The following is a 57,671-nucleotide window of genomic DNA, read 5'->3' as shown; positions in this document are numbered from 1 at the left end:
TACGCTCCACTTTTTGGTAGTGGTCGGGGCCATAAATGCTTCTTCACCAGTTAAATCTAATTTCTGTTGACCTAACTGTGCGCCAATTACCCCTTCCCAACTTGCAATCGGGTTATGTACTAACTCAATGCGTCCATCATAGCCTTTGTTTTGGAATCGGGTTGCAATTGCGCCCTCTTCAATTTCATCATGCTGATAGTCAGTATAGCTTGCTTGCGCACGTAACTTTTGGAAGCCTGCAAATGGATCATTTAACTCAGTTTTAAAATCATAACGCTCAGATTTTAAGTCAATCCATGGGCCGCCATGTTCGTGCTCATGTTCTTCATGTTCATGATCGTGAGCTTCTTCACCCTCTTCATGTTCATGGTCTCCACAATGCAGATGTGGTCTTCCACCTAGATGAGCGCTACAACTTTCATATTCATGGCTATGCCCCGGTAAGCCATATTGATCCCGACGGTTGCTATAAGAAATACCCGTATAACCACGGTCATAAATCCAAGATAGACCAACATTAACCGAGTCACCCTGCGCAAAAGTATTGTCTACACGGCGCTCTTTTTCACCTTCATGAATATAATTGGGAGCAATATAATTATTCGCATCACGAGTTAACCCCTCAACACGTAAAGCAACTTGGCTGCCCAAGCCAACAGTTACGCCAGCGCTCGCCAGTTTTTCATCACTTCCAGTGTTGTAACGTAAGCCAACTTGTCCTTCATAACCATTTTCAGGCATTTGCGTAGGGATCTTGTTATCAATGACGTTAACTAAACCACCGACGGTCCCCGCACCAAACAGTAAAGTTGAAGGGCCGCGAATTACTTCGACTTGTTTTGCAAGCACAGGATCTACAGTGACAGCATGGTCAGGAGACAAGGTCGATACATCAATATTTTCTGATGAATTTTGAAGTACTTTAACGCGTGGTCCATCTTGTCCACGAATCACTGGACGACTCGAACCAGCCCCAAACTGATTCGCGTAAATTCCGACTTCACTACTGAGTGCATCCCCAATGGTAGCAGCGCCTTGCGACAGATGCTTTTGATCAACAACAGTATCTGCCACAGCAAAATCTTGTGAAGTTTGCTCAAGTGGATGAGCCTTAATTCGAATGGTTTCTAGCTTTTCAACATTTTCACTTTCTGCTGCAAACGAAGGTACGGATATGACAGCTAAAATGGATAAGGTCAAAATATTTTTATAGAACAACATGAGGTGATTCTCTGATCGCTATGCCTTTTGTTTTGTTATATTATAACATTTCAGTCTTTTTGCAATAAAAAACATTTCCAATCGGCTGATTCGTTAGACTGGGCAATTAAATGATGTGAGTAATCTCTGTTTTATAATGCCTTTTACAATCTCTCATGCCGTTATAGCACCCCCTCTTTCAAAGCTTAGCCGAAACACTTTACCAGTTGCAGCTCTAGCAATTGGAAGTATGACACCCGATCTTTACCGCTTATTTACAATGCAGTCAGGGATGTTGACACATCAATGGAAAGGACTTTTCTACCCAAATCTTGCATTAGGATTATTATTCTGTGCTATTTGGTATTTACTTTACCGGCCTGTAATTTATCGTTTTTTGGGCATTCAACATGATCTTGACCTCCACTCTTTAAAACGTATTTTTTTATTTTTGATTGGAACATTACTCGCGCTTATTTTAGGGATTGCCACTCATTTAATTTGGGATGGCCTAACACATTCTGACTTTCGGACTTTTATATTTAAAGATGTATTAGCGACCACAGTTCATCTTTTGGGACACCCTTATCCCTTACATCGTCTTTTACAGCTAGGCTCCTCTGCTCTTGCGCTACCTTTTATTGCTTGGATGTGTGTTCATTATTATCAGCGCTATAAACAACACTGGAAAGTAAACTATAAAATTAAAATTTTCGCATGGTGTCTGTTAATTCTATCTACAGTGTTAGGTTTATTCTCTTTTTGGGATTATGCCCGCTACATTCCTCATGAAGTTTGGCATGTCGATACCTATTATTTCACTGGTCGTTCTATTAATGAATTTATGCAAGGCTGGCTAAGTAGCTTTAGCTTAGGATGCTTACTATTCTTGGTTTTAGATCGGCAAAAAAGAATGGGGTGAATACTTAAAGTTGCTGCCAAATTGCTCATTTTCAGCTTAATTTCTGCGGTTTTTTGATCTAGTTCTTGTGGCAAACCATCCAACAAGGCATAATCGAAAACTTACTTTTTTGACGGTGCGCGGTTTACGCATCCGTCCTTTCAGCCAATATAGTTTGGATAATCTTCATCATGATGCGAACTCATTACTGTGGCTCTTTAACTGAAGCCCAAATCGACCAGACCGTTACACTATGCGGTTGGGTACATCGTCGCCGTGACCATGGCGGTGTTATTTTCCTTGATATGCGTGACCGTGATGGTCTCGTTCAAGTGGTTATTGACCCAGATACTCCAGAAGCATTTGCAACAGCAGATAAAGCACGTTCTGAATATGTATTAAAAATTACAGGTCGTGTTCGTCGCCGTTATGAAGGTACTGAAAACCAAAATATGGTGAGTGGTCAAATCGAAGTTTTAGGCAAAGAAATCGAAGTTCTTGCTGCTTCTGAAACTCCGCCATTCCCGTTAAATGATGACACAATTAACGTGTCAGAAGAACACCGTTTAAAATATCGTTTCTTGGACATCCGTCGTCCAGAAATGTTAGATCGCTTACGTTTCCGTTCTAAAGTAACTAACTTGATCCGTAATTATTTAGACGATCACGGTTTCTTAGACGTTGAAACTCCGATTTTAACTCGTGCAACTCCTGAAGGCGCGCGTGACTATTTAGTACCAAGTCGTGTACAAAATGGTAGCTTCTACGCACTTCCACAATCACCGCAATTGTTTAAACAATTATTGATGGTGGGTGGTATTGATCGTTACTACCAAATCGCGAAATGTTTCCGTGATGAAGACTTACGTGCTGACCGTCAGCCAGAATTCACTCAAATCGACATTGAAACATCGTTCTTAAACGACGATGAAATCATGGATTTGATGGAAGGCATGACTGTTAAATTATTTAACGACTTGCTTGGCGTAAAGTTTGAAAAATTCCGCCGTATGCCATATAGCGAAGCAATGCGTGACTATGCATCTGACAAACCAGATTTGCGTATTCCGTTGAAACTCGTTGATGTTGCAGACTTAATGCAAGAAGTAGAGTTCAAAGTATTCGCTGGCCCTGCAAAAGATCCTAAAGGTCGTATTGTTGCTTTACGTGTTCCAGGTGCAGCATCATTGCCACGTAGTGCAATTGATGAATACACCAAATTCGTTGGCATCTATGGTGCTAAAGGTTTAGCGTACATTAAAGTTAATGAACTCGCTAAAGGAATTGAAGGTCTTCAATCTCCAATCGTGAAATTCATTGAACCGATTGTACTTGAACTGTTGGAACGTGTTGGCGCACAAGATGGCGATATCGTATTCTTCGGTGCTGATAAAGCTAAAGTTGTAAATGACGCAATGGGTGCGCTTCGTGTCAAGATTGGTCACGACTTGAACCTTTCAACTTGTGAGTGGGCTCCACTTTGGGTTGTTGACTTCCCAATGTTTGAAGAAACTGACGATGGTAAATGGACTTCTGTTCACCACCCATTCACGCTACCTAAATCTAGCGTAGAAGACGTGAAGAGCAATCCAGGTGAAGCACTTTCTGTTGCTTATGACATGGTATTGAATGGTACTGAAGTGGGCGGTGGTTCACTTCGTATTTACACATTAGAAATGCAAAAAGCGATTTTTGAAGCGCTTGGTATTTCTGATGAAGAAGCAGAAGAGAAATTTAGCTTCTTGCTTAACGCACTTCGTTATGGCGCTCCTCCTCATGGTGGTTTGGCATTTGGTCTTGACCGTTTAGTTATGCTTATGACTGGCGCGACTTCAATTCGTGACGTTATTGCGTTCCCGAAAACTAAGACTGCTGAATGTCCACTTACTCAAGCACCTGCTCCTGTTGAAGCAAACCAGCTTCGTGACTTGGGCATCCGCTTACGTGAAAAGCCAAAAGCTGAAGAATCTAAATAATTTTTTAAATTTTCAAATTAAAAAACCCTGCTTATGCAGGGTTTTTTATTAAACAATATCAAACAAACATTCAATTTTCATAAGCTATGCTTTGAGAAAAAGCAGGTCAGTGGCATAATAAAGAGCTTTTAATTAAGAGGTCAGCTATATGGCTATGCGCCCTGATGTACGTCGACATGCTTTAGTCGTGATTGTATTCTCCCTCGCACAATGGTTTTTCATGCGCTATATTCTTGCAAATGAATTATTTAATATGACTACAAATCAACGTATTTTATTTTTCTGTGTAAGTAGCTTGGTTGGTGCATTGCTTATATTTGTTGCGCTGATTTATATGGTTTTAAAAGGAAATGCAAATAAAGAGTAATCACTCTACATCAAGAAACCAACTAAATATTGTTCAAGCATTCGTTAGAAGTACTTTATGCATTCCAAATTTTATTTTGAATATCCTGTAGATTGGCTGAAGGATAATAAGGCTCATCAGATTTCTTTTATACAAAACATTATTAAAGGGTGTTTAGAATTAGAGACCGAACTAGTATGTATTCCAACACTATTTCCATCCTATGGAGTAAAACGACTCTCCCCCAAAAACCTACTAATATCATTTCACTCCTTTGAGAATCCTAATAATGTACTGAGTTATAAAGAGGCCCCTATAAATGGTCTTTTTAGTTTAGATAGAACTGGCTATGCTGGATGGAGTGATATATCTTTAAACTTTGATTATTACAAACAAAAAATTGAAAAAATAACAACAATAGATATAGAGCAAACTTTAAGTTATTTTCAGAATCAATTAATTGAAGGAGACTCTAAACATCCTCAATTAAATGAAAACAAGAAATTGCCAAATGATTATATCTTATTTCCACTACAAGTAAGAACAGACAGTGTTGCTGCTCATGCTAATCTAGATATGGTCGAGGTTCTCAAGAAAGCCTCATATTTTTCAAAGAAATATAAAAAAAATCTTGTCGTAAAAGTTCATCCTTATTGCAATTCAGAAGTTGTTAAAGCTATACAATTTATTGAAACTGAAGAAAATCCATATTTATATACTAGTAATGCACACATCATCAAACTAATCAAAAATGCTGATAAAATCTTATCCTGCAACTCAGGTGCCTCTTTAGAAGCCCTAATTTTAGGTAAAGATGTATCATGTTTTGGAAAAAGTGAATGGTATGAAATCACGAATAAAATTGAAAATTATACAGATTTAGAGGAAGTTTTTACCTCATCTCCAAAATTAGAACTTACATCTTTTCAAAAAAAATATTTAACCTATCTATTAAAATATTATTGGGTTAGGTCTGATGATATTAGCACTATCAAGAAAATTTTAGCTAAACACGTACTCTCCCTTGCCACTCAAAATGATTCGTCCAGTGATATTTACAGTGAATTAACTGCCAACTTATTGGATAAACAAATTGAGTTAACTAATTCTCGAAAAAAAATTGAGCTGGTTGAAAAAGATTTCATATTCATGCAAGAGATTTTAAACTATTTTAGAAGGAGACCATGGAAGATCTTAAAATATTATTTAAAAAATAGAATAATAAAACTTAAGAAAAGGAAATGATAATTTCCTTTTCTTAAAACACATATCTTTTATTCACCAACTTTGCGATATTTTTACGAATTCCTGTTCCATATTTACTCTTAATAATTTCACATTTACCAACTCGCTCAGATTCAATTGAACTTAATTGTGAGTTAGCCTCACCACTTTCAATAACAGGATGATCGACAATAAAGGACATAAAAATATGTGAAGTAGAGTCATAATCGAATAGATAACTCCAATCATCAGCTTTACGTATGGGTTGATGATAACTCACCAATGTTTGAGCCATTACCCTATCCACGATATAGGATACTGTATAATTAACTCTATGATAAAAATCAGGAACAACTTCTAAAATTGCTTTATCAAAAATTGTATATTTCTTAATTTTACCTCGAACTTTTAGACTTTCTTTCATTTGAATTCCTCCCAAGCTAAATAATACATTGGAAGGTAATTTTAATTTTATTAACTCAGACTTTAAATCTTGATAAGTAAGATTTTCAGGAAGAATCGCATCATCCTCAAGAATCAAAGCATATTCATCTTCTGTAGTTAAAAATAGCTCTAAAGCTTTCAAGTGTGACAAAGTACAACCTAACTCGCCAGGTGTAAGAGGCTTTACTCTTCCTTTTACAGCTTTTTCAAAATATTCTTTTGCTGAAAGCTCTCCCCCTTTGATTCCTAGCTTTGTTATAGGTAAATTTCCTTGTTCAAAAAAATTTTGGCCCAGGAAATTACTTAAACGAGTTGATTTTTCATCTTCGATAGTTACAACATAAATCTTCATTAAGCTCTTCCCCTTTTAAACAGCTAGTATCATATCTAATATAAAATAGAGTTAATATATCTTTTTCATTTTCCTGTATTATCATGATTCGTTCAATCCAAAAAAAATGGTACAAGTACAAACAAGCAAGAAAAGCGAAAACTTTTGACTCCCATTGGTATATGCGTTTTGGCTGGTTAGAGCAACCTTTTACTACACTTGAGCAATTAGATTCACTCTTTGAGATCCATTCCCCTAGAAAGTTTACATTTGCAGATAGCTTTTATGCTTATGAAAATGGGCGTCATTTCATTTTTTTTGAAGAAGTCGATGACCAGCATCCACTAGGCTTCCTTTCGGTTTTAGAGGTCTTTAAAGACGGCACTTACACACCACCTGAAACCATTTTAAAACTTGATTACCACCTCTCATATCCTTGCGTATTTAAAATAGATAACACTTGGTATATGGTCCCAGAAACTTCTGCCAACAAGACCATCGAACTTTGGAAATGTACTGAGTTTCCGCTGAAATGGGAAAAGCATTCTAACCTTATTGAAAATATTGAAGCAGTCGACAGCACACCTTTTTACCATGAAGGCTTATGGTACCTTTTTACCTCAACACGTCGTGATTGTAAAAAATTTGGTGACCGTTTAGATCTATTCTTTACCGAAGATATTTTAAATCCAAACTGGCAAGAACACCCAATGAACCCAGTTTGTAAAGGAAAAATTCAATATAGGATGGCTGGAAAACCTTTTTTCTATCGGAATAAACTGGTTCGTCCAAGTCAAGACTCTTTAAAGCGTTATGGTGGACATATTGAGCTTAAAGAAATCATAAAATTAAGTCCGAAAGAATATGAGGAAAGACTGTACGAAACAATATATCCTGAATGGAACAAAAAAGATGATGGATGTCACACTATTGATGTACATTCCAATTTCGTTGTTGTGGATGCAATCCGTTTGACCCAAAAAGATAATTAGCGTTGTTGTCGCAACGCTAATTTATAAATATCTAGTGTTTTATTAACCATTGCATTTAAAGATAATTCAGCTTCTGCTTTATCAAACGCAGGCTTAAACTCATAATGAATATGCTCAAAATTTTCACTAGCAATTTCAATTAACTTTTTAAGTTCCAATGCAGTGTTATCTTTTGCAATATATTTTTCTGGAATAAATTCTCTTACCATCCCCACATCAGTGGCAATTACAGGTTTATGTCCCAATAATGCTTCCGCAACAATTAATGGACCTCCTTCTCTCAAGGAAGATACCACCACTAAATCACTTGCTGCTAAATACGGATAAATATCTTGCTGATAACCCACTAATTTAATTTTATCCTGCAAATGCAGATCTTGAATTAACTGACTTAAACGTTCATGCTCGGGTCCCTCACCTAATATTTCTAGGTGAATCTCCAAACCTTGCCATGCTTCTATAAGTCGATCGAAGCCTTTTACTGGATCTAATCGGCCAATTGCGATAGCTTTTTTTAGAGTTGTTCTAGGTATATCAGCACTCAATCTTTTTTCCTGAGCAACACCATTATAAACAACATGAACTGATCGATATTCACTAACTTTATCTGCAACAGCCAGACTTACAGTAATTACCTCATTAAAATGACGATAACTACGCATGTTATTTTTCATACCATGAATGGTTGCCACACTTGGTACTTTTAAAAAAGGCAGAAGAAAACTCAACATTTTTGATGCTTTTCCACCTTGAGCATGAATAATATCAGGAGCAATTTTTTTAATTTCTTTAAAAAGTGAATAAAGAAGACTGATATTTATTCTTCCTTTAGAAAAATCAAAATAATGACAATGAAGATGTTCTAATTGAGGTATTGCATTTCGATAGTTTAAGTCTAAAAGTAAATGGACTTCTTGCTTTTGTGATAATTCTGCGCAGAGTTGAAAAGTATGCTTTTCTAATCCACCGACTTTTCCACCATCTGTTGCCATAATCTGAACAATTTTCATAGCTTGCCTACTTATTTTTATCTTTATTCATGGTTTGTTCAAAAAGCTTGGCTTCTTTTAGAAATGCATAAAATGCGTTAATCATACTATTTACGAAACCACGCCAACCATTTAAGAAGCTACGGCGAATAAAATAAGACTTCATAAAAGTCACAGGCATCACTAAAACCAATTTAGCAACGCTTGGAGACTTTCCTTTTTGGTATTTCTCTAATGCTTTTAAGTTGGAATATTGGTTATTTTTTTCGACCTTAACGAAAATACTCGATTCACCATAATGATAAATATCGTGTTGGGCACGCTGACATTCACCATCTACGATCACATTTTCATGGACTTTATTGGCAAGGTCATAATGCCCTTTGGACTTACGGAAAAAACGCACCTTTGCATGTTTTTTAGTATGTTTGCTGTTTGGAACACCTAAAAACACATCATTAATCGGTGTGATTAAAGCATCAAGTTTGTTTTGCTGAATGGTCTCAACAATTTCTTGTTTTAACTCGCTAGATAAAACTTCATCACCATCTAGGTTGAGCACCCAATCATTTCGGCATTTTTCTAAAGCTAAACTTTTTTGCCCAGCGTAACCTTGCCAGTCTTGATGAGAAATTTGCGTATTTTCAAAATGCTGAGCAATTTCATAGGTATTATCGGTACTGCCCGAGTCTAAAATAATAACTTCATCAAACTCACTGACACTTTGCAAAGTTCGCTCTAACCAAGCACCACAGTTTAAAGTGACAATATAGACACTACATGGAATTTTATTCATAACTTATAACGTCCTTTAGCAAGGGCGATACGCATCTGTAACGCATTCATGGCGCCATGCGTGCTGACACGTGGAATATTAAATTGATTAACAGCTTCATAGGCTTCGATTTTTTTACGAGTCGACACTGCGTTTTTAAAGCCAATTTCTTGGGCCATTTTCTGGTGTTTTTCGTTAAATCGACCAAATGGATAGGCAAAGCTCGGACATTTTCCAACTAATGCTTCAACATCACGCTTAGACTGAAGCATCTCATCGTAAGCCGTTTGATCGTCAAGCTTAAGTAAGTTCACATGATGTTGTGTATGCGCACCAAATTCAATCAAACCAGAGTTGGCCATTTCATGGATTTGATCATGAGTGAGCTTTTCGATGCCTTCAATTTGAGTTGCCAAATAAATGGTTGCTTTCGCATTATATTTTTTGAGTAATGGATAGGCATAAAGATAATTATCCATAAATCCATCATCAAAACTTAAGGCAACCACATTCTTTTGATTACGGTATTGCTCAAGCTCAGAAACAAAGCAAAAGATAGCTCCTTTACGAGTTAACAGTTGTAAGAGTTGTTCAAACTTTTCAGGAGGCATGTTCATGCCAGAGGCTGCATCTTTAGGAGTAACCTGATGCAACATCACAATGCGTGGTAGTTTATTCGAACGAAACGGAAGCCAGAATGTATAATTACCCAGCACATATAACAGTGCAGTAAGTACTAATAGGCCCACCGCAACGTACAAGAACCACATCATGCATAAACCTCATGTGACCATTCATAATCTTCTGAAAGTGGCTGCTTAAATGTCACTTCAACCATAAATTGGGTGATGCGCTTAGCATTGAAAGATTTACGTGTTTTCTCCCAGCCCTCTTTCGCTATTTTTTCAGCATGCTCTGGATTTTGATCAAAGAATTGGATCTTCTTGGCCAAGTCAAACTGATCATCAAAGTAAACTACTTCCTGCTCAGTATAGAGCTTCTCAAAGCCCGGAATTCTTGGGCTAAAAGTGAGTAAACCATTACCAGTCAGCTGTACAATACGGTCAGAACTATACAAGGTTACATCATTACGGCGTGAGTAATTAAGTCCCATTTTTGTTTCAGACAGAACTTTATAATACGCTTTACCATAAACACCCGGTTGTTCAAAACAACCATAATATTGATAGTTCACATGACCTTGTTGCAAAGCATCTGCCAAATCCTTTAAGAACTTCTCACGCTCAGGTTCTTTATAGACTACACCACAAAAAATAAAGGTCTTGTCTGTGTTAGAGTTTGAAAATTGCTGTAGTGTTTCTACATTACGATGCCCCACATTTGGCAAGTAGGCCACACTTAAATGAGGCTGTTTTAACTTTTGTAGATATTCACCACCTGTTGTACAGAAAATAGCATCTAAATATGGCGAGAATGCTTTGACAAAGTCGAGTTTGTTTTCAAGATAAAGCGGGTCAACATACCAAAATGCAATTTTAGTATTTGGATAAGATTCTTTAATTTGTCTTAGAACATCTGGACTCATTAAGTCACTATGCCCAATCAGTACCAAGTCCGGCTCAATATTATTAACGACTTTTAGGACTTCTTTATTAGCCCAATTAGCACCCAGTTTTTTTGTTTTAAAAATGGTACCCATTCGAGCCATGTCACGAAAACTAAAATCATAAACGAAATGGCCATTTTCAATTAATCCGGCAGAAATTTTACGGTCTGTGCAGTAAAAATGGGCGCCTTGTTTATTAAAGCCAAAATTTGCAATATGCAATATTTTCATTTATTTACTCAAAATAAAAAATTTAATTTTTTGCTAAAAGATATGTTGCCACACGGTCCGCTTCTTTAAAAGCATAAGGTTGTGGTAACTGTACAACAGAGGTCTGCTGTGAAATTAATTTTGATTCTAACATTTGATCAACTGAGTGCGTAATCCGGTCGTCTTTCAAGCGCTCCATTGCCATCACCCCGACTCGACAACCCGCAGTAAGAGCCTCAAAAATCATAGATACACTGTCTTCTGTTACCCACACAGCTTCTGCTTTTTGCATTTCTTCGAAAATCCAGCCTTGAGGTGTTTGCTCAACCGGAAATATGTGTAAATGCTGGGCAAAACTTTGTTGTTTTAAAATATCGACAAACTCTGTTGGGGTTCGACGTGAAGTAGTCAGAATAATTTCAGCTTCTGGATTATTCTCAACAATTTTTTGAACACTGGTTAATACTTTATTTTGGTTCCATTGATGTCGTTTAGATGAACCACCTAAAGCGATTAAAACTCTCGCGGTTTGATGGCGATTTTCATTACGGATGGGGTTTAATGCACCACGCGTGACAATTACATGGCTATCAGCATGAATACCGTCATGTTCTGGAATAACAGCATAATCAAAGCAACCAATAGGTAAACTTGGCTTCATTAAAATAATAGTTTTGGCCTTTTTGAAAATTTTACCGAGTAACCAAACACGAAAATGTGTGTGACTTCCCACGCCAAATACAAAGTCAGGCACTTGTTTAAATAAGGATTTTTTTGAATAGAAAAGTGCTTGAATCAGAGAAATAATAGGTAACTCAGAAATTAGGACCTCTTCAAAAGTTGTTTCTGGCTGTTGTCTTTGCATTGCCTGAAACAAGCCTAATGCTTGTGAGCGGTGCCCTGCCTTACCATCAGACACATAGACAATATGCATAGAAGCTCCCTAAGCCAAAAAATAAAAAGGCGAAACTTATGTTCGCCTTTTTATGTTAACGGATTAACTTATTTTACGTAAGTTAACCAGTGTTCATATTTCGGATTTCTACCTTGAACCGCATCAAAGTAAGTTTTTTGGATTTCAGTGGTAATTGGGCCACGAGTACCCGAACCGATTGGACGATCATCATATTCACGAATTGGTGTTACTTCAGCAGCAGTACCTGTGAAGAATGCTTCGTCTGCAATATAGAATTCGTCACGTGTAATACGGCGCTCAACAACTTGGTAACCAAGATCTCTAGCGATTGTCATCACAGTTTGACGTGTAATACCATCAAGCGCACCACCAGCGATATCTGGAGTGTGTAAAACGCCATCTTTAATCAAGAATACGTTTTCACCTGAACCTTGGCATACATAACCTTGTGGGTCCATTAACATTGCTTCATCATAACCTGAGTGTGCAACTTCTTGGTGAGCAAGAATTGACAACGTGTAGTTACCAGATGCTTTTGCTTTACACATAGTCACGTTTGGATGATGGTGAGTAAATGATGAAGTTTTTACGCGAATACCTTTCGCCATCGCTTCATCACCAAGGTATGCACCCCACGCCCACGCAGCAACAGCAGCATGAATTGTGTTATTTGTTGCTGCAATACCTAGTTTCTCTGAACCGATCCAGATCAAAGGGCGTAAATAGCAAGAAGCTAATTTATTTTCACGAACAACATCGATTTGTGCTTGTTCAAGCGTTGCTTGATCATAAGGCACTTTCATTTGATAAATTTTTGCTGAATTTAACAAACGTTTTGTGTGGTCTTGAAGACGGAAAATGGCAGTACCTTTAGGTGTTTCATAAGCACGAACACCCTCAAATACGCCCATACTGTAGTGTAATGTATGGGTTAAAACGTGAATCTTTGCATCACGCCAATCAATTAATTTTCCATCTTGCCAAATAAAACCATCACGATCAGCCAAATTCATGGAACACTCCAAATTGTTATAAAATCATTCACTATCCAACTCAACCGAGGCGGTTGGGTCTATTAATCTTTGCCATAAATTGCAAACGACCGCACGGGTACTACGCCAGTCCGCTGCGCTGACTTGCATGGATTGATTTGCAAGGGCTAAGCGGTGGCTTTCGGCACGTTCACTAAGATAGGCTCGAATTAATGCTGTGGCATCTTCACTGGATAAGCAGTCTGCTTTAGCAGCATCTTCTAATATTCTTACATTATCAGAATAATGGGCGAGATCGGGTTTCGTCCCGCTCCATGCAAGTACAGCATACTGTGCCATAAATTCGATATCGACGATACCACCTGCGTCCTGTTTTAAATGAAAAATACCATGTTTTTTTTGTTCAGAAGACGAACCTAGGTGGTCTTTCATTTTCTGACGCATTTTCAACACTTCCTCACGAACATAAGCCTCATCTCTAGATTGAGTCAATATCTCGCGTCGAAATATTTCAAATTTCTGGCAAAGCACCTCATCACCTGCAATAGAGCGCGCACGTACTAATGCCTGATGTTCCCAAAGCCATGCACTTTTCAACTGATAGTGTTCATAGGCTTTCAGGCTTGTTACCAATAAACCTGCTTCACCTGAAGGTCTTAAGCGTGTATCAATTTCATAGACACGACCATCTAGCGTTTGCGTAGTCATCAAAGACATAAACTTTTGAGCAACACGCATAGCAAATTCAAAGCCACTAATTGACTTGGTTCCATCCGTATCGGATTGTTCATCTAGATAGTGAATAAAGACAAGGTCTAAGTCAGAACCATAGCCCAGCTCAATACCACCCACTTTGCCATAACCAATGACAGCAAAAGCTTTGTAGTCGAGTGAGCAGCGTTTCCCATCAACATCTTTTGGGTAACCATGGCGCTTCGCCACAGTTTGATAAGCTAAATGTAGGGTTGCATTAACACTCACTTCAGCAATATCAGTTAATGCATCGGAAACCTTCATAAGAGGGCTTTCAGCTAAGACATCACTTGCAGCAACAGTTAACACATTGCTCTTTTTAAACAGGCGAAGTGCTCGCATTTGGTCTTCGACCTGATCAATTTCAATGCGAAGCAATTGCTGACGCAATGAGTCTTCCAAGTCCTTACGCTTTGGCAACTCGAAATCCATCGATAAGAACTCATCAAGCAGTACTGGATATTGCGTTAGCTCTTCACAAATCCACGGGCTCACCGTCGCCATTTTCACTAAGCGTTGCAATGCTCCCTTACTTTCAATCAACATCACCAAATACACTGTTCGACGCATGACTGATTCAATCAGCGGCATTAAACGCAACAATGCAGTTTGAGGTTGTTCAGACTGTAAGATCGCTTCGATTAAATGAGGCCAAAATGTTTTTAAACGCTGCACAGCATTTGAAGGAAGTTTTTTAAGTGCATGACCATGCCAAAACTCATGAATCAGATTTTTCGCATTGTCATCCAACACTTCATCTAACTGCTGCTCTAACTGTCCGAAATTTTCAGTTGCTGCATTAGAGCTGGTATCTTCAATGAGCTGCTTAAATTGAACTTTTACCTTTTGACGTTTTTCATTAAGAACATCGAGAAACTCATTCCAGCTAGCGAAATCTAAGGTATCAATAATGCGTTGTCTTAAGTCCAATTCTTCTGGTAATAATTGGGTTTGCTGATCGTTGAGAGCTTGAATTGCATGTTCAACACGGCGTAAGAATAGGTAAGCATCTTCAAGTTCTAATACAGCTTGTTTTTCTAATAAGCCAGCTTCACCAATGTGCTCAAGGCTAACTAAACACTGGCGGTCTTGTAACTCACGTTTAGACCCGCCATAAATAAGCTGAAAGACCTGAACAATAAACTCAATTTCACGAATACCACCCGCTCCGAGTTTAATATCATCCTCAATATGGCGACGCAAAACTTCGCGCTCAATCATCGCTTTCATATCACGCATTGCAGCAAAAGCGGTGTAATCGACATAGCGGCGGAACACAAAAGGACGTGTCATTTCTAACAAATCCTGTCCTTCTTTACCTCCCGTGACAACACGCGCTTTAATCCAGGCATAACGTTCCCATTCACGGCCATGTTGACTTAAATATTTTTCTAAAGCTGCATGACTAATCGCTAATGCCGAGCCATCCCCCCAAGGACGTAAGCGCATGTCGACTCGAAACACAAAACCATCTGCGGTAATGTGTTCAAGCAAATAAATGAGTTTTTGTCCCCACAAAATACAGAACTGCTGTACATCAATACATTTGCGGCCATTGGTTTCACCTTGCTCATCAAAGGCAAAAATTAAGTCGATATCACTCGACAAGTTAAGCTCTTGAGCACCAAGCTTACCCATGGCAACAACAATCAAATCTTGAACTTTGCCAGAGTAGCTCACAGGTTCACCGTGTTTCGCCACAAGTGCTACACGCGCAAAATCCTTTGCTGCACAAATACTGGCATCGGCAAAATCAGAAAGTTCGCGAGTGAGTGTGACAACATCGGTAAGCTGATTGGCATCCTGCCAGATCCAGCGGAACATTAAACGGCTACGTAAAATGCGCATTCCGCGCATCCAAAGCGTTTCATCACCAATTCCATCTAGCGTGGTCTGTACAAATTGGTAAATCTGTTCGGTCGAGAGCGGTGCAGTAAATTGATCTATTTGATAATCTTGTTCTAAAACAGCTTGATGCAAACCTAAAACTTGTTCTGCGTACTGACTGGCACGCAATGTTTTTTGTAACTGCTCCGCATTCATATAAAAAGCTCTTTTCCTCGTACTCTGTTTTTAGTTATAGCAGTTCGAGTAGTGTTAGGAAAAGGGATTAGACTAATTTTGCTTCTGATGAAGAATGATGTTCGGTATGCACCTCATGACTTTCATGAGCTGAAGGTAATAGAACTTTAAATGTCGTTCCAACCCCTTCTTTAGAGCTAACAGTAATTTGCCCCTGATTAATCTCGACAAAACGCTTGCAAAGACTCAAACCCAAACCAGCACCTTTTTCCCCTGCAGTACCTTTAAAGCTAGCAGTAATACGTGGATGGAATAAATTTGCCATTTGTTGCTCGGTCATACCCAGACCTGTGTCTCGAACAGTAATTTCTACATTTGCATCCGCTTGTTGAGCTTCAATAAAGACTTTGCCTGATCCATCAACGTCGGTAAATTTCAGCGCGTTTGACACTAAGTTTTGAATCACGGAAGTCATCATATTGATATCGGCGTAGATGTTTAAATCATCTGGAACACCATTAACCAGTTCAATATTTTTCTTTAAAGCTAATGTGTGCAGTACATCGCAAACGATATTGCTGACTTGTCTAAGCTTAAAATTAATTGGGTGATAAACAAAACGCCCTCCCTCGGCCATCGCCCATGTTAGTAAGCTTTCAAGCAAGTTATAGGTCGATTGTGAGGTGTCATATAAATAGTCTGCAATATTTTGAATACTAGATTCATCTAAAGTTTCACGCTCTTTAGCGAGTACCTCAGAAAATCCGAGCAATCCATGAAAAGGCGCACGTAAGTCATGCGAAATAATCGAGAAAAATTTTGTTTTACTCGAATTAAGTGCCACTTGTTGCTCGTATAATTCATTTAACTCTTCGTAGTTAAACTTCAACTCGACTTGTTGCATAAAACTAGAACAATAATCGAGCAATAATTGAATATCATCATCTTCAAACGTTGACGCATCATCATCGAAAAAGACAGCAAACCCCATTGAGGTTTTATCAGGGTGTAAAAGATGCACAGCCAATGCCCTGCTGCACTCAATATTTAATTCTTTTAAATAGTTGATTAAATTTTGATATGAAGGATGTAAGTGATTAATCACCTGTTGTTTGGCGAAGCACTGTTTTAAATGCTTTGATGGTTTAAACGAGATTGCCGTCATGCCTTCAGGGCAACGGTGCCAAAAGTAAGGTTCCTGATTAAAAGTCAATAAGGCTTTTTTACAATTCAAAAGACGAAGACTAAACCGGAAAAATTGCTCGATGTAGTTCTGCTCGGCGTTTAATCCAAGCAACAGAGATATCCTACAAGCACTTAACTGCTCAACCTGATTTAGTTCTAAACGTTGGAATGTCATTGCCCGCCTCACAGATTATGTCGTTTTTGGTCGGAACCGCTCTCAATAAATGTACTTATAATCATTATGATCTACTACAAACTTTAACACAGTACATTAAAAGAGCAACGTTCTTTTCAAAATAGAAATGTGAAGTTTCAATTAAAGATTTTCAGATACATAAAGTAGGTATGCTTGAGGAAAATACAACAAATATTTGAAGGTAGACAGTTGTAAGATGTTAGAAATGCGAGTTGATAATATTATTAAAAGATGGTCAAAAATATTAGTTGAATAAGAGTTTAGATTCTTGCTCAGTTTCGCTTTTATCAAAGATGTTTGGTATTTAAAGAAGAACTTCTTAAGCTTAAAAAATGAAAGATTTTTATAAGCTCTAAATTTATAGCTAGAAATTCGAGTCCGACCCTCGGGATCAAATACTCATTTCATAATTTCTTAAGCTCTATCCACTTTTTTATACCCAACAAAAAACCCCTAAACCGTTAGTTTAGGGGTTTTCGTAGAATCTTACGATTCTGAATCTTGGTCCCGAGGGTCGGACTCGAACCGACACGTCATCTCTGACAGCGGATTTTGAGTCCGCCGCGTCTACCAATTTCACCACCTCGGGAGAGGAAGTATGTTTGTGTTGCGTATATTAGCGCGTTTGTAAAACTTGTCAAACCCTAAGTGAATATTATCGTTCACTTTTAGATCATTTAAACATTTTTCATGATTTAGGTCAGAAGCACAGCCATAAAAAAGCGAAAAAGTTTATACTAGGCTCAATTTTTGTGGTGTTTTTTCTCAAATATGCAACTGTCTGACTTTTCCTTTGAATTACCTGATGAACTCATTGCCCGTTACCCTCTCGAATCACGTAGTGCTTCGCGGTTGTTGCACCTAGATTCAAAGGGTCAATATCACGATCACATGTTCACAGACATTATCGATCTGTTCGAAGAAGGTGATTTGTTGGTGCTTAATGACACCAAGGTCATGAAAGCTCGACTTAAAGGAAAACGCTCTACAGGCGGTGCTATTGAGATTTTGGTTGAGCGTATGCTGAACCACACCACAGCGTATTGTCATATCAAATCGAGTAACTCGCCTAAAGCGGGTGCAGAGCTTTTTGTTGGTGCAGATAATATTCCTGTGATTGTACGTGGCCGTCACGAAAATTTATTTGTGGTTGAGTTTTCACAGCCGATCTTGCCTGTTCTTGAGCAATATGGCCAGTTACCTATTCCACCTTACTTTAACCGTGAAGCGGAAGAAATTGACACTGAACGCTATCAAACGGTTTTCCATAATCCTGAAAAAATTGCCAGTGTTGCCGCTCCTACTGCGAGCTTGCACTTTGATGAAGAGTTACTAGCAAAGTTAGAGCAAAAAAATATTCAAAAATCTTTTGTGACTTTACATGTCGGTGCTGGCACCTTTATGCCTGTTCGTACTGATGACATTACCAATCATGTCATGCACAGTGAATGGTGTGATGTTCCTCAAGAAACTATTGATTTAATTTTGGCGACTAAAGCACGCGGCAATAAAGTGATTGCCATTGGTACAACTGCGACACGTGCTTTAGAAAGTGCAGCTCAAGCTCATGGCGGTAAAATTGCAGCTTGGACGGGCGACACACAAATCTTTATCTATCCGGGTTATGAGTTCTGCATCGTAGACCGTTTAATTACCAACTTCCATTTACCAGAGTCTACCCTGCTCATGTTGGTATCAGCGCTATCAAATCGAGACAACATTTTAGCTGCCTACGAACATGCAGTTAAAAGCCGCTATCGTTTCTTTAGCTATGGCGATGCAATGTTGATTGATAAGTTAGAAGCTTAAAAATTAAATTCTGATCGATATTGTTAATCATCTATAATATGGATGCAAATATTTAGCAATATCGATTAGCTTTACCAAGTCGATTATAATTTTTATAAGCCTGAATTTTAGATATTTCCTTCATTAAAATATCTATGCCATAAAACCTATCCTTAGTTTCTCCAATCTTTTTATATAACAGCTACATTTAGTAGTAGAACTACATCGCAGAATCAAGGAAAATAGCCCTCTTTTTAGCAGCGAACTGTTTCTTCGCCTCTGCTCGTGTTCAGGATTTTTAGATGAAGTTTGAAAAATTAGGTCAGTCGGGGCGCGCCCGTCGTGGTCGTTTAACTTTAGAACATGGTGTTGTTGAAACACCTGTTTTTATGCCAGTGGGGACTTACGGCACAGTCAAAGGCATGTTACCTCGTGACATCGAAGACATTCAGGCACAAATTATTTTAGGAAATACATTCCATTTATATTTGCGTCCGGGTCTTGAAGTGATTAAAGAACACGGTGGTTTGCATGACTTTATTAAATGGAATAAGCCAATTTTGACTGACTCTGGCGGTTTCCAGGTTTTTAGTCTTGGCGCAATGCGCAAAATCAAAGAGGAAGGTGTTACTTTCCGCTCACCGATTGATGGTTCAAAAGTATTTTTATCACCTGAAATTTCTATGGAAATTCAGCAGGTCTTGAACTCTGACATCGTTATGATTTTTGATGAGTGTACGCCTTACCCTGCAACACATGAAGAAGCTCAAAAATCATTGCAGCTTTCTTTACGCTGGGCAAAACGTTGTAAAACCCATCATCATGATGAGCTCAAAAATCACAATGCGTTATTTGGCATTATTCAAGGTGGCATGTATGAAGACTTACGCGATGAGTCTTTAAATGGTCTTTTAGAAATCGGCTTTGACGGTTATGCAATTGGCGGTTTATCTGTAGGTGAACCTAAAGAAGAGATGATCAAAGTTTTAGATTATCTACCGAATAAAATGCCGCATGACAAACCGCGTTATTTGATGGGCGTTGGTAAACCAGAAGATATCGTTGAAGCGGTGCGCCGCGGTGTCGATATGTTTGACTGTGTAATGCCGACTCGTAATGCGCGAAACGGTCATTATTTTGTCACTGATGGTCTGGTACGTATTCGTAATAGTAAATATCGCCATGACCAGAGCCCGCTCGATCCACATTGCGATTGCTACACTTGTAAGAACTTCACCCGTGCTTATCTATTCCACCTTGAAAAATGTGGAGAAATGTTAGCGTCTATGCTCGGTACTATTCATAACTTACGTTATTACCAACGTTTAACTGAAGGTATGCGTGATGCATTAGACAATGGCACATTTGATGAATTTGTTCAGGACTTTTATGCCCGTCGTGGTTTAGAAGTTCCACCATGTCCGGTTGATGAATAAGCCAGATTTGCGCTCAACCTCAAGACAAGGTAAATTGCAAAACGAATTAGGATTATGTCAGTTATCTGACTCATATTTTTAACTTTAGGAAATCAAAATGAGCTTTTTAATTTCTGCTGCTCATGCAGCACCGGCAGCTGGCCCAACTAATGGTATTTTGCCAAACATCTTGATGATTGTCGTATTCGTTGCAATCTTTTATTTCTTAATTTGGCGCCCTCAAGCAAAACGTGCTAAAGAACACCGTTCTTTGATTGAGAGCTTAGGTGTTGGTAGTGAAGTTGTTTTCGCTGGTGGTTTAATGGGCAAAGTAACCAAAATTGAAGGTGACTATGCAGTTGTTGAACTTAGCCGTGGTGTAGAAGTAAAAATTCAGCGTGCCAGCGTAATTTCAGTATTACCTGAAGGCACTCTAAATAACCTTTAATCATAAAACAGTCGTGCTTTAGCACGGCTTTTTCATTTAAGAAGAAAGCGAATGCGTTACCCTGCATGGAAATATTTACTGATTCTGGTTGTTCTGGTAATCAGTACATTATACGCACTGCCGAGTCTATATCCGGATGAGCCCGCTGTTCAAATTTCCGGTGCCAAAGCTGGTACCCAAATTGATCAAAGTGTGGTGAAAAAAGCAGAGCAAATTTTAAAAACAGCAAATATTGCGAGCCATGACAATACTTTTACAAATAATGCTGCCCTATTGCGTGTCAGTTCATCTGAAGCACAGTTAAAGGCAAAAGAAGTATTACGTCGTGACTTAGGTGATGAATATGTTGTCGCCCTAAACCTTGCACCAACCACACCGGAATGGCTGCAAAAGATTGGGGCAAAACCAATGAAACTTGGTTTGGACTTACGTGGTGGTGTCCACTTCTTGCTTGAAGTAGATATGGACAAAGCCGTTGCCCAACGTATGGAAACCTCTGCCACCGATTTGCGTCGTCAGTTCCGTGAAAACAAGATCAAATTTAACAGTCTTGCATTAACAAATAATGTGATCACTGTTCAATTTGCTGACAATGCTGACCGTGATGCAGCAATGGATTTTTTACGTCGTAATGGGAATGAATATACCCAACAGGCATTAGCAAGCTCTACAGGTTCTACTTTAAAGCTTACTTATACCGATGTACGTCGCCAAGAAATTCAGTCATATGCAGTAAATCAGAACTTAACAACATTACGTAATCGTATTAACGAACTTGGTGTTGCAGAAGCATTGGTACAAAGTCAGGGTAGCAACCGTATTGTTGTTGAATTACCGGGTGTACAAGATACAGCTGAAGCTAAACGTGTTTTAGGCCGTACTGCGAACCTCGAATTCCGTTTAGTTTCTGACTTAAATGATCAATATATCGATCCATATACGGGTAAATATAATGGTCAACCTTTACCTCCGGGTACAGAAGTTTTTGCTTATGAGTCTTTAGATAGCGGCCGTCAACTCTTGTTGCAACGTAACCGAATCTTGACTGGTGAGCGTGTTCAAAATGCAAGCTCTGGCTTTAGTCAGGACTCTGGCGGTGCCGAAGTAAATATTACGCTCGACAGTGCTGGCGGTAAGCTAATGTCCGATGCAACCCGTAATGCAGTTGGTAAACGCATGGCGGTATTGTTCATCGAGAACAAGCAAAAAATTAACTATGTCACAGATCCAAAAACTGGTGCACAAACAGAAGTTCGTACGCCATACACTGAGTCTGTAGTCATTAACGCTGCAACAGTTCAAGCTGTTTTAGGTTCGACTTTCCGTATTACCGGTTTAAGTTCTCCTCAAGAAGCATCTGAACTTGCATTAATGCTTCGTGCTGGTGCTTTGGCTGCGCCAATGTACTTTGTTGAAGAGCGTGTAGTAGGTCCAAGCCTTGGTCAAGAAAACATTGATAAAGGTGTATTGTCTACTCAAATCGGCTTCTTGCTCGTTGCAATCTGGATGGTGGTTTTCTTCCGTGTATTCGGTTTAATAGCGAACTTTGCTCTTGTGTTTAACTTGGCAATGATTTTAACCGTGATGTCATGGATTGGAGCTTCCCTCACCTTACCGGGTATTGCCGGTATCGTTATTACCATTGGTATGGCGGTCGATGCGAACGTATTGATATGTGAGCGTATCCGAGAAGAAATGCTCTGGGGGGCCTCACCCAAACAGGCCATTGTGGCCGGTTATGATCGAGCCTATAACACCATTTTTGACTCGAACTTAACCACGTTCCTCGTTGCATTCATTCTGTTTGCAATTGGTACAGGCCCAATCAAAGGTTTCGCCGTGACATTAATGATCGGTATTATTTGTTCGATGTTTACTGCAATTACAGTAACTCGTGCAATCGTACAAATCATTTATGGTAAACGCCGTAATTTGAAAAAGTTGAGCATTTAAGGAGATCGATGATGACTAAAGTGACTCAACAAGATTCAAAACAATATGGTCGTCCGGATGATGCAAAAATCATCCCGTTCATGAAGATTGCTAAACCTGCAGCAATCTTCTCGATCCTTATTACTTTGGCAAGTATTTTCTTTATTGCGACTAAAGGTCTTAACCTCGGTTTGGACTTTACAGGTGGTGTTTCAGCTGAGCTTAACTATGCTCAACCAGCCAATCAATCTGAAGTTATTCATGCACTCGATAAAGCTGGTTTTAAAGATGCTGTAGTACAAACCTTAGGTAGTAATAAAGACTTACTTGTGCGCATGCCAGTACAAGAAGTTAAGGTTGAAGACCTTAATAACGCGATCACTAAGGCTGTACAATTACCAAATAATGCTGCTGAAGTTCATAAAGTGGACTCTGTAGGTGGTCAGGTTGGTAACGAACTCTATGTTCGTTCTGCTGGCGCGGTTGCACTTGCACTTATCTTAATGTTGATCTACGTAACCATCCGCTTTGAGTTCAAACTCGCGATGGGTGCCGTAATGTCTTTATTCCACGACATCATCATTATTATTGGTGCTTTTGCATTATTCCAATGGCCATTTGACCTTACAGTGTTAGCTGCGGTACTTGCTGTTATTGGTTTCTCTCTTAACGATAACATTGTAGTGTCAGACCGTATTCGTGAAAATTTCCGTAAGATTCGCGGTGCGACTCCTCGTGAAATCGTCGATATTGCGTTAACTGAGACTTTACGTCGTACCATTCATACATCAATGACTTTATTGCTGGTTGTACTAGCAATGATGTTCTTAGGTGGTGATGGCCTACACTGGTTCTCTGTGGCAATGTTTGTTGGTGTATTTGTCGGTACTTATTCTTCGATTTATATCGGTACTGCATTTGCATTATGGCGTGGTCTTAACCGTCAAGACTTCATCGTTCAGGTTAAACCTGAATTTGAAGATGAAATTCCTTAAGTTGTCTAAAACAAGACAAATAAAAAAACCGCGATTCATTCGCGGTTTTTTTATTTGATTCAAAAATTATTTACGGCGTAATGCATCCGAAATAGCTTCAACCAATTGTTGAGAAATTTCCTGTTTAGATGCTTTCTCCAACTCACGCTTTTTCATGTGATAGCTTTCAGCAAAGAAAACTGTCATCGCATTCTCATCAGAAGCAAATCCAATATCAGCACGTGATACATCGTTACACGCAATCATGTCTAATTTTTTAGCAACAAGTTTACCTGCAGCATATTCTTCAACATTTTGCGTTTCGGCTGCAAAGCCCACCATAAATGGACGTTTTTCCTGACCTGCGATTGTTGCCACAATATCTGGATTTTTGACAAGGGAAACATTCAACTCATCCCCTGCTTTTTTAATTTTATGCTCAGCAACTTCTGCTACGCGATAGTCTGCGACTGCGGCAGTGGCAATAAAAATATCGCAGCCTGTTTCTAGTGAACTCATACTGACGTCAAGCATTTGTCGTGCTGAGGCAACATTTACACGTTGAACACCATTTGGCGTATCTAAACTTACAGGTCCAGCAATCAGAGTCACTTGCGCGCCAGCAGCATAACAGGCAGCGGCTAAAGCAAAGCCCATTTTTCCAGTACTATGGTTTGATATATAACGGACAGGGTCAATCGCTTCACGTGTCGGCCCAGCAGTAATAACTACACGCTTACCTGCCAACAGTCCAAATTTCTCAGCGATGGCACGTTGAGCTTGATGGAAATAGCCAGCGACTTGGCGAGCAATTTCTTCTGGCTCAGGCATACGGCCTAAGCCAACATCACCACATGCCTGCTCACCCGCATCCGGCATAATTACATGTACGCCATCTTCGACCAAGGTTTGCAAATTACGTTGTGTAGCTTTAGCAGCCCACATTTGCTGATTCATCGCCGGAGCTACCCAAACAGGAGATTTTGTTGCCAAAAAAACTGTACTGAGTAAATCATCTGCCAAACCATTCGCAAATTTAGCCAATGTGTCACAACTTGCAGGTGCGACCAGTAATAAATCAGCCCAACGTGCTAATTCAATATGACCCATACCCGCTTCAGCCGCAGGGTCTAGAAGTTCAGTATGAACAGGATTACCAGAAAGAGCCTGAAAAGTTAGTGGTGTAATAAATGCCTGAGCACCATGTGTCATCACTACTCGCACGTCAAAGCCATAATCTTTGAGGCGGCGGACTAAGATGGCACTTTTATAGGCAGCAATTCCGCCAGTAACAGCTAAAACAATGTTTTTATGAGGAATAACGCTTAGATCAAAGCTCACGAACAGGATACCTTTCTGTTGCAGTGGCGCTCACAATAGCATTAAATACGCGCAGACCCAAGATTGATTGGGCAAACAAAATAAAATTTTAAGCGAATAATGCTGGGGAATATGAATACTTCTATTAAAAATTGGCCTGAACAAGAACGGCCAAGAGAACGGTTATTACAACAAGGTCCACAAAGTTTATCAGATGCTGAGCTACTCGCGATTTTTCTTCGCTCAGGTTCACGGCAATATTCAGCAGTCGAGTTATCTCGTTTACTCATTCAGCACTTCGGTAATCTTAATGCCGTGTTTGATGCCTCATTTAGTGAGTTAACTCAATTTAATGGCATTGGGGCAACGAAATATTCACAATTACTGGCAGTCAAAGAACTTGGACGGCGTTATCTCGATCATCACTTCCAGACAAATAATCTCAGCCTTCATTCATCAGATTTAGTTTTGGATTATCTGCGCTATGAATTAAAAGGCGAAAAACAAGAAGTCTTTGCTGTTTTGTGCCTAGATGCCGAATTAAGAAAGCTTCATTTTAAAAAGCTATTCTTTGGTTCAGTTCAGCATTGCGCAGTTTCGGTCAATCAAACCCTACGCTACGCCTTACAGCAACATGCTTGCCAGCTCGTTATTGCACACAATCATCCCTTTGGTTCAGCGCAGCCTTCTTCCGAAGATATTGCCTTAACTCAGCAACTTGAACTGGCTTGTCAGCTTGTCGAAATTCGTCTGCTTGACCACTTTATTATCTCACCAGAAGGGAGCTTTTCCTTTGCTGAACAACAACTGCTCAACCCAGCAACAATATCAGCTCAATGATATTGACAAAGTACTACTAAGCCTAGAAGATCAAAACAAAAATAGCGACGTTTAAAATAAAATGATTGTTCGGGAACAGCCTAGTATTTTCAAAGTATTATTCTCTTGGCGAGGCACAATTTTACCCAAAATTTTGCCATCCTTAGGCGTTGTGATGCTGATCTCGGCAATCATTGGTGGAGTCGAATACATCAATCTTTATCGCTTTCCAGAGATTCCTCTGGTTGGCTTTACGCTCATTGGTGTCGTACTTTCTATTTTCCTAGGATTTAAAAATAGTGCATGTTATGACCGTTGGTGGGAGGCCCGAAAATTATGGGGCGTTCTAATTGCAACTTCACGCCATTTTGACCGTGACTGCCGTATTTTAACTCAAGCTCGCCGTGAGCGTGTTATTCAACATGTGATTGTTTTTGCTAATGTATTGCGTGACCGTTTACGTCGTCAGACGGCGAACCCAACTGAGTTAATACAAACCAGTGGTATGAGTCAGCAAGCACTCACTCAACTCTACCAACAAAATAATGCTCCTCAGTACACACTCAGTCTCATTCACTGGGAATTGTTGCAGGCACTTAAAGAAGGTGAAATTTCTGACATCATCTATGCACAAATGAATAAAAATGTTTCAGATTTAAGTGTTGTACAAACTGGCTGTGACCGGATTGCCAATACGCCCATTCCATTTGCCTATTCAGTTTTGCTTAACCGTACAGTCTATTTTTTCTGTTTTATGTTGCCGTTTAGTCTGGGTTCATTGCTTGGATTAGCAACACCTTTACTCGTCGGAATTTTGGCATACACATTTTTAGGTCTAGATGCACTAAGCTCTGAAATTGAAGAGCCTTTCGGTACTCAAAGTAATGATTTACCGCTAGATGCAATGGTACGTAGTATCGAGATTGAACTATTAGGGACTCTCGGTAAACCTACCCCACCGCCAATTCAGGCTCAAGATAACAACTTACTATAAAGAGTTTAAATAAAATTCTCCCAAATCCCATACTGCTTATCAGTGGGTTTAGGCGTATTTCCGAGTTTAATCCATGGCATATTTTCACCATGAAAATCACTGCCAATTGAAACTGCCAACTGATATTGTTCAATCATTCGATCAATCATCTGGCGAGTAGATAAAGGTTCCATTGGTGGAGGTAACTCAATTGCGTCTCCACCTGAAGTCGCGAATAATTCAATTAAATAACGAACGTTAGTTGCAGATAAATCATAACGGGTCGGGTGTGCTAATACTGCGAAGCCTTTACTTTGATGAATCACATCAATGGTTTCTTTTAAGCTTAGTCCTTCAAACTTTACAAAAGCACGTTTTCCTTCTTTTAAGAAACGATCAAATGCTTGTTGAGGACGAGTCACGACATTTTTCTCGACCAATGTTTTAGCAATATGAGTTCTTGTTACCCTATCCGCCTGATTTTCTACTTTGGCAAGAACATCATCATAAATCTGAAAACCAATACATTTTTCTAATAGCTCACAAATCACTTTAGCTCTTTGCGCTCTAATTCTTTTTTGTTGTTCTAATGCTTCTAAAATTGGTGCTTCATCTTGCATATTTAAAGCAACAATATGTACACCATAACTCTTCTTAGTAGTAGGGCGCGACCACTGACTAGAAATCTCTGTACCAGAAATAATATTTAAATCATGGCCTTGTGCAGCAATTTTTGCACGCTGCAACCCATCCATTGTATCGTGGTCAGTCAAAGCCAACGTATGCAAGTTCACATCTATAGCAGCTTGCACCAGTAATTCCGGAGACAAAGTTCCATCAGAAATATTGCTATGTGTATGTAAATCTATGCCTTGCATCTTTTATACTATGCCATTCGCCAAACCTGATCAGATACTCTAACATGAAAGCACTTCTGGACTTTGTTCCATTAATTATTTTCTTCTATTTATATAAAACAGTTGATCCAACTGACACCCAGCATCCTTTACTGAAACTGATCGGGTCTGCTGGTGGTGCCGATAATAATAATATTCTTGTAGCGACGACTGGCTTAATTATTTCAATGCTTGTGGTATATGGTGCCCTATTCGTTTTCCAAAAATTCCGTCTTGATAAACAACAGTGGTTTGTATTGTTTATGACTGTCATTTTTGGTGGCATCACCCTCATGTTAAGTGACGATTTCTATATTCGTCTCAAAGCTGCGATTTTAAATTTAGTTTTCGCAGGCGCATTCTTGGTTTCACCTTGGTTTGGTAAAGACCGTAAACCGCTCATTCAACGCTTATTTGACCCGATTTTAGATTTGAGTGAAAAAGGTTGGAAAAACCTCAATTTTGCTTGGGCTGCGATGTTTGTTGTGATGTCTTGTCTGCATGTATTCTTCGCATTTTTATTTCACGGTGGAAAATATTGGGGCGAATTTACTGCATTTGGTGACATGATCGTGATGTTTTCATTTATCATTATTCAGTTCATTATTTTACGCAAACATTTTAAGTCACCAGACGCTTAAAGTGCTTCCAGATTGATTATAGAGATACGATTACATGCCTTTTTTTGTTCTAAGCTGTACCGATAACGAAGGAACTTTAGAAAAACGCTTGGCAGTACGCCCTCAGCATATCGAACGCTTACAAAAACTCGATGATGAAGGCCGCCTTGTTACAGCGGGTGCTATGCCAAAAGATCCTAATGATCCGCAAGCAGGCTTCTTTGGTAGCACAATGATTGTTGAATTCGACAGTCGCGAAGCATTAGATGAATGGTTAAAAGAAGAACCATTTCTTAAAGAAGGCATTTATGCTCACGTTGATGTAAAACCGTTTAATAAAGCATTTCCAAAAGGGTAATCGCATGCAGCTTGCAATCAAAAGCTTTCTTGGCTTGTGTTTGATATGTTCAACTGCTGGAGCAGTTGAACCTGCTGCGACACCAGCAACTCCTTCCCCAAGTGCGCCTTCAACTCAAGCCGCTAAACCAGCTCCAACATCTTCAACTGGAGCCAAAACTGCAGCGACGACAGCACCAACTGCAACACAACCACTTACAGCAGAACAGCTCGCAAAGAACAAGCAACAGCAAGACGCAAAAATCAAAGCCCTGGTTCAAGATCAAGCATCTCGCTTAAAACAGCTAGAACATGCCAACCTTGAAGCATTGGCCCAGAACCAAGAGTTACAGCTAAAAAATGATAATCTCTCTGTTCAGGTTCAAGTCTTACAAAGCGAACGAAGTGCGCAAATGTTTTTATATGGCGCTGTTACCTTAGCAGGCGGTGTATTGCTAGGTTTCTTTATTGCTAGTTATATTCATACAAAACGTCGACGCCAGTGGTAATACCAAGCGATCTATTAAATTCAATGAACGTATCAAACCGTATCCAAACAGCAGAGCTGGACTGGGAATTTATCGATGGTATCGAGATTCCCATTTCTAAACAATTTGGTGATGTCTACTTCTCTAAAGATAATGGCCTACTTGAAACACGACATGTTTTTCTAAATGGTAACGACTTATCAGAACGATTAGCCAATCTAAAAGATTTTGAATATTTCAGTGTAGGAGAAACCGGTTTTGGTACAGGTTTAAATATTCTTGCACTCTGGCAACTTTGGCAGCAAGTTCGTCCTAATAATCAAAGCCATTTACACGCAATTAGCGTAGAAAAATTTCCATTAAGTAAAGCTGATCTTATTCGCGCTTTAAATGTCTGGGATGAGCTTAAACCGCTTGCAGAGCAGTTAATTGAACAATATCCCCTGCCTATTGCCGGATGTCATCGTTTAACTTTCCCTAAAGAACGTTTTAGCATCGATTTATGGCTTGGAGATGCGCAAGAGATTTTCCCAAGCATGGCTAAAACTAAAGCTGTGAATGCCTGGTTTTTAGATGGCTTTGCACCGTCTTGCAACCCAGACATGTGGGAACAGAATGTTTTAAACAATATTGTCGGTCTTTCAGGTTATGGCACTACATTTGCCTCTTTTAGTGTTGCTGGCATTCTAAAACGTGGGCTAAAAGCACATGGTATTGATATTTCTCGTCCACGTGGTTTTGGCCATAAACGAGAAATGCTCAAAGCAGTCTGGAATCTGCCTGAATCTGTTGAAGATTCCTTAGAATTAGATCAAACTTACGCATTGACTACAGAGCAACAGCATATTGCGATTATAGGGGCTGGTGTAGCAGGTTTAAGCACGGCGTGGGCATTTGCAGCACGTGGCCACCAAGTAACCTTATACGAGCAAACCAATGCATTATCGGGTGCCTCTGGAAATCCTTTGGCATTACTTAATCCGAAACTATGCCCAATTGAACAAAGTCATGAACATCTCATGACCTTAAGTTGGCAACATGCTTTAAATTTTTATAAAAATTTTAATGCATTCCGTCCACTTCAAATTCAACAAATTGCATTGAAAAATGCAGAAGAACTTCTAGATTTGGTAAATCAGTATCCAGCTCAAGTTGTTACCAACTCAGCGAGCTCACTTGAAACTGATTATTCAAGCATATTACTAACTGAGGCTGGTTCCGTTTCACCACATCAATTACGTGATGAAATTTTGCAGCATCCATGTATCAATCTCAAAATTGCCCATGTCACAGCACTGATTTCTTGTGAAAATAAAGTTCAATTGCAAACCGACAATGAAATTATTGCAGAAGCAGACCATGTCGTTGTGTGCTGCGCTCGAGAAAGTGCTGCTTTATTCGACAGCTATCCACAGTTAAAACCAATACGTGGACAAGTGAGCTGGGTTGATAATACGTTTGCTCCCCTGCCTTTAAATGAAGCTTATAGCTATGGCGGCTATTGCATGCAACTTGATGCCTCACAGATGATTTTGGGTGCGTCTTTCTACCCAAATCGTGAAGATCAAGATGTACTTCCCGAAGACCATGTGCATAACTTTGAATTAATCCACGGTGTATTCCCTGAATATGCTGAAAAGTTACCATCACCTTCGACATGGCAAGGGCGTGCATCTATACGGGCACAAAGCTTAGATTATTTTCCTCTGGTTGGAAAAATGCAGGACAATAGCCGAATTGCTACTTTTGCTGGGCTTGGCTCTAAAGGCTTCTTATTTGCCCCGCTGTGCAGTGAAATCTTAGTTGCTCAAATGTTAGGAGAAGCTTGTCCAGTACCAGACCGCTTATTACAAAAATTGAATCCTCAACGGTTCCAAAAGAAAGTGAAACCTAAAAAGCCTTATTTTAAACCGCAATAATTCATTTCAATAAAAAAGCACCCGAAGGTGCTTTTTTTATGCGCCCTGCTCTAGAGGCAAGCCAGCATCACGAGCTGCACGTGTCCCGCCCATCAGCACGACATATTCACGCGAGGCATCCAATCCTTCTAGTTTCTCAGCTGCACGAGGAGCTTTGCTACCACCACCACATAAAATATAAATCGGCTGACCCGCAGAGACCTGGTTCAAAATATCAGCATTCAAATCATTAATTGGGCGATTCACCGCACCTTTAACATGCCCTTCTGCATAAGCATTAGTATCACGGACATCCCAGATAACAGCATTTTCTGGGAATTCAAATGTTGTAATTTCTTGTTTACGGATCATTGTGCACTCCTTTGATGTAAACAACACTTGGCAAATGAAGAAAACCCTCTTAGCATCTCAAATATTCTTTCACTTTGTAAAGGTCTAAACTATGCCTTCTTTCGATATTGTCTCTGAATTAGAGTTATTTGAAGTTAATCATGCTGTACAAAACACACAAAAAGAGATTGCAACACGCTTTGACTTCCGTGGTCATGATGTTTCTATCGAATTAAATGAAAAAAATAAAGAAATCAAAATCAGTACCGAAAGTGATTTCCAGTGTGAACAAGTTTATAACATGTTAGAAAATCATTTTTATAAACGTAAAATTGATGTTCAAGCACTTGATCCACAAAAAGCTTCGGCTTCTGGTAAGAACTTTGTACAAGTCATTAAACTTAAAGATGGTCTTGACTCTGATACTGCAAAAAAAATTAATAAAGCCATTAAAGAAAGTGGCGTTAAAGTGCAATCTTCTATTCAAGGCGACAAAATTCGTGTGACTGATAAAAAGCGTGACACCTTACAGCAAGTCATGACTTTTTTACGTGAACAACAATTCGGTGTGCCATTACAGTTTAATAACTTTAAAGATTAATATCTTGTCGGCCATTTAAAGCTAAGGTAATCCCATGTCTCAATCCAATCGTCTATCAAAACTGGTAAAAGCAACTTCAAAATTCCCTAAAGGTATTCGGAGCACGCTTTGGAGCAAGGCGTTTGGCCGTATCGTACCAATGGTGGGTACAGCAAATATCCGCTATCTAGAAGTAGACTCAAACCACGTTACTGTCCGTTTAGATAACCAAAAAAATATGCAAAATCATATTAAAGGAGTGCATGCTGCGGCTATGGCTCTTTTAGCAGAAACTGCAACGGGTTTTCTAACCGGTTTACATATTCCTGATAATCGAATTTTATTAATCAAATCATTACATGTCGATTATTTAAAAGTGGTTGAAGGCGGTTTGACTGCTACAGCGACATTGTCTGCTGAACAACAAAAGTTTATTGCAGATAATGAGAAAGGCGAACTTGTGATTCCTGTTACTGTGATTGATGATGCAGGCAATGAACCAATTCAATGCCAAATGCTCTGGGCATGGTTACCTAAACGTAAGAAATAATAACTAATCTAAAGTATTTTTAGACGGTTATTTACCTCAAGATATAAAACTAATATTTTGTATCTTGAGGTTAAAAATGAAAAAAATATTAATTCTTTCCTCTTTATTTACCAGTTTAATATTTACAACAATAACGGCTCACGCGACTGAACCCAGCATTAAAACCAGTAAAGTAACTTCGGCTAAATCAGAAGCTATTGATAAAGTAAGTGCTCAAAACAAAAGAATAGTGACCGACTTTTATGAAGGTGTCTTTTTAAAACATAAAGTCAAAGAATATGCAGACCGCTATATTGGTCAACAATACATTCAGCACAATCCTAATGTTCCAGATGGGAAAGCACCTTTCGTTAATTTCTTCACTGAAAAATTCCAAAAGAATCCGCAAGCTAAAAATGAGATTAAACGTGCGATTGCTGAAGGTAATCTTGTCGTTTTACATGTCCATTCGACTGAAAATGAAAAAGATCGAGGAAGAGCAATTGTTGATATATTCCGTGTTGAAAATGGAAAAATCGTAGAGCATTGGGATGTGATACAAAATATTCCTGAGCAAAGCAAAAATACAAATACGATGTTTTAATTTTTAAAAACTAGTTTTTCTTTTGAATAAAAATTAAAGCCTGAATACTAATATTCAGGCTTTCTGATTCTTATTGAGTTTCCAAAAACTTCTGTTTCGCTTCTTCAGGTATTTGACGCTTATTACCTTTTACATCTACTGCTACAAAGGTAAAGACTCCTTCAGTAATGCGTATTGGTTCACGAGAGTCATCATGACTATCCCAAACTTCAATTTGCATCTGAATAGAAGTATTTCCAACTTTTAAGATCTTGGTATAGCAGCTAATGACAAAGCCAACTTTTACCGGAACCAAAAAGGTCATTTGATTAATAGAAATCGTAGCACAGCGACCACGACTGAAACGTTCTGCGTGAATTGCTCCAGCCAAGTCCATTTGTGACACAATCCATCCACCAAATACATCACCACTCCAGTTTGTATCTGCTGGCATGGCAATCGTTTGTAAGGATAAAATTCCTTCTGGTTTGGTATAAGCTTCTGACACCTTAGCTCCCGAAATTCGTTTGAAGTTGTTGATCGAGCCACTGTTGCAATTCAGGCGCACGTAATGCGCCGCTAATACGCGCGACCTCTGTCGTTTTATTCATTAAGACAAGTGTCGGAATACTTCTCACATGAAAAGCTTGGCTCAAGCGAGGAGATTCTTCGGTATCAATCTTGGCAAAGATAACGCCTGGATTCTGTTTTGCGACCTGCGCAAAATGTGGAGCCATCATTTTACAAGGTCCACACCATTCTGCCCATAAGTCTATAAGAATAGGTAGATCACTATTCGTGATGTAGTTACTAAAATTCTGCTCATTTAGCTCAATTGGTGCAAGCGGTAGTAAGGGCTGATGACATTGCCCACAGCTTGGTTGCTCCGGAAGTTTTTCTTCTGGAACTCGGTTTTTAGCACCACACGATGCACATACAATAATCATTTACATCACTCCTATATGCTGATGTAAAAATTCTAATTGGGTTGTTACTGCTTTTTCAAACCATGAACCGTGATAGATATCAAAATGTTTCATATCCCATTCATGATAACTCACAAAAGGCGCAATATTTGTCGCAGCTTCGCGGCTTGATTCAATAGGAATAAGTGAATCTTTTTGAGCAGCAATAAATAAAACAGGAATATTAATCTGGCGCACAACTTGGATTGGACGGTAGCGCATCAGATTAAAAAAGACACGAGCTGGGACTTCCCCACTCCAATAATAATCAGGATTTACAATCGATAAATAGCCATAATAACTATCTGCTGTAGGCATAAAACATAGGTTATGTTGATCAACAACAGGTAATCTCTTTGGATTAAGCCCCATCTTTGATCCCATATAATCCTGACTTGATAGCTTCAATGCTTGCGGATAGCGCTGCAAAGGATAGAGTTTGGCAGTTTCAGCGCCATCTACATAAGGAATTTGTACTAAAACCGCTTGAATATTCTTTAACTCAGAAGCTAGGCTTAGTGCATATCCCCCACTTAAAGAAGTTCCCCAAAGCACAATCCTTCGGTTATCTACGAGTTTACAAGTCGAAGCATACTGAATCACTGTCTTCCAATCTTCTAATTGTGAATTGATTGAGACCATTTCTCTAGGCTTGCCAGTACTACCACCCCAATATCTGTAATCAAATAAAATAACAGCGTAACCTGCTTGAGCAAATCGCTGGGCATACTGAATAAGTTTAAATTGACGCAATCCAGCAAAACCATGCGCCATGATAATTACCGCAGATTTATTATTTGTTTTTGGAATATAAAAGTCAGCTGCGATCATTTCCTGATCACATGGAACATATAAAGGCTCAACCGTATAAGCGTGCATATGTGCTCCGTAGCATTATGGTCGAAGTAATGAATTTACAAAAAACATCCTGATCGCCTTTTAAAAATCTAGAGCTGTTCTATGACATAAGTTTTATCTATGTAGGAACAACGTTTTAGTGTCTTGTATCTCAGGTTAAGCTTAATGCTATGATACAGCATAAGAGGTTTTGTTAAATTTTGGAGTGACGAAATGTCAGATAATGTTGGTTTCGCAGGTCAAATTGGTCCAGAACACGTTGGCCAAGTTGTAGAAAAAGGATTTAAATCTATTATTAATAACCGACCAGATATGGAAGGCGGCCCAGAACAACCTACAAGCGCTCAGATTGAAGAAGCAGCACGTCAAGTAGGCTTAGACTATGTTTATCAACCTGTTGTAGCTGGACAAATTACTGAACTAGATGTACGTACTTTTGCTAATCATTATAATGAATTGCCAAAACCTGTGCTGATGTTCTGCCGCACAGGAAACCGTTCAAACAACCTATATCAATTAGCAAAACAAATGGATTTATTAGACGACTAAGTTTAAAAAATTGGTACTCTTTAAAACCCTATTTTCTTCTTTAAAGTAGGGTTTTTTGATAAATTATTTTGCATATCTCTGCACGAACTCAACAGAACTAAAAATAATATTAATTTAGAGTATTTATATCTTTTGATTCATTTATTAATTTTCTATGAATAAATTTATTTTCGTTCTTTTAAGCTGTTTAATCATTAGCGCATGCTCCTCAATGCAAGTAAAACCTACTGTCGGGGTAACGATGGGTACACGCATTTAATCAGTTACCCTGCCTATAAACTTCATGAGCAACCTCATGAAATATATGTTATTTTATAAACCTAAAAAATTATTTTAAATAACTTATCATTTTAATGGGGATAATCATGAAACTTACTCAAGGAGTATGTGGAGTTACTTTGGCTGCTTTTTTGACAGCTTGTGGTGGGGGTAGCAATGATGGCTACTATAACCAAAATTCAAGTTCTGGCTCTACAACAACACCAACCGCACCATCAACAGATCAAGAGTTGGCTACTTCTGTTTTAAATAGTGTAAAGCAAGAAGGAAAATATTTGTTTGGCGCCTATGATCTCAACGATGAAAAGTTATCAAAAGGTTACATTGATCACGCACTAGACACCTTCGCTCAAGGTCCACTCAAGTTAACCTTAGATATTCGCAAAGTAGATCTTACCAAGTACTCCGACCACTATCGTGATAAATGCTTTATTAAAAGTACTACAGACTACCGCGCCTGCTATGTATTCAAAGGTGAAGAAATTAAAAGTTTACTCACTGGATATAGTGACTGGGACTTTGATATTACAGCAGAAGATTTAAAAAATATTAAACTGGCGAATGATAATACATCTCCGAATTTAGAGGACTATCAATCAAATACCAGAATTTATATTTTTCAAAATGAAAATAATGATAAGAACTTCCAAGATGTAACAATTACTGGAGCCTTTGCGTATCCATTCCAACAGTCATGGGGACTTGAACAAACTAAGCAAAAAAGATTCGTATTAATTAATTCAACAACAAGTGATTATAAAATCACTACATCGACTATTGTTCAAGATCCAGATACAGCTCAACCGACTGAAAAAGAAGTTACTACTGGTGCAATGAGTGTATATAAAGATAATACATCAACTGATGGTGATCTCTACGTAGTTCAGAGTGGTTCTGGTTTCAACGTACTTATTAATGATAACCCAAATGTTCCTTTTGCAGAGCCAATTTCATTTATTGTGAACTCTACTCCAGGCAATACGAACAATGCGACATATCAAGTGAAACTCAGTGGTAGTCAAGTATTGAGTTTACCAAGTATTACTGGCATTGAAGGAAGTCGCGTTGAGAATCAATCTCCAACAACGAATGCACAAAAATTTAATGGCAGTATTTATTTAGAAGGACCAAATATTTTCACTTTTAAACAGTCTCCGAATGGAACTACATTAAACTTTAAGCATGTCATTAATGGTATAAGTATTGAAGGTCAGTCTATTAATCAAAATGGGACTATTTCAACCACTTTAAAAACACCTTTTATGCAAAAATTTACATTTTAAAGCTAAATAATTAGAACCAAACCCTCTGTTCAAGAGGGTTTTTCTATATATTCTAAATATCTATTAAAATAGCTTAATGACAATGTTCGATATTATTATCATTGGCGCTGGTACTGCTGGTATTAGCGCATATAAAGAAGCCGTTAAACATACCAATAATATTTTAATTATAAATGATGGACCATGGGATACCACTTGTGCTCGTGTAGGTTGCATGCCAAGTAAAGTCCTCATCTCTACAGCAAACCGCATGTTTGACATTCAAAATGCTCAAGAAGTTGCTTTGGATGTGTCTGCAAAAATTAATACAGATCAAGTGATGCAGCATGTACAAACTTTACGTGATCGTTTTACACAAACAACATTAAAAGATGTAGAACAATGGCCTGCAGAACATAAAATTTCTGGTAAAGCACATTTTATTGATTCACAAACTATAGAAGTTAATGGGCAACAGTACCAATCAAAAAGTTTTATTCTTGCTGTCGGTTCAACTCCTAATTATGATCAAACCTGGAAGAAAGAACTTGGTAATCGGCTTATAACAACAGATCAAATATTTGAGTTAAAAACCCTACCTAAATCTATCGCTGTCATTGGAAGTGGGGTGATTGCCCTTGAGATTGCTCAAGCAATGCATCGTTTAGGTGTAGAAACTACAATCTTTGCTCGTAGTAAACGGATTGGAGTACTTACTAGTTCTAGGCTTCAACAACTTGCACAAATAGAGCTAGGCAAAGAGTTAAAAATTCTATTCGAAACTCTACCAAATGAAGTTAAATGCAGTGAAGAAAACGCTTTATTAACTTACCAACTTGATGAAACAGAGAAAACTCTCAAAGTTGAATATGTTTTAGCAGCAACAGGCCGTACAAGTTTAATTGATACTTTAAAACTAGAAAATATTGATAATTCTTTTAAAGATATTAAGTTATTATCTATAAATGCAAAAACCAAGCAGTTAGATACATATCCAATTTTTATTGTGGGTGATGCTTATACTTCAACATCACTGCAACATGAGGCGGCACATGAAGGGAAAAAAGTTGTTTATAACTGTTTGAATTACCCACAGGTTAATTCAGTTAAGACGCTTACTCCATTAGGAATTGTATTCAGTCATCCTGAAATGGCGACCGTCGGGCAAAGTTATAAACAACTAAAAGACAATGGTATAGACTTTATTACAGGTGAAGCCTCTTATGAACGGCAAGGAAGAGCTATAGTTCTTGGGAAAAACAGAGGTGCGATTGAGGTTTATATTGAGAAAGAAAGTCAAAAACTTCTTGGTGCTGAATTATTTACAGAAGCAACAGAACATATGGCTCATTTATTAAGCTGGATAATAGGTGAAGAATTGACTTTAAATGATATTCTAGAGAAGCCATTCTATCACCCTACTCTAGAAGAAGGTCTTCGCACTGCTTTAAAACATGCTCGCAGACAGTTGAAATAATCCATTTAGAAGAGCCTTTTATTAATCAAAATTGGCTCTTCTCTACTTCACATTGCTTTAATTAATTCATCTGATGGGAAATAACCGCAACTAATGAAGCATTCTTTTCAGATGAACTAGTATATATCCATGTCTCTAAAGGCTTCCCATTTTTAGAAATAATATAATTTGTTGTGGTCAAATTCTTATCTTTGAATACCTCTTTCTTATAAGTTAGCCCTGTAGATTCTGGAGGTAGCCAGCTTTCTAAATTCTTCTGAATTTCAGTTGAATTTCCTTTATTTATAAATAATAGACATACTCCTTTATCGAGTTGAGTAATAACAAATTTTCCTTTATAGAACTACAACTGAGTATTGTAGACAATATGAAGGAAAATATTTTAAATTCTGAAAATTTCATGATTAATACTCTTGTTATCATTTTAAATAATGTGATTTATATCATAATTCATTCTAAAGTTAGTCGGGGATTTAGGTTTTTTATCACAATAAAGAAACACCCCCATTCATTAGAACGGGGGTGTTTGGAATAATGAGCTGGCGATGACTTACTCTCACATGGGTAACCCCACACTACCATCAGCGCTAAGAGGTTTCACTTCTGAGTTCGGGAAGGGATCAGGTGGTTCACTCTTGCTATGGTCGCCAGCACAACTGGTATGGATACTTGCTTCGTTTTATTCACTGTGTGATACGTTGCGTTTTCCAAATCTTTACAGATGGGCTGATTGGTCTGATTTTTCGTTGTTCATTTTAGCTAGTAGTATAACTAAATCAAGTTGCTTTGCATGTTTATGAATCGATTGATGCTTCATATACAACTGCTTGGGTGTTGTATAGTCAAGCCTCACGAGCAATTAGTATTGGTCAGCTTCACATATCACTATGCTTCCACATCCAACCTATCAACGTCCTAGTCTCGAACGGCTCTTTAGAGGAATAAATTCCTAGGGAAATCTTATCTTGAGGTAGGCTTCCCGCTTAGATGCTTTCAGCGGTTATCCCTTCCGAACATAGCTACCCGGCGATGCGACTGGCGTCACAACCGGTACACCAGAGGTTCGTCCACTCTGGTCCTCTCGTACTAGGAGCAGATCCTCTCAAATTTCCAGCGCCCACGGTAGATAGGGACCGAACTGTCTCACGACGTTCTAAACCCAGCTCGCGTACCTCTTTAAATGGCGAACAGCCATACCCTTGGGACCTGCTTCAGCCCCAGGATGAGATGAGCCGACATCGAGGTGCCAAACACCGCCGTCGATATGAACTCTTGGGCGGTATCAGCCTGTTATCCCCAGAGTACCTTTTATCCGTTGAGCGATGGCCCTTCCATACAGAACCACCGGATCACTAAGACCTACTTTCGTACCTGCTCGACTTGTGGGTCTCGCAGTTAAGCGCGCTTTTGCCTTTATACTCTACGCGTGATTTCCGACCACGCTGAGCGCACCTTCGTACTCCTCCGTTACTCTTTAGGAGGAGACCGCCCCAGTCAAACTACCCACCAGACACGGTCCTCGTCCCGGATAACGGGACAGAGTTAGAACCTCAACATTACCAGGGTGGTATTTCAAGGACGGCTCCATTGGAACTAGCGTTCCAACTTCAAAGCCTCCCACCTATCCTACACAAGTAAGGTCAAAGTTCAGTGTCAAGCTGCAGTAAAGGTTCACGGGGTCTTTCCGTCTAGCCGCGGGTACACTGCATCTTCACAGCGATTTCGATTTCACTGAGCCTCTGCTGGAGACAGCGCCGCCATCATTATGCCATTCGTGCAGGTCGGAACTTACCCGACAAGGAATTTCGCTACCTTAGGACCGTTATAGTTACGGCCGCCGTTTACTGGGGCTTCGATCAAGAGCTTCGCTTACGCTAACCCCATCAATTAACCTTCCAGCACCGGGCAGGCATCACACCCTATACGTCCACTTTCGTGTTTGCAGAGTGCTATGTTTTTAATAAACAGTTGCAGCGGCCTGGTTTCTGCGGCTGTCGTCAGCTCAGGAAGCAAGTTCCATCACCAACAACAGCGTACCTTCTCCCGAAGTTACGGTACCATTTTGCCTAGTTCCTTCAGCAGAGTTCTCTCAAGCGCCTTGGTCTACTCGACCTGACCACCTGTGTCGGTTTCGGGTACGATTCCTGTGTAACTGAAGCTTAGAGACTTTTCCTGGAAGCATGGTATCAGCCACTTCACTGTACAAGTACAGCTTGCTATCGGATCTCAGTATAGAGTACCCCGGATTTGCCTAAGATACATACCTACATCCTTCCACCTGGACAACCAACGCCAGGCTGACTTAACCTTCTCCGTCCTCTCATCGCATTACACAGAAGTATTGGAATATTAACCAATTTCCCATCGACTACGCCTTTCGGCCTCGCCTTAGGGGTCGACTCACCCAGCCCCGATTAACGTTGGACTGGAACCCTTGGTCTTTCGGCGAACGGGTTTTTCACCCGTTTTGTCGTTACTCACGTCAGCATTCGCACTTCTGATACCTCCAGCATACTTCTCAATACACCTTCATCGGCTTACAGAACGCTCCCCTACCACTTGACTAATGTCAAATCCGCAGCTTCGGCACATAGTTTTAGCCCCGTTACATCTTCCGCGCAGGCCGACTCGACTAGTGAGCTATTACGCTTTCTTTAAAGGGTGGCTGCTTCTAAGCCAACCTCCTAGCTGTCTATGCCTTCCCACATCGTTTCCCACTTAACTATGATTTTGGGGCCTTAGCTGGCGGTCTGGATTGTTTTCCTCTTGACTACGGACGTTAGCACCCGCAGTCTGTCTCCCGGATAGTACTCATAGGTATTCGGAGTTTGCATCGGTTTGGTAAGTCGGGATGACCCCCTAGCCGAAACAGTGCTCTACCCCCTATGGTATTCGTCCGAGGCGCTACCTAAATAGCTTTCGGGGAGAACCAGCTATCACCAGGCTTGATTAGCCTTTCACCCCTATCCACAAGTCATCCCCTGGCTTTTCAACGACAGTGGGTTCGGTCCTCCAGTTAGTGTTACCCAACCTTCAACCTGCTCATGGATAGATCGCCTGGTTTCGGGTCTATACCCAGCAACTAAACGCCCTATTAAGACTCGATTTCTCTACGGCTCCCCTATACGGTTAACCTCGCTACTGAATATAAGTCGCTGACCCATTATACAAAAGGTACGCAGTCACACCACGAAGGTGCTCCCACTGCTTGTATGCATGCGGTTTCAGGATCTATTTCACTCCCCTCACAGGGGTTCTTTTCGCCTTTCCCTCACGGTACTGGTTCACTATCGGTCAGTCAGGAGTATTTAGCCTTGGAGGATGGTCCCCCCATATTCAGACAAGGTTTCACGTGCCTCGCCCTACTCGTCATCATTATGTGTGCCCTTTCGTGTACGGGAATATCACCCTCTACGTTCGCACTTCCCAGAGCGTTCCACTAAAACACACATAACTTAATGGGCTGATCCCCGTTCGCTCGCCGCTACTGAGGGAATCTCAATTGATTTCTTTTCCTAAGGGTACTGAGATGTTTCACTTCCCCTCGTTCGCCTTGCAACACTATGTATTCATGTTGCAATACCTACCTTAAAGTAGGTGGGTTCCCCCATTCAGAAATCTCCGGATCAAAGGATATTTGCCGCCTCCCCGGAGCTTTTCGCAGGCTATCACGTCTTTCATCGCCTCTGACTGCCAAGGCATCCACCACATGCACTTAATTACTTGACTATACAACCCCAAACAGTCGTCAACACCTACAAGTGAGTGTTGTCCGTGCGATTCTTCATCGCTACTATCTGTTGTCTGTGTACTTAAACACTGTACAGCTTCAATCTAAATTCATATACCAAAACGCTTGATTCAGTTAATTTGCTAGTTCTCAATTCATCTAGATTAATTGCTTAATCTAAACTCTTGAGTGAACAATTTATTTCAGACTCAATTTTGCCAATCTGTTAATGAATAAACACGCCTTCGTCAGGTCATGCTTAATACCGTGATACTTAAATCACAGAAGTTAATAAACCAAGACCGAAATCTCTATTTACTAATTTCTGTAATCCGAACTTATCTTAAGTTCTGGTGGAGACTAGGAGAGTCGAACTCCTGACCTCCTGCGTGCAAAGCAGGCGCTCTACCAACTAAGCTAAGTCCCCAGCTTACATCATCAGTCATGTATCTTTTATCTATAACTTCAACCAGTCAAAGTCATGGTGGGTCTGACAAGACTTGAACTTGTGACCCCACGCTTATCAAGCGTGTGCTCTAACCAACTGAGCTACAGACCCTCAGATACATCTATGAAGAACAACTTGTTGTGGATTCTTACCAATCGTCAATCTTTCGTTAAGGAGGTGATCCAGCCGCAGGTTCCCCTACGGCTACCTTGTTACGACTTCACCCCAGTCATCGGCCACACCGTGGTAACCGCCCTCTTTGCAGTTAGGCTAGCTACTTCTGGTGCAACAAACTCCCATGGTGTGACGGGCGGTGTGTACAAGGCCCGGGAACGTATTCACCGCGGCATTCTGATCCGCGATTACTAGCGATTCCGACTTCATGGAGTCGAGTTGCAGACTCCAATCCGGACTACGATCGGCTTTTTGAGATTAGCATCCTATCGCTAGGTAGCAACCCTTTGTACCGACCATTGTAGCACGTGTGTAGCCCTGGCCGTAAGGGCCATGATGACTTGACGTCGTCCCCGCCTTCCTCCAGTTTGTCACTGGCAGTATCCTTAAAGTTCCCGACATTACTCGCTGGCAAATAAGGAAAAGGGTTGCGCTCGTTGCGGGACTTAACCCAACATCTCACGACACGAGCTGACGACAGCCATGCAGCACCTGTATGTAAGTTCCCGAAGGCACCAATCCATCTCTGGAAAGTTCTTACTATGTCAAGGCCAGGTAAGGTTCTTCGCGTTGCATCGAATTAAACCACATGCTCCACCGCTTGTGCGGGCCCCCGTCAATTCATTTGAGTTTTAGTCTTGCGACCGTACTCCCCAGGCGGTCTACTTATCGCGTTAGCTGCGCCACTAAAGCCTCAAAGGCCCCAACGGCTAGTAGACATCGTTTACGGCATGGACTACCAGGGTATCTAATCCTGTTTGCTCCCCATGCTTTCGCACCTCAGCGTCAGTGTTAGGCCAGATGGCTGCCTTCGCCATCGGTATTCCTCCAGATCTCTACGCATTTCACCGCTACACCTGGAATTCTACCATCCTCTCCCACACTCTAGCTAACCAGTATCGAATGCAATTCCCAAGTTAAGCTCGGGGATTTCACATTTGACTTAATTAGCCGCCTACGCGCGCTTTACGCCCAGTAAATCCGATTAACGCTTGCACCCTCTGTATTACCGCGGCTGCTGGCACAGAGTTAGCCGGTGCTTATTCTGCGAGTAACGTCCACTATCTCTAGGTATTAACTAAAGTAGCCTCCTCCTCGCTTAAAGTGCTTTACAACCATAAGGCCTTCTTCACACACGCGGCATGGCTGGATCAGGCTTGCGCCCATTGTCCAATATTCCCCACTGCTGCCTCCCGTAGGAGTCTGGGCCGTGTCTCAGTCCCAGTGTGGCGGATCATCCTCTCAGACCCGCTACAGATCGTCGCCTTGGTAGGCCTTTACCCCACCAACTAGCTAATCCGACTTAGGCTCATCTATTAGCGCAAGGTCCGAAGATCCCCTGCTTTCTCCCGTAGGACGTATGCGGTATTAGCATTCCTTTCGAAATGTTGTCCCCCACTAATAGGCAGATTCCTAAGCATTACTCACCCGTCCGCCGCTAAGATCAGTAGCAAGCTACCTCTCTCCGCTCGACTTGCATGTGTTAAGCCTGCCGCCAGCGTTCAATCTGAGCCATGATCAAACTCTTCAGTTAAAATCATTTTGTACCTTATTTAAAGACAAGGTACCAATTCTGGCTCATCAATTACTGACTTAAATTTCGCTCAAATAAACTTCGAGTAATTTAAACCAATCAATCAATGAAAATTATTTCGATTAATCAATCAGTAAAAATCCACACAAGTTGTTCTTCAATTCTCTTAATGATCTTCTTCCTGGTTCGTCACCAGCAAGCTAGGTCGGCTATATTACTCTTAATCTCTTAAAAGTCAACAGGTAATTTCGATATTTTTAAAACTTATTCTCAAACCAACTTACCATCAAATTCATTACTTAAAGCAATCAACTTAATCACAAGTAACTGTTTTTCAACAAGTTTCTATCTGCATCACCGCCGATGGATGTGCATTATAGACCATCTCATCCCCTTTGCAACCCTTTTTTTAAATCAATATTATCAACTGGATACTTTTTAAGCTTTTTGGTCACTTTTAGATGAGATATTAAACTTTTTTTACGTTATCAACTTCATGTAGAATAGATTATTCGTGCAATAGTTTGGCATTAACTCACCATGTGGCAGTTCGCTAAAAAAGTATTTGTTTGCATACTTGTAGTACTTGCTACGAGTGGGCCTTGTTATGCCAATTCAAAACATAATTTCTATGTACTTACTTTATCTATTCTAAGCTACAGTAAGTGGGAGAATGTAAATACTCCTACTCTTTGTGTAATTGATAACCCTTCTATTACATCTACTTTTCAATCTTATATCCAGCAAATGTCTTATAATTATCGTGTTCAAACTGTAAATGCGAAAGATTTTGCTCGGTCACATTGTCAGGCTGTCTATTTTTCTAGTACCTCTCCACAGCAACAACAAAACCTTATTCAAAACTATCCTTATCATTCTTTACTTTCTTTAAGTATTAATAATTCAGAGTGCGAGATAGGAAGTATCTTTTGTTTATATACTCAGAATAATTACACTACCTTTAAAGTTAACTTAGATGCTTTAAGTCACTCCAAAGTCCATATTGATCCGAGAGTATTACTCTTGGCTAAGAATGCGGAGTAAGGATCATGATATCAAAGTTGTATCAGTCCACTTCACTACACGCATTATTTAGAAAGTCTCAATTTACTATTTTTGCTATTACTTTTTTTATTTGCTCTTTTACGTTTGTCTCAATTTCCGTTTTTACTATGGAAACTTATGCCAAACAGAATTTGCAATTGCTTAGTCATACTCTATTAGAGCGTATTCAGCCCGCAGTCGTGTTTAATGATAAAATTACAATAGAGCAGATTTTGAATGAGTACACGAATGATCATTCAATTCGTACTATTCATATTTATGATTCAGAACATCATCTGATCGCCCAAAGTTTTAAATTATCAAGTCAAACTTCAATTTTAGAAGGCTGGTTTGATCACTGGTTTTTAAATGAGCCTGTTCATCTTACAATTTATCATCACGAGCAAAATGTAGGTGAACTTACACTTTTTGGTAGCTCTGAAAAAATATTGCAGTTCCTAAAAATGATTATGGTAGGGCTTGCGATTGCAATGTTGTTTATTGTTTGCGCTTTATGGTGGTCAGTAAATCTAACTTATCGTCAAATTATGCAGGCTATTTACCCACTTACTAATATTGCTCAAATTGTAAGTGAACAAAAAGCTTATAATCTTCGCTTCCCTTACAACCGAATTAAAGAATTTCAAGATTTAAATACCGTTTTTAATGAGTTACTTGAAGAAATTCAAATATGGGATAATCAGCTGCAAAAGGAAAATCGTAAATTATCCTTTCAGGCTCATCACGACCAGCTCACCTTATTACCTAATAGACATTATTTTTACCAAATCCTTTTAGACATGTTTGAAGATAAAGGGTTTGATAATAAGTCTGCATTATTATTTATAGATAACAATAACTTCAAAGCAATTAATGACCAATTTGGCCATTTAGCTGGTGATGAAGTTTTAAAAGAAATGGCGAATCGCCTGCAAACTCGTTTGCGTCATCAAGATTTTATTGCACGGTTAGGCGGTGATGAATTTGCTGTCATTTTGCATTCCATTAGTCATGCTGATCATTTAATATCTATTGCTGAAAATTTACTCGAAAGTTGTAAAGAACCTTTGCATCTAAATGGTCAAACCATTTACTTCAGTTTCAGTGTAGGTATTGCTTTATCACAATTTGCATCTAGCCCCGAAGATTTCATTATGCAAGCAGATCAAGCAATGTATAAGGCTAAAAATTCGGATGAACACTGGTTTATCTATAAACCTGAAAATTAAATTTAGGCTAATCTATGAATACAAGATCTTTAAAACTCTCTTTTATTGCATTGCTATGCATTACTCTTGCAGGGTGCCTGAGTTTTGGTCCATTAAAATATCGTCAAGTAAAATTGCTCAAAAAAGAAGGTTTCGTTCTTACTGATGAAGGCTGGACTTTAGGTTTACCAGAACGCTTATTATTTGACTTTAATAATGCGCAGTTAAAACAAAGTCATGAAGCTGAGTTAGTACGTCTGGCAAATCAACTGAATAAATATGACCTGAATAAATTGAAAATTGTTGGTCATACTGATGATGTTGGTGATGCTACATATAACCAAAAGTTATCTGAAGAGCGTGCTCAAAGTGTGGCAAACCTTTTCTTAACACGTGGATTTAAAAAAGAAAACATCTACGTAATTGGTCGTGGTTCAACACAACCTTATGTGCCAAATACAACCAATGAAAACCGTGCGATTAACCGACGTGTTGCGATTGTCGTTATTCCATAAGTAAATTTAATTCATAAAAAAGCCAATCCTCTGTGATTGGCTTTTTTACTTTAAACTAGCTCAATAATATCAATGGTTGGTGGCACTCTGAAACGCAAAGGAATTCCAACCATTCCTGTGCCAACGGTAACAAAGACATCCGCATGCTCATGAGAGTAGAAACCGCGCTTATGACCTAAAATTGATACTTTTTTCATAATATAGTTAGTCAACCATGGAAGCTCAACCTGCCCTCCATGTGTATGCCCAGATAACATTAATGGTCGATTCGGTAATTTAGGTACCATATCTACCGTATCGGGGTTATGAGATAAAATTAACCAAGGCTTGTCTTGCGGTAAATCTGGCATAGAACGCATATCGGTTTTGCCTGCCCAGAGGTCACCAATACCAATCAAACGAAATTCTTCAAAATCAACAATCTTACCTTCGATATCAACAACTTCATTATAAAATAGGGCATCTTTTAATAGTTGCTGAATTGGTGGGCCAGGATATTGCTCATCATGATTTCCAGGAACCGAATATACAGGTGCCTGAATTTCTTTTAAAACTCTTAACTCTTCAATCAATCTGTCTTCCGGCTCATATGTCCAATCACCAGCGACTACCACTAAATCAGGTTGCTGTTCATTTAATTTTCTAACTATGGTTTTGAGCTGACGTTCATGCCCTGAAAATAAACCAATATGTAAATCTGCAATTAAGGCTACTTTTACTGGCTTATCAAAACTACGATCTGGGTTTAAGCGATATTGATGAGTATCGACACGCACTAAATGAGGTTCGATAAATCGGGCGTAAATTAACACGCCACTTAAGAAAAAGATGAAAATACCTTGATGAATTGAGTAGTAACCAATCCAAGCAGCATATAAATTAAAAAACCAGAGAGGAATAAGTAGATAAGAGAGATAAAATGCGAGTAGATGTACAAAAGCTTTAAATGGATGAATCGTCTCGGTTCGTGATTGATGAATCCAAGCCTCAGAAATTCCCCATAGAGCAAGTATTGAAAAAATAAAGTAAAAACAAAAAATGATTGAATTTGGATTCCACATTACGACTCTCGACTTATCTTATATTGATTGCTAGTAATCAAATTCAATATTTATCTTTCAATATGCACGAATTATACTCTAGCTCACCTTATCGTATGTACTGATTATGGCACAATCCTTTCCTTCCAAACAGCTTCAAACGAATCAACAAGCTAAAGGCTTTTTGATAAAAGCCTCTATAGTCCTATGTTCAAGTTTTGCTGTGGGTTTGACAGGATGTAGTACTCTGCCAAAACATGGTGTTGAGCCAGTACAATATGCAAAAGATATTGATACCTCTGAGACTTCACTTGCCAAAATTATTACACCTTTACGCCAGCAAAATCCAAAGTTAACGGGTTTCCATGTTCTAAATGATCCTCTGGAGGCTCTCGCGGCTCGACTTAGATTAATTGATAAAGCCGAAAAGACTTTAGATTTACAATATTACATTTGGGACAACGACAAAGTTGGTGCTTTAGCCTTACACGCGATTATTCGTGCAGCTGATCGAGGTGTAAAAGTCCGACTTCTTATTGATGACAATAATGCAAAAAAAATGGAAGGGATTTTACTGGCCCTTTCTCAGCATAAAAATATTGAAGTTAAGCTTTTTAATCCCTACCGTTTCCGCAAATACCGTGCGATGGATATGGTGCTGGATTTAAAACGTATTAATCGTCGTATGCACAATAAAAGCTTTATTGCCGACAATGAGGTTGCCCTTATTGGCGGGCGCAACATGACCAATCAATATTACAATGTAAGCGATAGCTATCAGTTTTCTGATGTCGATGTAATGTTGGTAGGCGCTGCTGTTGATGATATCGTAAATTCGTTTGATGATTACTGGAATCATGAATATGCATATTCGGTTCAAAGTATCGTAAGTCCTGAGCAGCACCGTTTACGCTATGAAGGCTTAAAAGAACAACTTGAAGCACACTATCAACAAGCTACCGTTCAAAACTTTTTAAACTTAACCGCAAAATCTCATGCATTTGATCAATGGCTAAATCACAATATTCAATTCGATTGGGTCAAAGCAGAAGTCGTAAAAGACTCACCTGATAAGATCAAATCGAAAGCTAAGAAAGAAGAACACCTCAATTTCCAACTAATTAATCATTTGGAAAAACCAGAAAGTAACGTTGACTTAATCTCTGCTTATTTTATTCCTGAAAAACAAGGTGCCAAGATTTTAAGCACGCTTGCCAAAGAAGGTGTTGAGGTTCGAGTTTTAACGAACTCTTTCAAAGCGAATGACGTTGCTGTTGTACATGCCTTTTATGGAAAATACCGTAAAGAACTGCTTAAAAACGGCGTACAACTTTATGAATTTTTACCAACACCAGATAAAAGAGATTTAAATAAAAATACAGATGAGCTTGCCACTAAAGCTAAAGTAAATATGAAAGGTTTAAGCCGATCAAGTTTGCATACTAAACTTATGGCATTAGATGAGCAGGTTTTTATTGGTTCATTTAACTTTGATCCGCGCTCAGCTTACTTAAATACTGAAATTGGTGTGATTTTAGATAGCCCATCACTGGCTAAGACGATTCACCATACAATGGATGAAAATTTAAATAAGTATGCTTATAAATTAAAGCTCGACACTAACAATCATATTTACTGGCAGCAAGAAACTCCAAATGGTCCTGTAATTTATAGACAGGAACCTGAGATGAAATGGTGGCAAAAAGCAGGCATGAAATTTCTTTCATGGCTGCCACTTGAAGGATTTATGTAATTAGTTTCTTGGCTTAAGTACTTTCTGATGTAGTTGGGCCAAACCTTCCACCATTTTTTCTTGAACTTCGCGCGTTAAACTTTTGACGTCATGCCCTTCCACTGAAATAGGAGGCAAAGTTAACAGATGAGCTGTTACTTTAGGCATTTCAAGTACGCGTTGAATATGTTCGGCAAATGTCATGTCACCAATGAATGGCGCAACTGTATCTAATTGTCCCTCGCGATTTACATAACAAATCAAACAAACCTGTACTGGACGCTGTGCTTCAATCGCTGCTCCTAGTAATCGTCCATGTACTTTTTTAACAGAATGCCCATCTGTAGTTGTGGCTTCAGGGAAAAATAATACTGGAATATTCTGTTTTAAAAATTCAGCAATTTGCTCACGAATTCTGACGGAATCGCCAGATCCACGCTTAATAAATAACGTTCCACCACTTTTGGCTAAATTTCCAAGAATAGGCCAATTTTCAATTTCAGCTTTAGCCAGAAAGAAAACTCGTGCACCAGAACCTAGAACTGCAACATCTAGCCAAGAAATATGATTACTTACCCATAAAGCTGGTTCTCTAGGAATTGTGCCATGCACTTCTATATCTAAATTGAAAACCTGACATAAACGGCGGCAAAAGTATTGGACATAACGTGTATTAACAGGATTATTAGGATCTTTATAAAGCCCATGTCGATAAACTAGATAAAAACCTTCACTAATTGCGGCCGTGGCAGAAGTGACCTTTTTTCCGTATAAACCTATTTTTGATAATTTCTTTAACGTTGAATTAACTATACTTTGCGTTTGAGCCATAAAATTTCACTAACGATTAATCATTGTTATACCCATCTCAAGTCATTCTATACGTTTCGTAATAAACTTGCATTGACGTTAGAGAACGGCAAATAAAATAAATCTAAACACTAGACTAATCTCATATAACTAATCTAAAGGATAAGAACAAACGCTTTCCCCTTTTGCTTAAGTTTCCTCTAGAATAAAGTTTTCCCATTTTCAGGATTTATAGCCACGTGGAATATGTTGATCGGCATCAAGGCGGTGAACGCACAATCTTAGTGAGTGTTTCTGTACAATTATTAGATGATCTGGATGCCGAAGAGTTTGCTCTACTTGCACAGTCTGCTGGTGCAGATATCCTTGAACATATTAAGGTTCAGCGTAATAAGCCTAATCCTAAATTTTTTATTGGCTCCGGAAAAGTCGAAGAAATTGCAGAGCAAGTTCAGGAGCTAGAAGCGAGTCTGGTTATCTTTGACCATGCGTTATCACCTGCTCAAGAACGAAATTTAGAAAGAATATTAAAATGCCGAGTTATTGACCGCACAGGCTTAATTTTAGATATTTTTGCGCTGCGTGCCCGTACGCATGAAGGTAAGTTACAAGTCGAACTTGCTCAGCTTAAACATTTATCTACTCGTCTTATTCGTGGTTGGTCTGCCGACTTTGAACAACAAAAAGGTGGTATCGGCTTACGTGGTCCCGGTGAAACACAACTAGAGACAGATCGCCGTCTCATTCGTGTTCGTATTACCCAATTAAAAGATAAATTAGACAAAGTACAACAGACTCGTATGCAAGGGCGTGCAGCAAGACAAAAAGCAGCTATTCCAACGGTTTCATTAGTAGGTTATACCAACGCTGGTAAATCGACTTTATTTAATATTTTAGCTAATAGTGATGTCTACGCAGCTGATCAACTATTTGCAACACTCGATCCAACCCTACGCCGTTTAGACTGGGATGGTATCGGTACTGTTGTGCTAGCAGATACAGTAGGTTTTGTACGAAACTTACAGCATGATTTGGTTGAATCATTTAAAGCAACACTTGAAGAAACGCTAGAAGCGACCCTTTTACTACATGTTATTGATAGTAGTAGCCATGACATGCTTGACCAAATTGAAGCGGTTGAAGGCGTATTAAAAGACATTGGTGCTGATGCTCCCGTACTTCGGGTGTACAACAAAATTGATCTAAGTGGTGAAGAGGCCAAAATTATTTATGCTGAGCCACACGTCCCAGATCGAGTTTATGTTTCAGCTCATTCTGGTCAAGGTCTAGAGTTGCTCCAAAAAGCAGTACAAGAATGCTTAATGGGCCAAATTCAAAAGTTTTCACTCGTGCTTAAGCCTGCTTATGGCAAATTACGTACTCAACTTTATGCCTTAAATGTTATTGAGTCTGAACATTATGATGATGCAGGCTTATTACATATTGATGTGAAGATTGCGCCACATAAGTTAGAAAAGCTGATTCGCCAAGCAAAGCTTCCATTGGATGAAATCTTAGGAGAACACGCAAGACAATTTAAGCGCCCCTTGGAAGAGTTTGAAATCAAGGGCGATATCAGTTAAAACTTGATAAGTAAACTTTTAGAGATAAAAAATATGGATAAGATCAAAAGTATAGACTGGACAGCATGGGTAATTACATTACTACTCATTATTGGTTTTCGTGAAGGCTCTGTCGTTGTCATGCGTGCTTTTGGTCATCCAGAATTAGGTAATCTGGTCGGTTTAATCAGCTTACTTATTATTTTACTGATTTGGAGAAAGTTTAAAAAAATTCCACTTCGAATAGTAGATACCAATAATAAAATCATGAAAGAAAGTGGATTCGCGTTTTTACCTATCTGTGCAGGTTCATTAATTATGCTCGTACATATGGGTAAAGAAATTCCATTATTTCTTTTTGTTTTAGTGGTCAGTACCCTTATACCTTTGTGGGTCTATGCAAAAATGGCAAAACGTTGGTTATAAGGAGAATAAAATGTTTACGATTTTCTACGGATTTTTGATCACACTCATTGGTTATCTGTGTGCAAAGCCTTTAAACCGACGTTTCCCGCAAGTTCCACTTTTAGTTTTCGGCATGTTCATTGTAATTGGCTTACTTTCAGTTTTGCATGTGCCATATGAGCAGTATCGTCTTTATGTGAATGACTTATTTGGCCATCTATTAGGTTATGTCACTGTAGCCTTAGCCATTCCTTTAGCTGCAATGCGTTACGATGATCTTCCAATTAAATCGGTCATTGGTATTTTACTTTTTGCAAGTATTAGCGCCGTTGCTCTACCTATGGGGCTGGCTTACTTGTTACATATGTCTGAACCCACCATTCTTGCATTTGCTACCCGTGCAGTAACTACTCCAATTGCTCTGAACATCGCAACTTTATTACATGCTCCTGAAACACTCGTAACCCTTATTGTTATTTTGTCTGGGGTAATTGGCGCAGCATTCTCACCATTCTTACTTAAACATATTCATGATGAGAGAGCATCAGGTTTAGCCTTAGGTTTAGCTGCACACGCCATTGGAACAGCTCAAGCTTGGCAACGTGGACCTGTCGCAGGTCGTTATGCTGCATTTGGTATGGCATTGAATGGCGTATTTACTGCAATTTGGCTACCAACATTAATGTTATCTTTTGGAACACCATAATTAAGAAGTTGGTTAAATAAACATTGAACGGTCTATCAATTCCAAATAAGATGACCTTTCAAAGTTAAAAGGATTTTTAATTATGGGGAAAATTTTTATTGGAGCTCTGCTCTTATTGGGGATTAATACTGCTACATTCGCAGCAGATATTACAGGTCTCTGGCAAACAATTGATGATAAGACAGGTGCTCCTAAAGCACAGGTAGAAATACGAAAAGAAGCGAACGGGACATATGCCGGGAAAATTATCAAAGTAACGCCACGCCCAGGTTATACGCCTAAAGAAATTTGTGATAATTGTCCTGTGCCATATACCAATAAACCGATTTTAGGTCTGGATATCGCAACTGGTTTAAAACAGGTAGATGGACTTAACTATACGGGTGGTAAAATTTTAGATCCGAATACTGGCAAAGTTTACGGTCTTAAGGCGAAGCTTAGCTCAACTGGCAAACGCTTACATATGCGCGGTTATCTCGGAGTTTCAGCTTTAGGGCGTAATCAAATCTGGATTCGAGTAGAATAAGAGTTCCCAATAAAAAAGCCGCTTATGCGGCTTTTTTACTTTCACACGGGCACAACTCTCGTCTTGCGCTCGTGAAAAGCATGGCTTTTCCTATACTTGTACAGGATTTTCGACAGCAAAGATTTCTTTGTCTTCAAGGCGATAAGCCATTAACTTTCGTCCCCATACACAGCCGCCATCAATATTCTGGATCTGCTCATTAATAGTTCTACCTTCTAGCGCAGCCCAATGACCAAAAATAATCTGATGAGTCTGAGCAGCTTTGCTTGGAAATTCAAACCAAGGTAGATAGCCTTCTGGCATTGGCGCATCTAGAGCATCTTTAAAAGTAAACTCTAAAGCCCCTTCTGCGTTGGTTAAACGCATGCGAGTCAAATAATTGGTAATACAACGTAAACGCGCTGAACCAGTTAGGTTATCTTCCCACAAATCTGGTTTAGAACCATACATTTCTGCTAAAAAAGCATCCAAGACAGATAAATCTTGATGTGACAGTACCGCCTCAACTTCTTTTGCCAGCTTAGCAGTTTTTTGTGCATCCCAAATGCAAGGAATACCTGCATGAGTAAGGATGGTGTGCTCGTTTGGCAATAAACATAATGGCTGTTTACGTAACCAATCGATTAACTCATCACCATCAATCGCATCAATAACGTCTTGAGTACGATCTTTTGCTTTAATCTCTTTTAAACCACGTGCACCTGCAATTAAAGTCAGGTCATGATTTCCAAGTACAGTTGCAGCAGCCCCACGATCAGCAAGCTTTTTAATAAAACGTAATGCCCCTACCGAGTTTTCACCACGCGCGACTAAATCACCAGCAAACCATAAAAAGTCTTGATCTGGATCAAAACGTATTTCTTTAAGTAAGGCTTTTAGAGCTTCAAAGCACCCCTGCACATCGCCAATAACATAGTTAAAACGCTTAGTCATTTACGCCACCATTTGATCGGCTAAAGCAACAAATTGGGCAAGTGTTAAGGTCTCTGGACGAGCCATTGGATCAACACCAGCTTTTTCAAAGCCATCTTCTGCAATCATACCTTTAAGACTGTTTCTTAATGTTTTGCGGCGCTGAGTAAATACATGGGCAACCAGTCGAGCTAAAGCTTTTTCATCTTTTGCTGTAATTGGCTTTTGATCATAAGGAACAAGGCGGAAAACAGCACTCGTTACTTTAGGTGGCGGGTTAAATGCACCAGCTGGCACTTCAAATAAAAATGTTGGTTGACAGTAATACTGAATCATTACCGACAAGCGTCCATATTCTTTTGTATTCGGTTCAGCAGTAATACGGTCAACCACCTCTTTTTGGAGCATAAAGTGCATATCTTTAACTTTGCTGCCAAATTCCAAGAGATGAAAAAGTAATGGGGTTGAAATGTTATAAGGTAAGTTACCGACTACACGTAATGGTCGGCCATCTTTTACCAGTTCGCTAAAGTCATATTTTAATGCGTCAGCTTCTATAATCGTCAAACGTTCAGGATGTGGAACACGTTCTGGTAGCCCAGCAGCTAAGTCACGATCTAGCTCCACTACTGTTAATTCATCACATTCCCCAATTAAAGGAGATGTTAAGGCAGCTAAACCAGGTCCAATCTCGACAATATTGTCGCCTGTACGCGGACTTACAGAGCGCACAATTTTGGCAATGACTCGTTGATCATGTAAGAAGTTTTGACCAAAACGTTTACGAGCTTTATGCCCTTCATCTTTCGGGTTTAGGGCATTAATTTGATACATAGAACATTTCCAACATGAAAAATTTAGCTCGCTGCTAAAGATAAAGCTAAATCAACAGCGACATTTAAACTTGAGCTTTTTGCCAAACCAGTCCCAGCCAAAGACAACGCAGTGCCATGGTCAACCGAAGTTCGAATGAAAGGCAAACCCAATGTAATATTGATGGCTTCACCAAACCCTTGTGATTTTAACACAGGTAAACCTTGATCATGGTACATGGCAAGTACAGCATCTGCATTTTTAAGATGTTCTGGAGTAAACAAGGTATCTGCCGGCAAGCTTAAACTCATTTTAAACCCTTGCGCTCGATAACTTTCGAGTACTGGATTAATGGTTTCAATCTCTTCACGGCCCAAATAACCATCTTCACCTGCATGAGGATTTAAACCACACACGAGTACACGTGGGTCTGTAATCTTAAATTTAGTTTTTAAGTCATGCAGTAAAATATCAATGACCTGATGCAATCGCTCTTTGGTAATTGCATCCGCTACATCTCTTAAGGGTAAATGTGTAGTTGCTAAGGCGACACGCAAGGTTTTGGTTGCAAGCATCATTACGACACGCTCTACACCTGCAAACTCTTGATAGTATTCAGTGTGACCACTAAACAAAATACCAGCATCATTAATAACCGATTTTTGCACGGGTGCCGTGGCTACTCCCACACTTTTAGCTGACATTGCATAATCTGCTGAACGACGCAGTTGTTCTAATACGTAGGCTGCATTAGCTGGGTTTAATTGACCATCAATAACAGCTGCTTCTAAAGGCACATGTTCTATATAGAGTTCATTCAGAGATGATGACTCAGGCTGTCCGGTATATTCTATAAATTGAATATCGATCCCAAGTTTTTGGGCACGTTGCTCTAATAAGTCTCGGTCACCCAAGATAACAACAGGGCGTTCATCAACCCGCTTAGCCAAGCTCAAACAAATATCTGGACCAATACCAGCCGGCTCACCGGAAGTGACATATAATGGCAGCACAATCACTCCAGACACATAACAAGAATTTGTTTGATTTTAACATATCTAACATTTATCAGTTTATGGATTAAATTATATGGCTTAAACTGGATTTTTCTTGTGAGTTTGGACAAACTCGTTTAGAATGCTCGCTCCTTTTGTTTGGACAGATTCCATAGTCCAAACCAACTATAATAGGTAGTGGTTTAATGAAAACTCTCAGCGCTAAGCCAGCTGAAGTTCAACATGACTGGTATGTTGTTGATGCTTCTGGCAAAACTTTAGGTCGCCTTGCGACTGAAATCGCTCGTCGTTTACGCGGTAAGCACAAAACTTCTTATACTCCTCACGTTGACACTGGCGATTACATCGTTGTGATTAATGCTGAACAAGTTCAAGTGACTGGTAAAAAATCACTTGATAAGAAATATTATCGCCATACTGGTTTCCCTGGTGGTATCCGTGAGACTAACTTCGAGAAGTTAATTGCTCACAAACCTGAAGCTGTTCTTGAAAAAGCGGTTAAAGGCATGTTACCAAAAGGTCCTCTTGGTTATGCAATGATCAAAAAAATGAAAGTGTACGCTGGTACTGAGCATCCGCATGCTGCTCAACAGCCACAAGTTTTGGACATCTAAGGGATACAGCACATGGCTACTAATTATGGTACAGGTCGCCGTAAGACCGCAACTGCACGTGTTTTCTTGTCAGCTGGTACAGGTAAACTCGTTATTAACAACCGTACTTTAGAGCAATATTTCGGTCGTGAAACTGCTCGTATGGTTGTTCGTCAACCTTTAGAACTTTTAGAAGTTACTGAAAAGTTTGACCTTTACATCACTGTTAAAGGTGGTGGTATCGGTGGTCAAGCTGGCGCGATCCGTCACGGTATTACTCGTGCGCTTATCGCTGCTGACGAAACTTTAAAACCTGTTCTACGTCAAGCTGGTTTCGTTACTCGTGATGCTCGTGAAGTTGAACGTAAGAAACTTGGTTTACGTAAAGCTCGTAAGCGTCCTCAATTCTCTAAACGTTAATTCGTTTATCGAGTTGGACAAAAAGCCTTGGATTTTTCCAAGGCTTTTTTATTATGAAAATAGAGCCACAAAATGCAAACTTATAAATATAAACAAACTATCTCTTTAGAACCGTGATTTCCTA

53 protein-coding genes, 3 tRNA genes, 3 rRNA genes and 1 pseudogene (1 of these 60 cut by a window edge) are annotated in these 57,671 nt (G+C 39.4%); 32 read left to right on the top strand and 28 right to left on the bottom strand.

The window, feature by feature from the left end; all coding sequences use genetic code 11:
• Positions 1–1,221: the 5' portion of a zinc piracy TonB-dependent receptor ZnuD gene (znuD, locus tag AC52J8_RS02870; RefSeq protein WP_208753404.1), read on the bottom strand. It extends 855 nt beyond the left edge of the window; 1,221 of the gene's 2,076 nt are visible here — the first part of the coding sequence; its start codon is at positions 1,219–1,221; its stop codon lies off the left edge, out of view.
• A gap of 136 nt (positions 1,222–1,357) precedes the next feature.
• On the opposite strand from znuD, the gene AC52J8_RS02865 reads away from it, so the two are divergent.
• From AC52J8_RS02865 to AC52J8_RS02850, 4 genes are all read left to right on the top strand, one after another.
• Positions 1,358–2,122 (top strand): DUF4184 family protein, encoded by a 765-nt coding sequence (locus AC52J8_RS02865; RefSeq protein ID WP_069124071.1) that lies wholly within the window; start codon positions 1,358–1,360, stop codon positions 2,120–2,122.
• 170 nt (positions 2,123–2,292) lie between these two features.
• Positions 2,293–4,077, top strand: coding sequence for an aspartate--tRNA ligase (gene aspS / locus AC52J8_RS02860; RefSeq protein WP_005064200.1), 1,785 nt, complete (start codon positions 2,293–2,295; stop codon positions 4,075–4,077).
• A gap of 148 nt (positions 4,078–4,225) precedes the next feature.
• Entirely contained in the window at positions 4,226–4,444 is a 219-nt protein-coding gene (locus tag AC52J8_RS02855) for a hypothetical protein (RefSeq protein WP_044100230.1), read from the top strand.
• Between the two features lie 57 nt (positions 4,445–4,501).
• A complete protein-coding gene (locus AC52J8_RS02850; protein ID WP_086399634.1) occupies positions 4,502–5,668 on the top strand; it encodes a capsular polysaccharide export protein, LipB/KpsS family in 1,167 nt (388 codons plus the stop codon).
• Between the two features lie 13 nt (positions 5,669–5,681).
• Here the strand turns inward: AC52J8_RS02850 and AC52J8_RS02845 are convergent, their stop codons facing one another.
• The gene (locus AC52J8_RS02845; protein WP_044100674.1) at positions 5,682–6,443 is read right to left on the bottom strand and encodes a glycosyltransferase family 25 protein; all 762 of its coding nucleotides are present in this window, start codon (positions 6,441–6,443) and stop codon (positions 5,682–5,684) included.
• 80 nt (positions 6,444–6,523) lie between these two features.
• On the opposite strand from AC52J8_RS02845, the gene AC52J8_RS02840 reads away from it, so the two are divergent.
• Positions 6,524–7,414: a glucosamine inositolphosphorylceramide transferase family protein gene (locus AC52J8_RS02840; protein ID WP_080749883.1), complete on the top strand. Its 891-nt coding sequence runs from the start codon at positions 6,524–6,526 to the stop codon at positions 7,412–7,414.
• On the opposite strand, the gene AC52J8_RS02835 is transcribed toward AC52J8_RS02840, so the two are convergent.
• The 9 genes from AC52J8_RS02835 to AC52J8_RS02795 all read right to left on the bottom strand — a co-directional run bounded on the left by AC52J8_RS02835 (position 7,411) and on the right by AC52J8_RS02795 (position 17,608).
• A complete protein-coding gene (locus AC52J8_RS02835; protein WP_086399633.1) occupies positions 7,411–8,424 on the bottom strand; it encodes a glycosyltransferase in 1,014 nt (337 codons plus the stop codon). The two genes, AC52J8_RS02840 and AC52J8_RS02835, sit on opposite strands and share 4 nt — an antisense overlap.
• A gap of 7 nt (positions 8,425–8,431) precedes the next feature.
• On the bottom strand, positions 8,432–9,199 hold the full coding sequence (locus AC52J8_RS02830) for a glycosyltransferase family 2 protein (protein WP_086399632.1): 768 nt from the start codon (positions 9,197–9,199) through the stop codon (positions 8,432–8,434).
• Positions 9,196–9,951 carry a polysaccharide deacetylase family protein gene (locus AC52J8_RS02825; protein WP_197738966.1) on the bottom strand — a complete coding sequence of 252 codons (756 nt, stop codon included), beginning with the start codon at positions 9,949–9,951 and terminating at the stop codon, positions 9,196–9,198. Before AC52J8_RS02825 ends, AC52J8_RS02830 begins: the two co-directional genes overlap by 4 nt.
• Positions 9,948–10,976, bottom strand: coding sequence for a glycosyltransferase family protein (locus AC52J8_RS02820; protein ID WP_086399631.1), 1,029 nt, complete (start codon positions 10,974–10,976; stop codon positions 9,948–9,950). The genes AC52J8_RS02825 and AC52J8_RS02820 overlap by 4 nt, the downstream gene beginning before the upstream one ends.
• A gap of 22 nt (positions 10,977–10,998) precedes the next feature.
• Positions 10,999–11,889, bottom strand: a complete 891-nt coding sequence (locus AC52J8_RS02815; RefSeq protein ID WP_086399630.1) for a mitochondrial fission ELM1 family protein — start codon at positions 11,887–11,889, stop codon at positions 10,999–11,001.
• 68 nt (positions 11,890–11,957) lie between these two features.
• Positions 11,958–12,884, bottom strand: a complete 927-nt coding sequence (locus AC52J8_RS02810) for a branched-chain amino acid transaminase (RefSeq protein WP_004705670.1) — start codon at positions 12,882–12,884, stop codon at positions 11,958–11,960.
• Positions 12,885–12,908: 24 nt separating this feature from the next.
• The gene (glnE, locus tag AC52J8_RS02805) at positions 12,909–15,659 is read right to left on the bottom strand and encodes a bifunctional [glutamate--ammonia ligase]-adenylyl-L-tyrosine phosphorylase/[glutamate--ammonia-ligase] adenylyltransferase (RefSeq protein ID WP_075383760.1); all 2,751 of its coding nucleotides are present in this window, start codon (positions 15,657–15,659) and stop codon (positions 12,909–12,911) included.
• 67 nt (positions 15,660–15,726) lie between these two features.
• Positions 15,727–16,998, bottom strand: coding sequence for a sensor histidine kinase (locus AC52J8_RS02800; protein WP_086399629.1), 1,272 nt, complete (start codon positions 16,996–16,998; stop codon positions 15,727–15,729).
• A 523-nt stretch (positions 16,999–17,521) separates the two neighbouring features.
• Positions 17,522–17,608, bottom strand: a tRNA-Leu gene (locus AC52J8_RS02795).
• Between the two features lie 182 nt (positions 17,609–17,790).
• On the opposite strand from AC52J8_RS02795, the gene queA reads away from it, so the two are divergent.
• The 5 genes from queA to secF all read left to right on the top strand — a co-directional run bounded on the left by queA (position 17,791) and on the right by secF (position 23,597).
• Positions 17,791–18,828 carry a tRNA preQ1(34) S-adenosylmethionine ribosyltransferase-isomerase QueA gene (queA, locus tag AC52J8_RS02790; protein WP_086399628.1) on the top strand — a complete coding sequence of 346 codons (1,038 nt, stop codon included), beginning with the start codon at positions 17,791–17,793 and terminating at the stop codon, positions 18,826–18,828.
• 281 nt (positions 18,829–19,109) lie between these two features.
• Positions 19,110–20,243, top strand: a complete 1,134-nt coding sequence (tgt, locus tag AC52J8_RS02785; RefSeq protein WP_002116306.1) for a tRNA guanosine(34) transglycosylase Tgt — start codon at positions 19,110–19,112, stop codon at positions 20,241–20,243.
• Positions 20,244–20,340: 97 nt separating this feature from the next.
• Positions 20,341–20,670, top strand: coding sequence for a preprotein translocase subunit YajC (gene yajC / locus AC52J8_RS02780; RefSeq protein WP_002116168.1), 330 nt, complete (start codon positions 20,341–20,343; stop codon positions 20,668–20,670).
• Positions 20,671–20,721: 51 nt separating this feature from the next.
• Entirely contained in the window at positions 20,722–22,623 is a 1,902-nt protein-coding gene (gene secD / locus AC52J8_RS02775; protein WP_002116237.1) for a protein translocase subunit SecD, read from the top strand.
• An 8-nt stretch (positions 22,624–22,631) separates the two neighbouring features.
• Positions 22,632–23,597 carry a protein translocase subunit SecF gene (secF, locus tag AC52J8_RS02770; protein WP_086399627.1) on the top strand — a complete coding sequence of 322 codons (966 nt, stop codon included), beginning with the start codon at positions 22,632–22,634 and terminating at the stop codon, positions 23,595–23,597.
• 66 nt (positions 23,598–23,663) lie between these two features.
• On the opposite strand, the gene coaBC is transcribed toward secF, so the two are convergent.
• On the bottom strand, positions 23,664–24,917 hold the full coding sequence (gene coaBC, locus AC52J8_RS02765; RefSeq protein WP_002116235.1) for a bifunctional phosphopantothenoylcysteine decarboxylase/phosphopantothenate--cysteine ligase CoaBC: 1,254 nt from the start codon (positions 24,915–24,917) through the stop codon (positions 23,664–23,666).
• A gap of 99 nt (positions 24,918–25,016) precedes the next feature.
• Here coaBC and radC point away from each other — a divergent pair, with 99 nt between their 5' ends.
• Both radC and AC52J8_RS02755 read left to right on the top strand, forming a co-directional pair.
• The gene (gene radC / locus AC52J8_RS02760) at positions 25,017–25,736 is read left to right on the top strand and encodes a RadC family protein (RefSeq protein ID WP_086399626.1); all 720 of its coding nucleotides are present in this window, start codon (positions 25,017–25,019) and stop codon (positions 25,734–25,736) included.
• A 61-nt stretch (positions 25,737–25,797) separates the two neighbouring features.
• Positions 25,798–26,709 (top strand): bestrophin family protein, encoded by a 912-nt coding sequence (locus AC52J8_RS02755; RefSeq protein ID WP_069141498.1) that lies wholly within the window; start codon positions 25,798–25,800, stop codon positions 26,707–26,709.
• Positions 26,710–26,714: 5 nt separating this feature from the next.
• Here the strand turns inward: AC52J8_RS02755 and AC52J8_RS02750 are convergent, their stop codons facing one another.
• Complete coding sequence (locus AC52J8_RS02750; RefSeq protein WP_086399625.1) at positions 26,715–27,566, bottom strand: PHP domain-containing protein; 852 nt, start codon at positions 27,564–27,566, stop codon at positions 26,715–26,717.
• A 44-nt stretch (positions 27,567–27,610) separates the two neighbouring features.
• On the opposite strand from AC52J8_RS02750, the gene AC52J8_RS02745 reads away from it, so the two are divergent.
• Genes AC52J8_RS02745 through mnmC form a run of 4 tightly spaced genes read left to right on the top strand, consistent with a single transcriptional unit; the run spans position 27,611 to position 30,947 of the window.
• Positions 27,611–28,225 carry a septation protein IspZ gene (locus AC52J8_RS02745; RefSeq protein WP_005064166.1) on the top strand — a complete coding sequence of 205 codons (615 nt, stop codon included), beginning with the start codon at positions 27,611–27,613 and terminating at the stop codon, positions 28,223–28,225.
• Positions 28,226–28,259: 34 nt separating this feature from the next.
• Positions 28,260–28,562, top strand: coding sequence for a YciI family protein (locus AC52J8_RS02740; protein WP_032005578.1), 303 nt, complete (start codon positions 28,260–28,262; stop codon positions 28,560–28,562).
• Between the two features lie 4 nt (positions 28,563–28,566).
• Positions 28,567–29,049 carry an SH3 domain-containing protein gene (locus tag AC52J8_RS02735; protein WP_032056727.1) on the top strand — a complete coding sequence of 161 codons (483 nt, stop codon included), beginning with the start codon at positions 28,567–28,569 and terminating at the stop codon, positions 29,047–29,049.
• Positions 29,050–29,072: 23 nt separating this feature from the next.
• Positions 29,073–30,947 (top strand): bifunctional tRNA (5-methylaminomethyl-2-thiouridine)(34)-methyltransferase MnmC2/FAD-dependent 5-carboxymethylaminomethyl-2-thiouridine(34) oxidoreductase MnmC1, encoded by a 1,875-nt coding sequence (mnmC, locus tag AC52J8_RS02730; protein ID WP_086399624.1) that lies wholly within the window; start codon positions 29,073–29,075, stop codon positions 30,945–30,947.
• 36 nt (positions 30,948–30,983) lie between these two features.
• Here the strand turns inward: mnmC and AC52J8_RS02725 are convergent, their stop codons facing one another.
• On the bottom strand, positions 30,984–31,298 hold the full coding sequence (locus tag AC52J8_RS02725; RefSeq protein WP_002116171.1) for a rhodanese-like domain-containing protein: 315 nt from the start codon (positions 31,296–31,298) through the stop codon (positions 30,984–30,986).
• Between the two features lie 91 nt (positions 31,299–31,389).
• On the opposite strand from AC52J8_RS02725, the gene AC52J8_RS02720 reads away from it, so the two are divergent.
• The 3 genes from AC52J8_RS02720 to AC52J8_RS02710 all read left to right on the top strand — a co-directional run bounded on the left by AC52J8_RS02720 (position 31,390) and on the right by AC52J8_RS02710 (position 32,990).
• Complete coding sequence (locus tag AC52J8_RS02720; protein ID WP_032055429.1) at positions 31,390–31,878, top strand: YajQ family cyclic di-GMP-binding protein; 489 nt, start codon at positions 31,390–31,392, stop codon at positions 31,876–31,878.
• Between the two features lie 34 nt (positions 31,879–31,912).
• On the top strand, positions 31,913–32,407 hold the full coding sequence (locus AC52J8_RS02715) for a DUF4442 domain-containing protein (protein WP_005804736.1): 495 nt from the start codon (positions 31,913–31,915) through the stop codon (positions 32,405–32,407).
• 76 nt (positions 32,408–32,483) lie between these two features.
• Complete coding sequence (locus AC52J8_RS02710; protein ID WP_032056729.1) at positions 32,484–32,990, top strand: nuclear transport factor 2 family protein; 507 nt, start codon at positions 32,484–32,486, stop codon at positions 32,988–32,990.
• A 70-nt stretch (positions 32,991–33,060) separates the two neighbouring features.
• Here the strand turns inward: AC52J8_RS02710 and AC52J8_RS02705 are convergent, their stop codons facing one another.
• From AC52J8_RS02705 to AC52J8_RS02695, 3 genes are read right to left on the bottom strand one after another with little or no spacing between them, the layout of a single operon-like run.
• A complete protein-coding gene (locus AC52J8_RS02705) occupies positions 33,061–33,477 on the bottom strand; it encodes an acyl-CoA thioesterase (protein ID WP_002116010.1) in 417 nt (138 codons plus the stop codon).
• A gap of 1 nt (position 33,478) precedes the next feature.
• Positions 33,479–33,916 carry a thioredoxin TrxC gene (gene trxC / locus AC52J8_RS02700; RefSeq protein WP_003655112.1) on the bottom strand — a complete coding sequence of 146 codons (438 nt, stop codon included), beginning with the start codon at positions 33,914–33,916 and terminating at the stop codon, positions 33,479–33,481.
• A complete protein-coding gene (locus tag AC52J8_RS02695) occupies positions 33,917–34,813 on the bottom strand; it encodes an alpha/beta hydrolase (RefSeq protein WP_005064153.1) in 897 nt (298 codons plus the stop codon). It lies immediately after the preceding gene.
• Positions 34,814–35,005: 192 nt separating this feature from the next.
• Between AC52J8_RS02695 and AC52J8_RS02690 the strand changes: the two genes are divergently transcribed.
• The 3 genes from AC52J8_RS02690 (at position 35,006) to AC52J8_RS02680 (ending at position 38,359) form a co-directional block, all read left to right on the top strand.
• On the top strand, positions 35,006–35,341 hold the full coding sequence (locus AC52J8_RS02690) for a protein tyrosine phosphatase family protein (RefSeq protein WP_002116083.1): 336 nt from the start codon (positions 35,006–35,008) through the stop codon (positions 35,339–35,341).
• 365 nt (positions 35,342–35,706) lie between these two features.
• Positions 35,707–36,903 carry a hypothetical protein gene (locus AC52J8_RS02685; RefSeq protein ID WP_086399623.1) on the top strand — a complete coding sequence of 399 codons (1,197 nt, stop codon included), beginning with the start codon at positions 35,707–35,709 and terminating at the stop codon, positions 36,901–36,903.
• 82 nt (positions 36,904–36,985) lie between these two features.
• Complete coding sequence (locus AC52J8_RS02680; RefSeq protein ID WP_086399622.1) at positions 36,986–38,359, top strand: dihydrolipoyl dehydrogenase; 1,374 nt, start codon at positions 36,986–36,988, stop codon at positions 38,357–38,359.
• A gap of 61 nt (positions 38,360–38,420) precedes the next feature.
• Here the strand turns inward: AC52J8_RS02680 and AC52J8_RS02675 are convergent.
• The 6 genes and pseudogenes from AC52J8_RS02675 to AC52J8_RS02650 all read right to left on the bottom strand — a co-directional run.
• Positions 38,421–38,696, bottom strand: a pseudogene (locus tag AC52J8_RS02675) (NMCC_0638 family (lipo)protein); the annotation flags it as partial.
• A 200-nt stretch (positions 38,697–38,896) separates the two neighbouring features.
• Positions 38,897–39,011: ribosomal RNA gene (rrf, locus tag AC52J8_RS02670) — 5S ribosomal RNA — on the bottom strand.
• 186 nt (positions 39,012–39,197) lie between these two features.
• Positions 39,198–42,088: ribosomal RNA gene (locus AC52J8_RS02665) — 23S ribosomal RNA — on the bottom strand.
• A gap of 352 nt (positions 42,089–42,440) precedes the next feature.
• Positions 42,441–42,516, bottom strand: a tRNA-Ala gene (locus AC52J8_RS02660).
• A 55-nt stretch (positions 42,517–42,571) separates the two neighbouring features.
• Positions 42,572–42,648, bottom strand: a tRNA-Ile gene (locus AC52J8_RS02655).
• Between the two features lie 59 nt (positions 42,649–42,707).
• Positions 42,708–44,245, bottom strand: a 16S ribosomal RNA gene (locus tag AC52J8_RS02650).
• Together the 16S, 23S and 5S rRNA genes with 2 tRNA genes alongside form the textbook arrangement of a ribosomal RNA operon.
• 540 nt (positions 44,246–44,785) lie before the next feature.
• On the opposite strand from AC52J8_RS02650, the gene yfiR reads away from it, so the two are divergent.
• Genes yfiR through yfiB form a run of 3 tightly spaced genes read left to right on the top strand, consistent with a single transcriptional unit; the run spans position 44,786 to position 47,012 of the window.
• The gene (gene yfiR, locus AC52J8_RS02645) at positions 44,786–45,289 is read left to right on the top strand and encodes a regulatory sequestration protein YfiR (protein ID WP_002117836.1); all 504 of its coding nucleotides are present in this window, start codon (positions 44,786–44,788) and stop codon (positions 45,287–45,289) included.
• A gap of 5 nt (positions 45,290–45,294) precedes the next feature.
• Positions 45,295–46,518 (top strand): diguanylate cyclase DgcN/YfiN, encoded by a 1,224-nt coding sequence (gene dgcN / locus AC52J8_RS02640; protein WP_005065229.1) that lies wholly within the window; start codon positions 45,295–45,297, stop codon positions 46,516–46,518.
• 14 nt (positions 46,519–46,532) lie between these two features.
• A complete protein-coding gene (gene yfiB / locus AC52J8_RS02635) occupies positions 46,533–47,012 on the top strand; it encodes an outer membrane lipoprotein YfiB (protein ID WP_002117846.1) in 480 nt (159 codons plus the stop codon).
• Positions 47,013–47,062: 50 nt separating this feature from the next.
• Here the strand turns inward: yfiB and AC52J8_RS02630 are convergent, their stop codons facing one another.
• Positions 47,063–48,073 (bottom strand): metallophosphoesterase, encoded by a 1,011-nt coding sequence (locus AC52J8_RS02630; RefSeq protein WP_005804928.1) that lies wholly within the window; start codon positions 48,071–48,073, stop codon positions 47,063–47,065.
• A gap of 106 nt (positions 48,074–48,179) precedes the next feature.
• Between AC52J8_RS02630 and AC52J8_RS02625 the strand changes: the two genes are divergently transcribed.
• A complete protein-coding gene (locus AC52J8_RS02625) occupies positions 48,180–49,805 on the top strand; it encodes a phospholipase D family protein (RefSeq protein WP_002117884.1) in 1,626 nt (541 codons plus the stop codon).
• On the opposite strand, the gene AC52J8_RS02620 is transcribed toward AC52J8_RS02625, so the two are convergent.
• Complete coding sequence (locus AC52J8_RS02620; protein ID WP_086400390.1) at positions 49,806–50,615, bottom strand: lysophospholipid acyltransferase family protein; 810 nt, start codon at positions 50,613–50,615, stop codon at positions 49,806–49,808.
• Positions 50,616–50,833: 218 nt separating this feature from the next.
• On the opposite strand from AC52J8_RS02620, the gene hflX reads away from it, so the two are divergent.
• From hflX to AC52J8_RS02600, 4 genes are all read left to right on the top strand, one after another.
• Positions 50,834–52,177 carry a ribosome rescue GTPase HflX gene (gene hflX / locus AC52J8_RS02615; RefSeq protein WP_005065235.1) on the top strand — a complete coding sequence of 448 codons (1,344 nt, stop codon included), beginning with the start codon at positions 50,834–50,836 and terminating at the stop codon, positions 52,175–52,177.
• A gap of 33 nt (positions 52,178–52,210) precedes the next feature.
• The gene (locus AC52J8_RS02610) at positions 52,211–52,582 is read left to right on the top strand and encodes a hypothetical protein (protein WP_002117849.1); all 372 of its coding nucleotides are present in this window, start codon (positions 52,211–52,213) and stop codon (positions 52,580–52,582) included.
• A 10-nt stretch (positions 52,583–52,592) separates the two neighbouring features.
• Positions 52,593–53,267 carry an LrgB family protein gene (locus AC52J8_RS02605; protein ID WP_005804924.1) on the top strand — a complete coding sequence of 225 codons (675 nt, stop codon included), beginning with the start codon at positions 52,593–52,595 and terminating at the stop codon, positions 53,265–53,267.
• A gap of 82 nt (positions 53,268–53,349) precedes the next feature.
• A complete protein-coding gene (locus AC52J8_RS02600; protein ID WP_032053203.1) occupies positions 53,350–53,793 on the top strand; it encodes a DUF2147 domain-containing protein in 444 nt (147 codons plus the stop codon).
• Positions 53,794–53,883: 90 nt separating this feature from the next.
• On the opposite strand, the gene AC52J8_RS02595 is transcribed toward AC52J8_RS02600, so the two are convergent.
• The 3 genes from AC52J8_RS02595 to pdxA are packed head-to-tail and all read right to left on the bottom strand — an operon-like array spanning position 53,884 to position 56,546.
• A complete protein-coding gene (locus tag AC52J8_RS02595) occupies positions 53,884–54,726 on the bottom strand; it encodes a symmetrical bis(5'-nucleosyl)-tetraphosphatase (protein ID WP_086400389.1) in 843 nt (280 codons plus the stop codon).
• Positions 54,727–55,539, bottom strand: coding sequence for a 16S rRNA (adenine(1518)-N(6)/adenine(1519)-N(6))-dimethyltransferase RsmA (rsmA, locus tag AC52J8_RS02590; protein WP_086400388.1), 813 nt, complete (start codon positions 55,537–55,539; stop codon positions 54,727–54,729).
• A gap of 23 nt (positions 55,540–55,562) precedes the next feature.
• On the bottom strand, positions 55,563–56,546 hold the full coding sequence (gene pdxA, locus AC52J8_RS02585) for a 4-hydroxythreonine-4-phosphate dehydrogenase PdxA (RefSeq protein WP_086400387.1): 984 nt from the start codon (positions 56,544–56,546) through the stop codon (positions 55,563–55,565).
• A gap of 173 nt (positions 56,547–56,719) precedes the next feature.
• On the opposite strand from pdxA, the gene rplM reads away from it, so the two are divergent.
• Both rplM and rpsI read left to right on the top strand, forming a co-directional pair.
• Positions 56,720–57,148 carry a 50S ribosomal protein L13 gene (gene rplM / locus AC52J8_RS02580; protein WP_002117832.1) on the top strand — a complete coding sequence of 143 codons (429 nt, stop codon included), beginning with the start codon at positions 56,720–56,722 and terminating at the stop codon, positions 57,146–57,148.
• A 12-nt stretch (positions 57,149–57,160) separates the two neighbouring features.
• Positions 57,161–57,547 (top strand): 30S ribosomal protein S9, encoded by a 387-nt coding sequence (gene rpsI / locus AC52J8_RS02575; protein WP_002048725.1) that lies wholly within the window; start codon positions 57,161–57,163, stop codon positions 57,545–57,547.
• Positions 57,548–57,671 lie beyond the last annotated feature (124 nt).

This window comes from Acinetobacter sp. S-1 (assembly GCF_059579785.1).
The sequence above is the reverse complement of the archived record's forward strand: the minus strand, read 5'-3'. Positions and strand labels throughout refer to the sequence as shown.

What these genes read in the sequence shown, in the direction of transcription:
- AC52J8_RS02865 (WP_069124071.1), top strand. Translation starts at nt 1,358, where the DNA reads ATGCCTTTTACAATCTCTCATGCCGTTATAGCACCCCCTCTTTCAAAG.
- aspS (WP_005064200.1), top strand. Translation starts at nt 2,293, where the DNA reads ATGATGCGAACTCATTACTGTGGCTCTTTAACTGAAGCCCAAATCGAC.
- AC52J8_RS02855 (WP_044100230.1), top strand. Translation starts at nt 4,226, where the DNA reads ATGGCTATGCGCCCTGATGTACGTCGACATGCTTTAGTCGTGATTGTA.
- AC52J8_RS02850 (WP_086399634.1), top strand. Translation starts at nt 4,502, where the DNA reads ATGCATTCCAAATTTTATTTTGAATATCCTGTAGATTGGCTGAAGGAT.
- AC52J8_RS02845 (WP_044100674.1), bottom strand. Translation starts at nt 6,443, where the DNA reads ATGAAGATTTATGTTGTAACTATCGAAGATGAAAAATCAACTCGTTTA.
- AC52J8_RS02835 (WP_086399633.1), bottom strand. Translation starts at nt 8,424, where the DNA reads ATGAAAATTGTTCAGATTATGGCAACAGATGGTGGAAAAGTCGGTGGA.
- AC52J8_RS02830 (WP_086399632.1), bottom strand. Translation starts at nt 9,199, where the DNA reads ATGAATAAAATTCCATGTAGTGTCTATATTGTCACTTTAAACTGTGGT.
- AC52J8_RS02825 (WP_197738966.1), bottom strand. Translation starts at nt 9,951, where the DNA reads ATGATGTGGTTCTTGTACGTTGCGGTGGGCCTATTAGTACTTACTGCA.
- AC52J8_RS02820 (WP_086399631.1), bottom strand. Translation starts at nt 10,976, where the DNA reads ATGAAAATATTGCATATTGCAAATTTTGGCTTTAATAAACAAGGCGCC.
- AC52J8_RS02815 (WP_086399630.1), bottom strand. Translation starts at nt 11,889, where the DNA reads ATGCATATTGTCTATGTGTCTGATGGTAAGGCAGGGCACCGCTCACAA.
- AC52J8_RS02810 (WP_004705670.1), bottom strand. Translation starts at nt 12,884, where the DNA reads ATGAATTTGGCTGATCGTGATGGTTTTATTTGGCAAGATGGAAAATTA.
- glnE (WP_075383760.1), bottom strand. Translation starts at nt 15,659, where the DNA reads ATGAATGCGGAGCAGTTACAAAAAACATTGCGTGCCAGTCAGTACGCA.
- AC52J8_RS02800 (WP_086399629.1), bottom strand. Translation starts at nt 16,998, where the DNA reads ATGACATTCCAACGTTTAGAACTAAATCAGGTTGAGCAGTTAAGTGCT.
- queA (WP_086399628.1), top strand. Translation starts at nt 17,791, where the DNA reads ATGCAACTGTCTGACTTTTCCTTTGAATTACCTGATGAACTCATTGCC.
- tgt (WP_002116306.1), top strand. Translation starts at nt 19,110, where the DNA reads ATGAAGTTTGAAAAATTAGGTCAGTCGGGGCGCGCCCGTCGTGGTCGT.
- yajC (WP_002116168.1), top strand. Translation starts at nt 20,341, where the DNA reads ATGAGCTTTTTAATTTCTGCTGCTCATGCAGCACCGGCAGCTGGCCCA.
- secD (WP_002116237.1), top strand. Translation starts at nt 20,722, where the DNA reads ATGCGTTACCCTGCATGGAAATATTTACTGATTCTGGTTGTTCTGGTA.
- secF (WP_086399627.1), top strand. Translation starts at nt 22,632, where the DNA reads ATGATGACTAAAGTGACTCAACAAGATTCAAAACAATATGGTCGTCCG.
- radC (WP_086399626.1), top strand. Translation starts at nt 25,017, where the DNA reads ATGCTGGGGAATATGAATACTTCTATTAAAAATTGGCCTGAACAAGAA.
- AC52J8_RS02755 (WP_069141498.1), top strand. Translation starts at nt 25,798, where the DNA reads ATGATTGTTCGGGAACAGCCTAGTATTTTCAAAGTATTATTCTCTTGG.
- AC52J8_RS02750 (WP_086399625.1), bottom strand. Translation starts at nt 27,566, where the DNA reads ATGCAAGGCATAGATTTACATACACATAGCAATATTTCTGATGGAACT.
- AC52J8_RS02745 (WP_005064166.1), top strand. Translation starts at nt 27,611, where the DNA reads ATGAAAGCACTTCTGGACTTTGTTCCATTAATTATTTTCTTCTATTTA.
- AC52J8_RS02740 (WP_032005578.1), top strand. Translation starts at nt 28,260, where the DNA reads ATGCCTTTTTTTGTTCTAAGCTGTACCGATAACGAAGGAACTTTAGAA.
- AC52J8_RS02735 (WP_032056727.1), top strand. Translation starts at nt 28,567, where the DNA reads ATGCAGCTTGCAATCAAAAGCTTTCTTGGCTTGTGTTTGATATGTTCA.
- mnmC (WP_086399624.1), top strand. Translation starts at nt 29,073, where the DNA reads ATGAACGTATCAAACCGTATCCAAACAGCAGAGCTGGACTGGGAATTT.
- AC52J8_RS02725 (WP_002116171.1), bottom strand. Translation starts at nt 31,298, where the DNA reads ATGATCCGTAAACAAGAAATTACAACATTTGAATTCCCAGAAAATGCT.
- AC52J8_RS02720 (WP_032055429.1), top strand. Translation starts at nt 31,390, where the DNA reads ATGCCTTCTTTCGATATTGTCTCTGAATTAGAGTTATTTGAAGTTAAT.
- AC52J8_RS02715 (WP_005804736.1), top strand. Translation starts at nt 31,913, where the DNA reads ATGTCTCAATCCAATCGTCTATCAAAACTGGTAAAAGCAACTTCAAAA.
- AC52J8_RS02710 (WP_032056729.1), top strand. Translation starts at nt 32,484, where the DNA reads ATGAAAAAAATATTAATTCTTTCCTCTTTATTTACCAGTTTAATATTT.
- trxC (WP_003655112.1), bottom strand. Translation starts at nt 33,916, where the DNA reads ATGATTATTGTATGTGCATCGTGTGGTGCTAAAAACCGAGTTCCAGAA.
- AC52J8_RS02695 (WP_005064153.1), bottom strand. Translation starts at nt 34,813, where the DNA reads ATGCACGCTTATACGGTTGAGCCTTTATATGTTCCATGTGATCAGGAA.
- AC52J8_RS02690 (WP_002116083.1), top strand. Translation starts at nt 35,006, where the DNA reads ATGTCAGATAATGTTGGTTTCGCAGGTCAAATTGGTCCAGAACACGTT.
- AC52J8_RS02685 (WP_086399623.1), top strand. Translation starts at nt 35,707, where the DNA reads ATGAAACTTACTCAAGGAGTATGTGGAGTTACTTTGGCTGCTTTTTTG.
- AC52J8_RS02680 (WP_086399622.1), top strand. Translation starts at nt 36,986, where the DNA reads ATGTTCGATATTATTATCATTGGCGCTGGTACTGCTGGTATTAGCGCA.
- yfiR (WP_002117836.1), top strand. Translation starts at nt 44,786, where the DNA reads ATGTGGCAGTTCGCTAAAAAAGTATTTGTTTGCATACTTGTAGTACTT.
- dgcN (WP_005065229.1), top strand. Translation starts at nt 45,295, where the DNA reads ATGATATCAAAGTTGTATCAGTCCACTTCACTACACGCATTATTTAGA.
- yfiB (WP_002117846.1), top strand. Translation starts at nt 46,533, where the DNA reads ATGAATACAAGATCTTTAAAACTCTCTTTTATTGCATTGCTATGCATT.
- AC52J8_RS02630 (WP_005804928.1), bottom strand. Translation starts at nt 48,073, where the DNA reads ATGTGGAATCCAAATTCAATCATTTTTTGTTTTTACTTTATTTTTTCA.
- AC52J8_RS02625 (WP_002117884.1), top strand. Translation starts at nt 48,180, where the DNA reads ATGGCACAATCCTTTCCTTCCAAACAGCTTCAAACGAATCAACAAGCT.
- AC52J8_RS02620 (WP_086400390.1), bottom strand. Translation starts at nt 50,615, where the DNA reads ATGGCTCAAACGCAAAGTATAGTTAATTCAACGTTAAAGAAATTATCA.
- AC52J8_RS02610 (WP_002117849.1), top strand. Translation starts at nt 52,211, where the DNA reads ATGGATAAGATCAAAAGTATAGACTGGACAGCATGGGTAATTACATTA.
- AC52J8_RS02605 (WP_005804924.1), top strand. Translation starts at nt 52,593, where the DNA reads ATGTTTACGATTTTCTACGGATTTTTGATCACACTCATTGGTTATCTG.
- AC52J8_RS02600 (WP_032053203.1), top strand. Translation starts at nt 53,350, where the DNA reads ATGGGGAAAATTTTTATTGGAGCTCTGCTCTTATTGGGGATTAATACT.
- AC52J8_RS02595 (WP_086400389.1), bottom strand. Translation starts at nt 54,726, where the DNA reads ATGACTAAGCGTTTTAACTATGTTATTGGCGATGTGCAGGGGTGCTTT.
- rsmA (WP_086400388.1), bottom strand. Translation starts at nt 55,539, where the DNA reads ATGTATCAAATTAATGCCCTAAACCCGAAAGATGAAGGGCATAAAGCT.
- rplM (WP_002117832.1), top strand. Translation starts at nt 56,720, where the DNA reads ATGAAAACTCTCAGCGCTAAGCCAGCTGAAGTTCAACATGACTGGTAT.
- rpsI (WP_002048725.1), top strand. Translation starts at nt 57,161, where the DNA reads ATGGCTACTAATTATGGTACAGGTCGCCGTAAGACCGCAACTGCACGT.